Annotated in this window: 52 protein-coding genes and 1 tRNA gene (2 of these 53 only partly in view); 28 read left to right on the top strand and 25 right to left on the bottom strand. The window is 70.3% G+C overall.

Annotation, left to right across the window (positions count from 1 at the left end; all coding sequences use genetic code 11):
- Positions 1 to 253 carry the final stretch of an SAVED domain-containing protein gene (locus QJ852_10585; protein WGX98875.1) on the top strand. It extends 1052 nt beyond the left edge of the window, so only the last 253 of its 1305 coding nucleotides appear in the window; its start codon lies beyond the left edge, outside the window; its stop codon occupies positions 251 to 253.
- A 109-nt stretch (positions 254 to 362) separates the two neighbouring features.
- Positions 363 to 1865, top strand: coding sequence for a hypothetical protein (locus QJ852_10580; GenBank protein ID WGX98874.1), 1503 nt, complete (start codon positions 363 to 365; stop codon positions 1863 to 1865).
- Between the two features lie 57 nt (positions 1866 to 1922).
- Here QJ852_10580 and mobF read toward each other — a convergent pair whose 3' ends face one another.
- Complete coding sequence (gene mobF, locus QJ852_10575) at positions 1923 to 5474, bottom strand: MobF family relaxase (GenBank protein ID WGX98873.1); 3552 nt, start codon at positions 5472 to 5474, stop codon at positions 1923 to 1925.
- Between the two features lie 1710 nt (positions 5475 to 7184).
- Between mobF and QJ852_10570 the strand changes: the two genes are divergently transcribed.
- The 23 genes from QJ852_10570 to QJ852_10460 all read left to right on the top strand — a co-directional run bounded on the left by QJ852_10570 (position 7185) and on the right by QJ852_10460 (position 29551).
- Positions 7185 to 8357: an MFS transporter gene (locus tag QJ852_10570; protein WGX98872.1), complete on the top strand. Its 1173-nt coding sequence runs from the start codon at positions 7185 to 7187 to the stop codon at positions 8355 to 8357.
- A 432-nt stretch (positions 8358 to 8789) separates the two neighbouring features.
- Positions 8790 to 9974 carry a radical SAM protein gene (locus tag QJ852_10565; protein ID WGX98871.1) on the top strand — a complete coding sequence of 395 codons (1185 nt, stop codon included), beginning with the start codon at positions 8790 to 8792 and terminating at the stop codon, positions 9972 to 9974.
- Between the two features lie 79 nt (positions 9975 to 10053).
- Positions 10054 to 10251 (top strand): 50S ribosomal protein L32, encoded by a 198-nt coding sequence (rpmF, locus tag QJ852_10560; GenBank protein WGX98870.1) that lies wholly within the window; start codon positions 10054 to 10056, stop codon positions 10249 to 10251.
- 221 nt (positions 10252 to 10472) lie between these two features.
- Complete coding sequence (locus tag QJ852_10555) at positions 10473 to 11300, top strand: AraC family transcriptional regulator (protein ID WGX98869.1); 828 nt, start codon at positions 10473 to 10475, stop codon at positions 11298 to 11300.
- Positions 11301 to 11543: 243 nt separating this feature from the next.
- Positions 11544 to 12665 carry an ArdC-like ssDNA-binding domain-containing protein gene (locus tag QJ852_10550; GenBank protein ID WGX98868.1) on the top strand — a complete coding sequence of 374 codons (1122 nt, stop codon included), beginning with the start codon at positions 11544 to 11546 and terminating at the stop codon, positions 12663 to 12665.
- The gene (locus tag QJ852_10545) at positions 12665 to 13618 is read left to right on the top strand and encodes a bifunctional DNA primase/polymerase (protein ID WGX98867.1); all 954 of its coding nucleotides are present in this window, start codon (positions 12665 to 12667) and stop codon (positions 13616 to 13618) included. Before QJ852_10550 ends, QJ852_10545 begins: the two co-directional genes overlap by 1 nt.
- Positions 13618 to 14427: a helix-turn-helix domain-containing protein gene (locus QJ852_10540; GenBank protein ID WGX98866.1), complete on the top strand. Its 810-nt coding sequence runs from the start codon at positions 13618 to 13620 to the stop codon at positions 14425 to 14427. Before QJ852_10545 ends, QJ852_10540 begins: the two co-directional genes overlap by 1 nt.
- A complete protein-coding gene (locus QJ852_10535; protein ID WGX98865.1) occupies positions 14424 to 14873 on the top strand; it encodes a hypothetical protein in 450 nt (149 codons plus the stop codon). The genes QJ852_10540 and QJ852_10535 overlap by 4 nt, the downstream gene beginning before the upstream one ends.
- 98 nt (positions 14874 to 14971) lie before the next feature.
- Entirely contained in the window at positions 14972 to 15901 is a 930-nt protein-coding gene (locus QJ852_10530) for a hypothetical protein (GenBank protein ID WGX98864.1), read from the top strand.
- Positions 15898 to 16911, top strand: a complete 1014-nt coding sequence (locus tag QJ852_10525) for a ParB N-terminal domain-containing protein (GenBank protein ID WGX98863.1) — start codon at positions 15898 to 15900, stop codon at positions 16909 to 16911. The genes QJ852_10530 and QJ852_10525 overlap by 4 nt, the downstream gene beginning before the upstream one ends.
- A gap of 56 nt (positions 16912 to 16967) precedes the next feature.
- Entirely contained in the window at positions 16968 to 17657 is a 690-nt protein-coding gene (locus QJ852_10520; protein ID WGX98862.1) for a hypothetical protein, read from the top strand.
- Between the two features lie 14 nt (positions 17658 to 17671).
- Entirely contained in the window at positions 17672 to 19348 is a 1677-nt protein-coding gene (locus QJ852_10515) for a M23 family metallopeptidase (GenBank protein WGX98861.1), read from the top strand.
- Positions 19349 to 19353: 5 nt separating this feature from the next.
- Entirely contained in the window at positions 19354 to 19620 is a 267-nt protein-coding gene (locus QJ852_10510; protein ID WGX98860.1) for a DUF6112 family protein, read from the top strand.
- A gap of 177 nt (positions 19621 to 19797) precedes the next feature.
- Positions 19798 to 20070, top strand: a complete 273-nt coding sequence (locus QJ852_10505) for a DUF6112 family protein (GenBank protein WGX99445.1) — start codon at positions 19798 to 19800, stop codon at positions 20068 to 20070.
- Between the two features lie 44 nt (positions 20071 to 20114).
- On the top strand, positions 20115 to 21551 hold the full coding sequence (locus tag QJ852_10500) for a conjugal transfer protein TrbL (protein WGX98859.1): 1437 nt from the start codon (positions 20115 to 20117) through the stop codon (positions 21549 to 21551).
- 6 nt (positions 21552 to 21557) lie between these two features.
- Positions 21558 to 23030 (top strand): PrgI family protein, encoded by a 1473-nt coding sequence (locus QJ852_10495; GenBank protein ID WGX98858.1) that lies wholly within the window; start codon positions 21558 to 21560, stop codon positions 23028 to 23030.
- Between the two features lie 101 nt (positions 23031 to 23131).
- Entirely contained in the window at positions 23132 to 24343 is a 1212-nt protein-coding gene (locus tag QJ852_10490) for a hypothetical protein (GenBank protein ID WGX98857.1), read from the top strand.
- Complete coding sequence (locus QJ852_10485) at positions 24340 to 25827, top strand: ATP-binding protein (protein ID WGX98856.1); 1488 nt, start codon at positions 24340 to 24342, stop codon at positions 25825 to 25827. Before QJ852_10490 ends, QJ852_10485 begins: the two co-directional genes overlap by 4 nt.
- On the top strand, positions 25824 to 26414 hold the full coding sequence (locus QJ852_10480; protein ID WGX98855.1) for a hypothetical protein: 591 nt from the start codon (positions 25824 to 25826) through the stop codon (positions 26412 to 26414). Before QJ852_10485 ends, QJ852_10480 begins: the two co-directional genes overlap by 4 nt.
- Positions 26411 to 28198 carry a TraM recognition domain-containing protein gene (locus QJ852_10475; protein ID WGX98854.1) on the top strand — a complete coding sequence of 596 codons (1788 nt, stop codon included), beginning with the start codon at positions 26411 to 26413 and terminating at the stop codon, positions 28196 to 28198. The genes QJ852_10480 and QJ852_10475 overlap by 4 nt, the downstream gene beginning before the upstream one ends.
- Before the next feature lie 79 nt (positions 28199 to 28277).
- Entirely contained in the window at positions 28278 to 28721 is a 444-nt protein-coding gene (locus tag QJ852_10470) for a single-stranded DNA-binding protein (GenBank protein WGX98853.1), read from the top strand.
- Between the two features lie 18 nt (positions 28722 to 28739).
- Positions 28740 to 29312: a DUF4913 domain-containing protein gene (locus QJ852_10465; GenBank protein ID WGX98852.1), complete on the top strand. Its 573-nt coding sequence runs from the start codon at positions 28740 to 28742 to the stop codon at positions 29310 to 29312.
- The gene (locus tag QJ852_10460) at positions 29309 to 29551 is read left to right on the top strand and encodes a hypothetical protein (GenBank protein ID WGX98851.1); all 243 of its coding nucleotides are present in this window, start codon (positions 29309 to 29311) and stop codon (positions 29549 to 29551) included. The genes QJ852_10465 and QJ852_10460 overlap by 4 nt, the downstream gene beginning before the upstream one ends.
- Positions 29552 to 29694: 143 nt before the next feature.
- Here the strand turns inward: QJ852_10460 and QJ852_10455 are convergent, their stop codons facing one another.
- The 16 genes from QJ852_10455 to QJ852_10380 form a co-directional block, all read right to left on the bottom strand.
- Complete coding sequence (locus QJ852_10455) at positions 29695 to 30615, bottom strand: hypothetical protein (GenBank protein WGX98850.1); 921 nt, start codon at positions 30613 to 30615, stop codon at positions 29695 to 29697.
- Between the two features lie 246 nt (positions 30616 to 30861).
- The gene (locus QJ852_10450; protein ID WGX98849.1) at positions 30862 to 31152 is read right to left on the bottom strand and encodes a hypothetical protein; all 291 of its coding nucleotides are present in this window, start codon (positions 31150 to 31152) and stop codon (positions 30862 to 30864) included.
- A 223-nt stretch (positions 31153 to 31375) separates the two neighbouring features.
- A tRNA-Ala gene (locus QJ852_10445) sits at positions 31376 to 31451 on the bottom strand.
- An 82-nt stretch (positions 31452 to 31533) separates the two neighbouring features.
- On the bottom strand, positions 31534 to 32133 hold the full coding sequence (locus tag QJ852_10440) for a histidine phosphatase family protein (protein WGX98848.1): 600 nt from the start codon (positions 32131 to 32133) through the stop codon (positions 31534 to 31536).
- A gap of 8 nt (positions 32134 to 32141) precedes the next feature.
- A complete protein-coding gene (gene rsfS / locus QJ852_10435) occupies positions 32142 to 32534 on the bottom strand; it encodes a ribosome silencing factor (protein WGX98847.1) in 393 nt (130 codons plus the stop codon).
- A gap of 11 nt (positions 32535 to 32545) precedes the next feature.
- Positions 32546 to 33160 carry a nicotinate-nucleotide adenylyltransferase gene (gene nadD, locus QJ852_10430; GenBank protein WGX98846.1) on the bottom strand — a complete coding sequence of 205 codons (615 nt, stop codon included), beginning with the start codon at positions 33158 to 33160 and terminating at the stop codon, positions 32546 to 32548.
- 25 nt (positions 33161 to 33185) lie between these two features.
- A complete protein-coding gene (locus QJ852_10425) occupies positions 33186 to 33350 on the bottom strand; it encodes a hypothetical protein (GenBank protein ID WGX98845.1) in 165 nt (54 codons plus the stop codon).
- A 41-nt stretch (positions 33351 to 33391) separates the two neighbouring features.
- On the bottom strand, positions 33392 to 33853 hold the full coding sequence (locus QJ852_10420) for a hypothetical protein (protein ID WGX98844.1): 462 nt from the start codon (positions 33851 to 33853) through the stop codon (positions 33392 to 33394).
- On the bottom strand, positions 33850 to 34497 hold the full coding sequence (locus QJ852_10415; protein WGX98843.1) for a CDP-alcohol phosphatidyltransferase family protein: 648 nt from the start codon (positions 34495 to 34497) through the stop codon (positions 33850 to 33852). The genes QJ852_10420 and QJ852_10415 overlap by 4 nt, the downstream gene beginning before the upstream one ends.
- 10 nt (positions 34498 to 34507) lie before the next feature.
- Positions 34508 to 35032 (bottom strand): hypothetical protein, encoded by a 525-nt coding sequence (locus QJ852_10410; protein WGX98842.1) that lies wholly within the window; start codon positions 35030 to 35032, stop codon positions 34508 to 34510.
- Between the two features lie 316 nt (positions 35033 to 35348).
- On the bottom strand, positions 35349 to 36599 hold the full coding sequence (locus QJ852_10405) for a glutamate-5-semialdehyde dehydrogenase (protein WGX98841.1): 1251 nt from the start codon (positions 36597 to 36599) through the stop codon (positions 35349 to 35351).
- 19 nt (positions 36600 to 36618) lie between these two features.
- Positions 36619 to 37842: a phospholipase D-like domain-containing protein gene (locus QJ852_10400; GenBank protein WGX98840.1), complete on the bottom strand. Its 1224-nt coding sequence runs from the start codon at positions 37840 to 37842 to the stop codon at positions 36619 to 36621.
- 721 nt (positions 37843 to 38563) lie between these two features.
- The gene (locus QJ852_10395) at positions 38564 to 39526 is read right to left on the bottom strand and encodes an electron transfer flavoprotein subunit alpha/FixB family protein (GenBank protein WGX98839.1); all 963 of its coding nucleotides are present in this window, start codon (positions 39524 to 39526) and stop codon (positions 38564 to 38566) included.
- Positions 39527 to 39551: 25 nt separating this feature from the next.
- Positions 39552 to 40352, bottom strand: coding sequence for an electron transfer flavoprotein subunit beta/FixA family protein (locus tag QJ852_10390; GenBank protein ID WGX98838.1), 801 nt, complete (start codon positions 40350 to 40352; stop codon positions 39552 to 39554).
- A gap of 169 nt (positions 40353 to 40521) precedes the next feature.
- Positions 40522 to 40905, bottom strand: a complete 384-nt coding sequence (locus tag QJ852_10385) for a hypothetical protein (protein WGX98837.1) — start codon at positions 40903 to 40905, stop codon at positions 40522 to 40524.
- A 6-nt stretch (positions 40906 to 40911) separates the two neighbouring features.
- Positions 40912 to 41697, bottom strand: a complete 786-nt coding sequence (locus tag QJ852_10380; GenBank protein WGX98836.1) for an enoyl-CoA hydratase-related protein — start codon at positions 41695 to 41697, stop codon at positions 40912 to 40914.
- A gap of 152 nt (positions 41698 to 41849) precedes the next feature.
- Between QJ852_10380 and glgX the strand changes: the two genes are divergently transcribed.
- Complete coding sequence (gene glgX / locus QJ852_10375; GenBank protein ID WGX98835.1) at positions 41850 to 43964, top strand: glycogen debranching protein GlgX; 2115 nt, start codon at positions 41850 to 41852, stop codon at positions 43962 to 43964.
- Between the two features lie 118 nt (positions 43965 to 44082).
- Here glgX and QJ852_10370 read toward each other — a convergent pair whose 3' ends face one another.
- The 8 genes from QJ852_10370 to glgP all read right to left on the bottom strand — a co-directional run bounded on the left by QJ852_10370 (position 44083) and on the right by glgP (position 54340).
- Positions 44083 to 46413, bottom strand: coding sequence for a pyruvate dehydrogenase (locus QJ852_10370; protein WGX98834.1), 2331 nt, complete (start codon positions 46411 to 46413; stop codon positions 44083 to 44085).
- 4 nt (positions 46414 to 46417) lie between these two features.
- Positions 46418 to 47572 carry an aminotransferase class I/II-fold pyridoxal phosphate-dependent enzyme gene (locus QJ852_10365; GenBank protein ID WGX98833.1) on the bottom strand — a complete coding sequence of 385 codons (1155 nt, stop codon included), beginning with the start codon at positions 47570 to 47572 and terminating at the stop codon, positions 46418 to 46420.
- A gap of 44 nt (positions 47573 to 47616) precedes the next feature.
- Complete coding sequence (locus QJ852_10360) at positions 47617 to 48411, bottom strand: amino acid ABC transporter ATP-binding protein (protein ID WGX98832.1); 795 nt, start codon at positions 48409 to 48411, stop codon at positions 47617 to 47619.
- Positions 48408 to 49367: an amino acid ABC transporter permease gene (locus QJ852_10355; protein WGX98831.1), complete on the bottom strand. Its 960-nt coding sequence runs from the start codon at positions 49365 to 49367 to the stop codon at positions 48408 to 48410. Before QJ852_10355 ends, QJ852_10360 begins: the two co-directional genes overlap by 4 nt.
- A gap of 1 nt (position 49368) precedes the next feature.
- A complete protein-coding gene (locus QJ852_10350; GenBank protein ID WGX98830.1) occupies positions 49369 to 50253 on the bottom strand; it encodes an ABC transporter substrate-binding protein in 885 nt (294 codons plus the stop codon).
- Complete coding sequence (locus QJ852_10345; GenBank protein ID WGX98829.1) at positions 50250 to 51041, bottom strand: IclR family transcriptional regulator; 792 nt, start codon at positions 51039 to 51041, stop codon at positions 50250 to 50252. The genes QJ852_10350 and QJ852_10345 overlap by 4 nt, the downstream gene beginning before the upstream one ends.
- Positions 51042 to 51045: 4 nt before the next feature.
- The gene (locus QJ852_10340; GenBank protein WGX98828.1) at positions 51046 to 51519 is read right to left on the bottom strand and encodes a DUF3830 family protein; all 474 of its coding nucleotides are present in this window, start codon (positions 51517 to 51519) and stop codon (positions 51046 to 51048) included.
- Between the two features lie 235 nt (positions 51520 to 51754).
- A complete protein-coding gene (gene glgP / locus QJ852_10335; protein WGX98827.1) occupies positions 51755 to 54340 on the bottom strand; it encodes an alpha-glucan family phosphorylase in 2586 nt (861 codons plus the stop codon).
- Between the two features lie 218 nt (positions 54341 to 54558).
- Between glgP and QJ852_10330 the strand changes: the two genes are divergently transcribed.
- Complete coding sequence (locus QJ852_10330; protein ID WGX98826.1) at positions 54559 to 55800, top strand: molybdopterin molybdotransferase MoeA; 1242 nt, start codon at positions 54559 to 54561, stop codon at positions 55798 to 55800.
- A 34-nt stretch (positions 55801 to 55834) separates the two neighbouring features.
- Positions 55835 to 57671, top strand: partial view of an alpha-1,4-glucan--maltose-1-phosphate maltosyltransferase gene (locus QJ852_10325; GenBank protein ID WGX98825.1) — the 5' portion only. Its footprint extends 185 nt past the window's final position; only the first 1837 of its 2022 coding nucleotides appear in the window; it begins with the start codon at positions 55835 to 55837; the stop codon falls past the right edge of the window.

Genomic DNA, 57671 nt, shown 5'->3' with positions numbered 1-57671 from the left:
CGCCGCGCACATCCGTGCCCTGTCGAACGACAACTCCAACGCCGAGGTGCATCTCCTGCTGCGGTGCCCGTTCCCACTTGCGCTTCTCATTGGGCGATTGACGAACACCTTGCGCGTAGTAGTCCATGAATGGGACGACTCCGACCCCATCGACGGTGACGACTACCGCGCAAGGTACGTGCCCACCCTGCGCGTACGTACATCTGCAAGCTCAGGTGTCATCGAAGACGTGCTCCTCCCGGACGCGTCTTGACTGCGCCAGCCGACCTTGCGGTCGCCCGTAACACCATGTTGAGCGTCACTCTCGCGTGGAGGATTCGCTCGAGGTTTAGACAACGGCGTTCCGAAGGGCACGGGCGTCTGTGAGCTTCTCGCGCGACCCGGGCTTGCCCTACTCGGCATTCACTCAAGCGTGCCGCACCTTCAAACCCAGCGAGCTGATCCCGGCGATCGCGCGGGCCTCGGCAGCGCTTGGCGAACCGCCGTACTCAGATGCTGTGAAACATCGGATGCCGCCGTGGGGATTGGCTGCGGCCGCGCGAGATTCGCTTCTATACGGCAATGAGTATCGCTCGAAGCCCGTCGATGAGACGGCGCTGCAGAAGCTGATGCACAAGTTCCAGATCGCGATGGACATCGACGATGCCGATGTCGGGTCCGCGGACTTTCTCGTCAGACTGATGACTCGGGTCACGTACGAGCAGTTCCCCTACCAGGAGTCGATGTTCGAGGAACTTGCTCGCTCACACGCCTGGATGGTCGAGGGCCTGCCCGACGTCGAGACCCGAGTGATCACGGAGGACTCGCTGGCGGACATGCTCGACGGAGTTCCGTTCCGCGAGGCGATGGGCGCGACGTTCTTCCTCCAAGTGGGTGCCTTCCAGAACGGTGGAGCATACAAGCCTGGCTGGCTGGATCAGCCAAACTTCACTGAAGTGCTCAAGCTCTATCCGCGGACGAACATAGAGAAGATCGCCTCTCGACTTACCACGACACCCGCAGGGTTTCGGACTGCTTTCAACGACCACTCGGTCGGAACAGCCACAGCGGCCCGGTTCGATTACAACCCGTTGATGGCGACGCCGTTCGTGGACATGGGCGACGGAGAGCCGGTTGCCCCAGCGACCCGTCTGATCATGCGGACGGTCACGCCGGGAGGCTTGTACTACGCCGGGATGACCAAGCACGGCAAGGCTTTCGCGGATGATCTCGGAGGTCTGTTCGAGCACTACATTGGTCGACAACTCAGACTGATCGAGGACGCGGAGGTCGAACCCGAGATTGTCTTCGGCAAGGGTGGCGGTCATAAGAGCGTTGACTGGTTTGTGATCCTGCCCAATCTGGTCATCTTGGTTGAGGTCAAGTCTCGCCGCCTCGGCCCGGCAGCACGGGCCGGCGATGCGACGCTGATGAACTCGCTCAGCGAGACCCTAGGCGGCGCACGGCGGCAGTTGACCCGTACGGTCAGCCATCTCGCTGACAATCACTCAGCGTTCACGAACATCCCAACCGACCGCCCCATGTTGGGGTTGATCGTCACGGCGGAGCCGTTCTATACCGGAGCCGCCTACCTTCTCGACCATGACGTTGCGGCCATCCCTGGCGGGAGGCTCCCAGATGTTCCTGTAGCCGCAGCGAGCGCGCGTGAAGTCGAGTGGCTCGTGACGCACGGCAAAGACGTTGAGCCGCTGCTCCTCGCAGAGATCGCGAAGAGTGCAGGAGGTGTCGTCAGCCTGCGTGACATCGGTAAGAAGGCTGATACCGAGAATCCGATCCTGTCGAGCGCTTGGAATGCGTATCCTTGGCCGACCGGCAAAGGACGCGGCGACGGAGAATCATCAGCGACGCCGTCCGGCAACGGCTGACCCTCACAGTCGGATCAAGTCGACTGCGAGCTTCGGAAGTGCCGAATCGCGCCACACTTACAACGAGCGCTCGACATCCTCGCGTCCCGGTGAATGCTGCGGTACATCGGTCGCTTGGTTGATGAAACCACGTACTCGATCGAGAGCAGCTCGTGCACGGGCGGCGTCGATGCTCTGCGCCGTGGACTGCGGCGGCGGCCCCAACGGTCGGTCATCCGTGACGCCGTACCTGTCGCGGTAGGCCGCGACGGCGCGCCCGTAACGTCGCCACGCAGCGGCCTGGCGCTGATCGCGGAGCGGCTCGCCAAGATGCTGCACCCACGACTCGCCCGTCTCGCGTGCGGTGTCGAGCACGGCATCAGCGCGAGCTTCGATCATCAGGCGCCGCTCATCAAGGGCGTGACGCATGTCGCGGGTCATTGGCCCGTCCGCGGACGGGAGCAGTCCGACGATCAGCCGTGGCATCTTGCGGGTGCGGCCCGAGCCGGCCGGGCGTGCGGTGGCGCGCGCGACCCGGTAGTGCAGGACTGAGGCGATGTCGTCAGCATCGGCGAACCCGCGCGCGGCGACCAGCCGCGGGAACAGCCGGTCGAGGTCGTGATGGTTGGCTTCGGCGCGGCGCAGTTCGGCGGTGAGTGCCCCGAACGCCTCCGACTCGATCGCGGCGTCGGCCTGTTCGGCGGTGAGCCCGGAGTCGCGGATGAGGGTGGCCCAGCGGTCTCGTTGGGCTGCGGCGGCGATGGTCTCGTACTCGGCGGCGAGCTGGGCGATCGAGCCCCAATGCTCGTGTTCGGCGGTGATGGTCTCGTGCGCGGACAGCTCGGCGCCGACGTGTTGCAGGACTCCGTAGAGGACGGACCGGCCAGTGGCGTCGGGGTTGTCGCCCGGATGCGGGTGGGCGTGCTCGTCGGGCCGGTCGAGGATCACGTAGGCGTGGTTGGCGTGCTTGCCGCGGGTCATCGCGACGTAGAAGTTCTCCCGCGTGGTTGTGGGCTCGACCAGGGCGTGTGAGGTGTCGACGGTGACCCCTTGCGCCCTGTGAGCGGTGACCGCGTAACCCAGATCGACGTGATCGGCCACGTAGGCGGTGGGGAGGACGATGGAGCCGCCGAACCGGCGGCCGGTCTTGCGGATCGTGATCGAGCCGTCGTCGCGAACGCCGGTGATGGTCCAGGTGTCTCCGTTGCGCACCCAGGTCTTCCCGTTGCGGAGGCGTCGGTCGTTGCGGCGGGTGATGATCGTGTCCCCGACCCCAGCAGCGGTCCCGTCTGTGAGTTCTACCTCCCGGCCGGGCTTCAACGTGCCGTCGAGAATCAGATCGGCACGTGCGCGCTGGTTGAGGGCGCTCACGTCGTCGCGGGTCTCGGCCACCAGCACCGACACCAAGCCTTGGTTTCGGTCGGCGCGCCATGCGGTGTAGGAGGCGTCGGTCATCGCCTCGGCGTCGCCGTCGTGGATGCGGTCGTGGTCGAGGTAGGTGTCGATCACCTCGGTGCGGCCGTGGCGCAGGGCGAGGGAGGCGGTCTTCTCCCACTCGTTGGTGAACCGGTGCACGTCGACCAGCTCGGGTGCATGGTCTCGGTCACCCACGAGGAGCCCGAAGGCGCCGCCGGCGTCCACGGACTGGAGCTGGGCGAAGTCGCCCACCAGCAGCACCTTCGCCCCGGCTCGTTCGGCCAGGTGCGCGATGCGATCCAACGAGAGGGTGCCGGCAAGGGAGGCTTCGTCGATGATGACGAGCTGACCCGCCTGGAAGTCCTCGCCGTGGACGAGGTGGTTCTGCCACCACTTCGCGGTGTTCTCCGTCGCGATCCCGAGGTCCTCGGCGAGGACCTGCGCGGCCACCGCGGACGGTGCGAGCCCGACCACGGACCCGGCGCCGTGCGCCTTCTCCCATGCCCGGCGCAGCGCGGACATTGCCGTCGTCTTGCCGGCCCCGGCCGGTCCGACCAGCACATCGAGGACACGGCCGGAGACCGCGATCTTCATGAGAGCGTCGGCCTGGTCCTCGCCAAGCATCCGACCCTCCGCATCGGGACGAGCGGTGATCTTCTCGACCGTCGCCAGCGGCACCGTCGGGCCGGTCGTGGTGCGGGAGCGGTCGAGTAGCCGGTCCTCGGCGGCCAGCAGTAGCTCGGAGGAGAACACGGTGGAGTGCTTGGGCCGGAACACGCTCGTGCCGTCCACCCGCCAGAAGGCGGCGGGGCTCGTGGCGAGGTCGGGCGGCGTCAGCCGCAACGATGCCTGTTCGGCGGCCTCGGCGATCATGCCGACGATTGCTTCGCGGTCTTGCATGGTGGCGAAGCGCCAACCCATCGTCTGCCGGGACGCCTCGGCCATCAGGTTCCACCTGCGCCACGTGGAGCGCTTCTCACCCACCACCTCGACCACCGACTGACCGAGGTCGACGATCGCATCCAGTGGCACGTCATCGGCTCGCAGCAGCAGCGTCTTGTCGTTGTCGGTGATCGTGCGTGCCCATCCGGCGGCGTCGTGGCCGAGCACGCCGGTGGCGCGGGTGCGCCACTCGGCAGTCAGGTCGGCCAGCGACCGCACCTTCTTCTCCGGGCGCGTGGCGAGGGTAGCTTGGGCGCGGAGCTTGATGATCGTGGCTGTGGAGGGTTGGCGGCCGTACTTGGCGACGTACTCGGCGATGAGTCTGTTCTTCTCGGCGTCGATGTGCCGGGAACGGGTGGAAAACTCCTGGACCAGCTCCTCCGGGACGGTGCTGACTGCCCACGCCGGGTTGCGGTCTCGCCCCATGTCGCGGGCTTCCCATTCGACGCCGAAGGTGCGGGTCATGTGGTCGGCGAACACCGCCTCGTGCAGCTCCGACAGGGCGACCACGGCAGCATGCATCGGCCGACCATCCAAGCTCCGCGACTTGCCGTCGAACGCGGTCTGCACCTTGTTGGAGATGACGACGTGAGTGTGCAAGTGCGGGTCGCCGGCGCGCGAGTCGAAGTGATCGAACGCCGTCGCCACCAACCCCGTGACGTCGACCTGCGCAACAGCACCGTTACCGGCGGTTGCACCCGAGCGGGTGGCTGCGACCTCGCGCTCCATGAACGCAACCACCTCCGCAACCGCCGCATGATGCGCCTCACCGATGAGCGCCTTCGTCCCCGCGTCGGCGACCGCCCACAACACCGAGGCGGACTTCGGGACCGAGAAGGTGAAGTCGAACCCGGCCACCGCGCGCCGTCTGCCGCGCTCGGTCTCCTCAGCCTCGATCCGCGCGACCGCCTCACCCTTCGCACCCGGACTCAGGCCCGGGTCGAGATCGGCGATCCGGGCCTCGATTCGTTCCGGCACGGACTTGTAGGCGGGGAACGCGTGCCCGAGTGAGTCGCCGGTGATCGGGTCACGGCCCATGCCCATCAAGAGCTGGAGCTGGGCCTCCGAAACCCGATCACCAACCGCGAGCTGCCCCTTGCCGAGTGAGACGACGCCGGACCCGAGCCACTGGCCCGGCGGTGTACCCGCCTCCACGTAATACCTCGTCAAAGGCGTGGACAACTCGCGGTCGCCGTCCACGGCCGCGATCGTGCGCAGCAGGTACTTGTAGCCATCGCCCGCCGACATCACGCGCATCGAGACCGTCACCATGCCACCGCCTTTCGACGATCAGGTGAGCGGGCGTTGACCGCGCGAACGCGCCGTCAACTTTGGTTGACAAACCTCGACCTGCAAGACGCGTGGCAGCTCCGACGACGGGCGGAACGCGAGGCGGATCGGTCTCGGCCCGACGGCCGGGAGTGGGCGTGCCTTGTCGTGTCGTCAGCGAGGCGTCGGCGGCGGTTGAGCGGAGTCGTGCACCTGCCAGGTGATCAGCCCGGCGAAGGGCTCCGTGAGGGGTTCGGGTCCGGGGTCACCGAGCTGCCGGAGCCCACATGCACGACCACAACCCTTCTGATGGGCATCGTCTGCGGGTCGGTCGCTGTTCTCCGGGCACGGCGGGCTCGACCTCGCCGTCGAGCACGTCTTCAACGCCGAGACCGTCTGGTTCTCGGAACTCAATGAACCCGTCGCCCGCGTCTTCGCCGACCACTGGCCCGAGCCTCCGAACCTCGGGGACATCACCACCATCGACTGGCATGCGGTCAAGCCGGTGGACATCCTCTGCGGCGGGTTCCCCTGCCAGTCCGTATCGACGGTCGGCAAGCGCGCCGGTCTCACTCCTGGCGCGGCCGCTGGGCTCCGGTCCCACATGGCCGCCGCGATCGAGGCATTGCAACCCCGGCTCGTGGTGATCGAGAACGTCCGCGGGTTGCTGTCCACCCCAGCCCAGCGCATCACCTCGGAAGGCACCGACCATGAACAACGCAACTCTGGTAACGCAACCCCCGAGCAGGATGCGGCCGCAACCCTTCGCTATCTGGAACCCGACCCGCGGCATCTGGGAGACGATGCAACCCGACCTCTGAGGGCTCTTGGCGCCGTTCTCGGCGATCTGGTCGACCTGCGGCGAGACGCACGATGGGTCGGCCTACCGGCTTCGCTTGTCGGCGCTTCTCACCACCGGTTTCGCATCTTCATCCTCGCCCATCCCCAAGACCCTGTTCCGCACTCCGTTGGCCCCGGACTCCTCCCGCGGTGGGGAGGCCCTGGACCGGGTGCGTGCCAGACGGGGCACGATCGCGCTGTCACACCAGGTCATCGACCTGGCTCTGCACGGACCCGATGGCTTACCGAACAAGAACGACGAGTCAGAGACGCTGTGGTCGCTGATCGAGCACAGCTTCGACAATGGGGACGCTACGCCGACGCCATCGCCCGATGGGAACACATCACCGGCCGAACAGCCCCGGCACCAGTCCTCCTGAACGACGACATTGGACCACGGCCAGCATCGGAGTTCGCGGAGTGGCTCATGGGCCTCCCCGCAGGCTGGGTCACCGACTCTGGACACAGGCTCGCCCCGAATCAGCAGATCGCGGCGCTCGGCAATGGAGTGCTGCCGTTGCAGGCAGCGGCGGCGCTCACCTCTAGCAGGTGACACTCCTGGCGAACGGTGCTGCCAGTCGGCCGTCACCACCGGTAGGTAGCCGCCCGCACAGAGGTTGGCGATTGGTTGCGATGCAAAATCCGCCGTCTGTGGCCTGGTACGCTTGCTTCGTGAGTTCTCCCGAAGCAAGCAGAGTGGGGCTATCGGTCCGCCGGTAGCCCGAGATGCTGTAGTTCCTTCCTGATTCCCAGCGCACGCCCTGTCGGGCGGCGCTGTCTTTGTGAATCCTCACGCATACGAAGCGCCTGCGGTGCCGACCGCGTCGTTCACTTTCGTCATCTCTTGCTTCGGAAGGCATTTTCATGCCCATTGTGTTGTACATCCTTGCCCTCGCCGTGTTCGCGCAGGGCACCTCTGAGTTCGTCCTGGCCGGTCTGCTGCACGGCATCGCCGGCGACCTCGATATCTCGCTCGCGCAGGCCGGTCTGCTGACCTCAGCCTTCGCGGTCGGCATGGCGCTGGGAGCACCTGTCATGGCCGCGGTCGGTCGTGGGCTCTCGCCTCGCTGGACCATGAGCGGGTTCCTTGCCCTGTTCATCCTCGCGCACGTCGTCGGCGCCGCGGCGGAGAGCTTCGGGCTCCTGTTCGCCACCCGGGTCGTGGCGGCGCTGGCGAACGCGGGCTTCCTCGCGGTCGCCCTGTCCACGGTTACGCACCTCGTCCCGGCTCACTCCCGCGCCCGCGCACTGGCGGTCATCCTCGGCGGCACAACGCTGGCCCTGATCGCCGGTGTCCCGGCGGGAGCGTTCGTCGGGAACGCCCTCGGCTGGCGGGCCACCTTGTGGGCGATCGCCCTCGTCTCGGTGCCCGCGCTGATCGCGGTGCTCATCGCCACCCCGACACGTGCCGTGCAGACGGACCACGCTGTCGCACGACGGTCTCTGACCGGTGAGTTGCGGACGTTGCGGCTGCGGCCGGTCCAGCTGAACATCGTCATGGGGGTCCTGGTCAACGCGGCCACGTTCTGCTCCTTCACCTACCTCGCCGTCATCGCCGGCACACGAGCCGGGGTCAGCGAAACCCTGGTGCCTCTGTTGCTGGGGGTGTTCGGTCTCGGCGCGTTCTGCGGTGTGACCGCGGCGGGTCGGCTCGCGGACCGGAGCTGGCGCGAGGTGATCCTGGTGACCGGACCGCTGCTGGTGCTCGGCTGGGCGCTGCTGACGGTGATGGTCGATAGCCAGCCGGTGGTGTGGGTGCTGGCGCTGCTCCTCGGGGCGCTCTCCTTCGCGCTGGGCAGCACGCTGATCGGTCGGATCATGGCAACCGCGGGCGAGGCGCCGTCCATGAGCGGCTCCTTCGCCACGGTCGCGATGAACCTCGGCGCGGTCATCGGGCCGATCGCCGGCGGGGTGGCGATCGAGCTGGTCGGCGTGCGCGGTCCGCTCGCGGTCAGCGCGCTCCTGGTGCTTGGCACCGTCGGCCTCGGGTGGGCCACGAGACGCGCCCGTGCAGATCGGCCGCGGACGACAGTACCCGTGGCCTGAGCGGACACGCTGGTTGCGGCCCGACCTGAAATGTGCATCCGGCGGTGGGTCTGACAAGGCTCGGACCCACCGCCGGGGCCAGCTCGTCGCTGTCGTGGACGACGCGTGTCCGCGGGCGGCAAGCACCTATGCGGTAGCACCGGCCGGGCGTCGCGTGCTAACGTGGACGTCATGTCGACCCCGATCGCAGACAGAGCCTAGCCACCGGAAGGATTCGGTGGCTAGACCTCGCTGACCGCCACGTCTTCGGCGCGAACGGGTCTTCCGCAGGCACATCGTGCCAGTTCGACGGAACATTCTGGACGCTCTTCCCGTGGTCCAATTCCGCTCTTGAACTGAATTTCATCGGCTGCTGCCACGCTGCTTTGTCCTTCCGCTGAGTCGATCGCGTCCACCGCGCGATCTACCTCACTACCCGGAAGGTTCTCCCTCGTGGTCACTCCCAGCTATCCCACCAATCTCGCTGCCGGCATCCCTGCACGGCGACCGGGAAGCCCGGCACTGCCGATTCCTCCGCCCAACAGCCATCTAGAGCGCATTCGCCGCGTGCTCGATGAGCATGGTCAGCCCGATTATCAGTTCACCGCGCTGCTCCAAGGCCTCCGCGCAGGCCGGACCGCACGCTTCGGCGACGCCCGCCACCTTCCACGGCTCGTACGCGACGACCTCGAAGCACGGCTAGGACCGATGATCCTGCCCGCGACGGTAGTGAGCAGCGGCGAAGACACATCCGTAGAGAAGGTCCTCTTCTCCGGCGACAAGCCCGGCTATTTCGAGGCAGTGCGCTCACGCTTCCGCGACGGCTGGTCATCGATCTGCCTGTCCTCGCAGTCCGGTTGCGGCCTGGCCTGCACGTTCTGCGCCACCGGCGCGGTCGGGCTCGTCAGGAACCTGGACGCCGAGGAGATCCTGGCGCAGGCGCTCTACGCCCCTTGGCAGCGCGACCGTGCGTTTCCCGTGAAGAGCATCGCCTTCATGGGCATGGGCGAACCCCTCGCCAATCCCCGCATCTTCACGGCACTGGACATGCTGACCGACCCGCAGGTCGGCGGCTGGTCCCCGCGACGGATCACAGTGTCCACGGTCGGGTTCGCGCCACGATTGGCCCAACTAGTCGCCCAGCACCCGCACGTCACCATCACTCTCTCGGTCCATTCACCGTTCCCGGACCAGCGCTCCGTCCTGATCCCGTTACAGAAGCGATTCCCGCTCGAAGCCAGCGTGGACATCCTGGACCGCCACGTGGCTGCGACCCGCCGACGTGTGTTCTTGGCCTATCTGCTGATCGATGGCGTCAACGACAGCGCCGAACACGCAGAACACCTCGCGCGCCTGGTGAAGCACCGATCACGACCGGACCTTTTCAAGATCAGCGTCATCGCCTACAACGAAGCCGCAGGCGTGACCGCACCGTACCGGCGTCCAGCTACCCGGACCGTCCAAGAGTTCGTCGCGCGTCTGAGGTCGGCCGGCGTGGCGGTCAGCCGGCGTCAGCAGTTCGGCACGGGCATCGACGCCGCGTGCGGGCAACTCCACGCCGACTATCTCAACGCCCGCGACGCTCCACACACCCCACCGACCCCACGCACAGCAGCGACGGGAGGTGACACACCGTGATGCCACTGGTCGGCAGAGACCCGCCGGTATGCGGGCTCGTTCCCACGCCCACATCAACGTATTTGAAAGGAGAACCGCCATGGCATCATCGGGATTCCGGCGGAAGTCACGCTCGCGCACCAGATCACGCCGCTCGCAGTGGAAGGCAACCCCGCCGCAGACCACGACCTGCCCCAACCCTGCGTGCGGAAAGCCCACGCTGCCACACCGGGCGTGCTCTAACTGCGGCCAATATCGGGGCCGTCAGGTCCTGACGCCGCAGACGATGCAGCGCTGACCACCCCACAGATCGCGGCGACGGCCCCACCAAGACGACGGGGTCGTCGCCGCGTCACGTCCAGGCCGAGTCTCCCACGGCCTCGGACCGGGTCCGGCATCATGCCCTCCAAAACGCGAGCACCAACTCGACAACAACCGGCATCGCGGCACGACTTCCATCCAATCCTCGCGCGCAGCCGCACAATCCACACCCCAACTGCGCCGGTCGCCTATGACTGCGTGAGACTCATCTTCGTCCGCAACGGTTCGGCGATTCTGCTGAGCGAGTTCGGCGAGAAGCCGGTCACGGTCGGTGACGTCGTGGCGCTCGGGGCGAACACGCTGTGTGGGAGCGAGCCCGAGGGGTCGATCACGGTCACGACCCTCTACTTGGACCGTGACTATGTGATCGATCAGGTGTTCTGGCAGCACGCTGCGTTCCTCGCCGACCGGCTGCACGCCCAAGACTTTGCCGAGGAGCTGTACTCCGAGCCCGCGCAAGTGCTCCACCTCGGTGAGGATCGTGCCGGGATGCTCATGCCCTGGCTCGACGAGCTGGTGGCTCTGAGCCTGGACGGGCCCACACCGGAGCGGTTCTACCGGATGCAAGCGCTGTTGTTCGCAGTCGTCGATGTGATCACGCCCTACGTGAAGACGACCGCGGTACGTCGATCAGTGACGCAGCGCCGGGCAGTGCATCCGAGTCCTCCGCGCCATCGTGAGTTCGCGCCGTTGCGAGTTGAAGCGCGACAGGCCATCGAACTCTTGCGTCGTGAGCCCGCTGAGCGATGGACGCTCCAGAGCATCGCCGATGCTGTGCATCTATCGCCCTCACAGCTCGGCCGGGTCTTCGTCCATGCCTACGGCAAGACACCGATGACCTACCTGGTGACCGTCCGCGCGGAGCAGCTCGCTCGGTTGTTGCGTGAGACCGACCTGCCGATCGAGGAGGCGATGCGACGTGTCGGCTGGTACAGCCGAGGTCACGCTGCTCGGATGTTCCGCCAAGCCGTGGGTGTCACCCCGACGCGCTACCGGGAACTGAGCCGACAGAAGACTGCCGCCTGAGCAGGGCCAGGGCGGCGGCGATACAGATCGCCGCAACGCCGATACAGGTATCCGCATCATCGCCGGCCTCGGCGCCCGGGACTGCTGAGGGGCTGATAGTCCGGTACGGACTCGTCGGGTTCACCACACACCTGACGGTCACATCGTCCGTTGTCCGTCTCGTCTTGCTGGTGATCTCGGCGCACCTGATGGTCACCGAGGCCCAGTTCGGCCCGGTGCTCAGGGTATCGGGAGGACACGACGATGGCCACGACACGGGAGCAAGCCAAAGCCGCGCGGGAGGCGAAGCTCGACGAGCTGCACGAGCGCCTGACCGGCGCAGTCGAACAGCTCGTCTCCGGTGAGGACTGGGCGCGGGCGCTCGCGTTCGCGGCTCGGTTCAGGACCAGATCATTCTCCAACACCCTGCTGATCTGGGAGCAGCACCAGGCGGCGTTCGAGTCCGGTCACGTACCGGAGCCGTTCCCGTCGTATGTGGCCGGTTACCGACAGTGGCAGGGTCTCGGTCGGCAGGTGCAGAAGGGTCAGCCGGGGTATCAGATTCTCGCCCCGGTCACCGGCCGCTTCGCCACCGCCACCCCGGCCGATGCGGAGTCGTGGCGGCGCCTGAGCAAGGGCGAGAAGCCCCGTGCCGGTGAGGTCGTACGTTCCAAGATGGTCGGCGTCCGTCCGGCTTACGTGTGGGACGCCTCGCAGACCGCCGGCGACCCGATCCCCGAACCGCCCGCGCCGAAGCTGCTGGAGGGCCAGGCCCCGGCTGGGCTGTGGGACGGCCTGGCCGCGCAGGTCGAGACGGCGGGTTTCTCGGTGGTGCGGGTGCCGCACGAGGGGATGATCCACGGTGCGAACGGGATGACCGACTACACCGCGAACACCGTGGCGGTGCGCGAGAACATGGACCCCGCCGCGCAGGTCAAGACCCTCGCCCACGAACTCGGACACGTCCTCCTGCACGGACCCGACGCCGACGAGGCCCGTCAGCATCGCGGCATCGGCGAGGTCGAAGCCGAGTCCGTGGCCCTGATGGTCGGCGCCGCTCACGGGTTGGACACCTCCGGGTACACGATCCCGTACGTCTCCACCTGGGCGGCCCGCGTCGACGGGAAAGAGCCGGTGGAAGTGGTCAAGGCCACCGGGGAGCGGGTCCGCAAGACCGCTCTGGCGATCCTGGACCAGCTCGACACGCCCCAGCTCGATGACGGCACCCCGCCAGGCTTGGACCGGGACGCCGCCCAGCGCAAGGCACCCGCACAAGCGCAAGCGTCGCCGACAGCGGAGCCGGCATCGCCGCGGCAGGCGACTCCGTCGCTTGAACCGGCCGCCAGACCCGTACCGGTGCCGGCGGTCGTGGGGCGGGGGCTGTGATGGCCGAGCACGGAGTCGTCTCCTCGGTATTGCTTCGGATGCACGCGGCGTGGCCGCTGTCGGCCGCCGCACGAGAGTTCGCAGTAGCGGGGGTGCCGGTCTTCCCCTGCACACCGTGGGGGAAGCGTCCGGCCACCGAGCACGGGTTCCACGACGCCACCACGGACCTGGATCAGGTCGAGGCGTGGTGGCGGCAGTCGCCGGGGGCGAACATCGGTGTCCCGACCGGGGCCGCCTCGGGCGCGGTCGTCGTGGACGTGGACGTGCACGGCCCCGTCGATGGGCGCGCCAGTTTCGACCGCGCCGTCCGCGCCGGTCTGGTGGAGGGGTGGGAGCTGTTGGTGCGCACACCCACCGGCGGGATGCACGCCTACTACCCGGCCACACCGGGCACGGAGCAGCGGTCCTGGCAGGCGGCACGTGCGGGGATCGACTTCCGAGGCGACGGCGGCTACATCATCGTCCCGCCCTCGGCCCGCTCCATCGAGGGCACCACGGTCGGCTATCAGGTCGAGGAGGTCAACGCCGGCCCCGCGAGCCTGTTGGATGCGGGACGGTTGCGGGACTTCCTCGACCCCCGTCCCACACCCCGGCCCGCGTCTGTCGGTATGGGTCGGGATGTCGATGTGTCACGGCTGGCGGCGTGGGTCGCTGCCCGTGGCGAGGGTGAGCGGAACCGGGTTCTGTTCTGGGCGGCGTGCCGGCTCGCGGAGAACGGGCTGCCTGCGTCGGATGCGCTCGACGTGCTCACCGCGGCCGCTGGTCACGCCGGGCTCGCTGAGCGCGAGATCACCGCCACGGTCCGCTCCGCCTACCGGACCGTCCGCGCCGAGCCTGCCCGGCGCGGAACCTCGTCGCCGGGGCGGCGTGAGCCGCCGGTGGCCGCGGACGGCTGGTTCGACCGCGACACCAGCACCCGCCCGCCGATGTCGTCGAGGGTGCGAGGGCTGTGATGACCACCCCAATCATCAGCAGCAGGGTCGCGAGCAGGACTGCGGGGCGTCGGTGGGCGGTGGTGACGGCGGTGTCGGGGACGGTGTTCATCGCCGCCGGCGCCTTCTGGCTGTCCTTCACCGCGCTGGCTGACCTCGCCGCCAGGTCCGGGATTGGGGCCGGGCAGTCGTGGGCGTGGCCTCTGATCGTCGACGGCATCATCGTTGTCGCCACGGTCGCCGTCGTCGCCCTCGCCGGCCACAAATCGGCCTGGTATCCGTGGGTGCTGCTTATCGGCGGCGCTGCGGTGTCGGTGACCGCCAACGCGATCCACGCCGTGGTCGCCGCCGATGCCGATGTGCCCGGCGTGCTCGCCGCGAGTGTGGCGGCGGTGCCACCGGTGGTCCTGCTGGCGATCACCCACCTGACCGTCATCCTTACCCGCCCCCTCCCAACCGCGACCGACCCCGACATGGGCGTAGTCGACCGTGACCGGGTCGCGCCGGTGGAGCATCCGAGGCGGCCGTCCGTGCCCGTCGAAGTGCCGGAACCGAGTCTGTTCCCGGCGCCGCCAGCGCCGGCGGAGAGCACCGCAGGTGGGGACAGCGCCTCAGATGAGCCACCGTCACCGCGGAGGGTCGCCCCACGCCCGCGGGCCGGCGCCACAAGCTCGGATCGGCGTGAGCGCGCCGCGAGGTTGCGTGAGCAGGGGTGGTCGAACAAGCGCATCGCCCGCGAACTCGGCGTGCACCCGTCCACCGTGGGCCGCTGGTTCACGCCCGCGCACCTTCCCGACAAGCAGACCGTCGAGGAGGCGAAGACCCCATGAACACCACAGACCCTGCCCGCCACCAGCACGAGCGCCGGCAGAACGCACCCGAGCCGACCAAGGACAACTCGGTCCCGAAAGCCCCGGAGAGGACGGGGACGCCGGAGGCGGTGCAGGCCGCCAAGGTCGCCCACCGCAACCGTCCCGGCAAGGCCACGATCGCGGATAGCGCGCGGCGGGCGCGGGGTGTGGAGTGGGTGCGGCCCGCCGATCTGCTCGCCCGGCAGTCCGCGACGGTCGCGGGGCGGGGTATCGACTTCGAGGTCGAACTCGCCCGCCGCACCCGCCAGCTCACCGGCCACGTCACCCGTGCCAGCGGCCGCGGTCTCGGCAAGGCCGCGCAGGCCGTCAGTGAGCGGGCGCGGCGGCTGCCCGATGTCTCGGAGTTCGGCCGCGGCAGCCGGCACCAGTCGTGGGTGAGCCGTTCGGGGATCGGGCTGGGGTGACCACAGATGCGCACCCCCACCATCACGTCGCCCTCGCCATCGGCGGACCAGCCGGTGTGGGGACGCGCGTGCACCTACCTGTCAGGAGGTGCCAGACCATGACCACGACAACACCCACCCAGTCACACGCCGCTGACGGCGAGGGTGCTGAGGACTTCACCACCAGCGACGGGCTGCGCGCCCTGCTGCACCGGCTCCACGCCGCGGGACCAGGCTCGTGGAGCCATGATCCGACGGCGGCGGAGCTGATGGCCCACACCGCCGAGAAGTACGAACCCCTCGCCAGGAAGCACGGCCTGGACCCGTGGGAGGCAGCGTCGGCGGCGTTCAAGGTGATGATCACCCGCGCCGCCCGCGAGGCACGCGACCCCTGGGCGGTCATCACGCACGCGGTGCGGATCACCTGCATCTTCGAAGAACGCGCCCAAGGACTGTTGTGCTCGGTCCACCAGGCAAGGCGCCCGCACGTCTCGGCGTTCCACGATCCGGAGCGGTTCTCTGACCGGGAGAACCCGCTGAGCGACTATCACCCGGCCTTCCACATCACCGACTCCCGCAACCACGACGACACAGGCGTGGAGACGGACGCTGCCGGGGCGGGACATGATGATGGTGGTGGGCGCGGTTCGGATCGGGCGTGCATGTCGGCTGGGTCGGCGGCTGAGGATGCCATCGCCTTGTTCACGCTGTTGGGCTGGGACCCGGCCACCGCCCGCGCCGGAGTGGAGCATATCTGCGGGGCGCTGACCAAGACCGGTACCCGGCAGGCCGCCTACGAGGCGTTGCGGCGGGACAAGCACGCCCGCGCGCTGCTGGACATCCCGCCTTCCTCCTGGACGGCGCTGCTGCGCGCCTTGTTGGGCAACCCGCACCCCGCCTACGCAGCTACCAGCACCGGGCGGGGTGTGCTGTTGCGGCTGCTGATCGGCGAGACCCTGCCGGTGCTGCTGCGCGATGACGACCTCATCCTGACCATCTCGCTGGCCGTTCCCGGCCACCACGACGAGCCTGGTGGTGATCGGTCGTGACCGCACCGGCGGGCTACATCGAGCTGGAGCGCACCGTCGACTCCATCCGGGTCGGACGCCGGCACCGGACCACGTTCGGCAACATCGACGAACTCGCTGCCTCGATCGGACGGGACGGGCTGTTGCAGCCCATCACCATCACCCCCGACGGAGTGCTGGTGTGCGGGGCCAGGAGGTTGGCGGCGATCAAACAGCTCGGCTGGCGCAAGGTCAACGTCTGGGTCCGCTCCGGCATCTCCGACCGCCTCGGCCACCTGCTGGCCGAGCAGGACGACAACGTGCTCCACAAGCCGCTTACCCAGACCGAGGCCGCCGCCCTGTACCGGGAGCTGAAGATGCTGATGGCCGAGGACGCTGAGCGCAGGAGGGCCGCGACCCAGTTCAGCTCGGAGAACCAGCCGGGTGCTGACGGGCGTGCAAAATTTGCACCCCCGTCGCTCGGACCTGCTGGCAGGACACGCGAGCAGGCGGCCGCGATGATCCCCGGTGGCGCCTCACACACGACGTTGGAGAAGATCGGCTGGCTCCAGAGGATCGCCGAGGACCCCGCCCAACCCGCCGAACTAAGAACACGAGTCATCGCTGAGCTGGAGCGCATCGACGCCGGGGCTCCGGTGCATCCGATCTTTGAGGCGATCCGCGCCGCCGCCCAGAGCGCGCAGGCCGAACGTGAGACCGACCTGCATCACCTCGCCGCCGACGCCCTCGCCCGCGCCAAGGACGCCAAGAAGACCCGCACACCACGCCCCCGACCGGTGACCGACGACGACGGCGAACCGGCGCGGTATCCGGTGAGGGCGTTCGTGCTCACCTGGGGCGAGCTGGACCAGTGGTGGACCCACTACGACGCCGAACACCTCGCCGCCGAGCTGAGCGATGAGCAGATTGAGTCCTTCCTTGCCACCGCCGAGGGCACCAGTCGATTCGCCGAGGAACTGCGCACCCTGCGCGACCGCGACACTTCCGGCGATGAGCCGGCGGCCGCGCGCGGCCACTTGCACGCCCCCTGACGGCCACCTCCGCCCTGCCCTTGTCTGGGTTGGTGCCGGTCGCGTACCTGGTGGGCATGAAGACTCCCGACCTCTCCGAACCCCGGACCCGCCGCCGACTCATCGCCGCCCTCGCCGCGGCGATCGTCGTCCTCGTGCTCGCCGGTGTGGGCGTCTACGGCCTCCTGACCGGACCACCCGGCCCGGACCGGGACGATGACGGTGGCCGCCCTGGGCCAAGTGTCACCGCACAAGCCGATCCGGTGCCCACGACCACGCCGCGGTTGCCGGTCGTGCAGGCGTCGGATGATCCGGAGACCTTCGCCCGCAACGTCGCCACCGTGTTGTTCGAGTGGGACACCGCCAGCGGGTTCACGCCGCTGGACTACACCAGCGTGGTCCTTGACGTCGGCGATCCCATCGGTACGGAGCAGGCGGGGCTCGCCTCCGACATCGCCGCCTACCTCCCGTCTCGGGATGCCTGGCTGGAGCTGCGGCAGTACGCCACCGCCCAGCACCTCACCATCGACAACACGTTCGTCCCCGACGCGTGGGCGACCGCAGTCGAGCAGGCCCACCCCGGTCAGCTCGCCGAGGGCACGGTCGCGGTCACGATCGAGGGCACCCGCCACCGTGAGGGCCTGTGGAACGACGAACCGGTGACCTCCGAACACTCGGTGGCGTTCACCGTGTTCGTGGTCTGCGGCCCGACCTACGAGACCTGTCATCTGCTGCGGCTGTCCCAGCTCGACAACCCCCTCCGATAGGTCGGTGACGCGTCGTGTTGAAGAAGCTCGCCATCGCCGCCATCGCCCTGGTCTTCCTCGCACCCTCGCTGGTGTTGATCGGGATCGGGGTGGTGATGAACCCGGCTCTGAGCGCCACCGGCTCCTGCACCATCGGCGGCGGCTCGAACGTCACCGTCGGCGAGGTCCCTGACGAGCTGGAGGTCACCACCGCGAACGGGGAGACGTTCACGCTCAACCGAACCCAGCTCACCCATGCCGCGACGATCATCGAGACCGGCAACAGCATCGACGGGATCACCCGCGACGGCCTTCAGATCGCGCTCATGGCGGCACTGACCGAGTCCACGCTGCGGATGCTGTCCAACACCAGCGCCTACCCGGAGTCCGCGGACTACCCCAACGACGGCGACGGCTCCGACCACGACTCCCTGGGCCTGTTTCAGATGCGCCCCCAATCGGGCTGGGGCACGGTCGCTGAGCTGATGGACCCCGTCTACCAAGCTGAGGCGTTCTTCGGCGGACCCACCGGACCCAACCACCCCTCACCACGGGGACTCTTGGACATTCCCGGGTGGGAGGAGATGGACAAGGGCGAGGCCGCCCAAGCCGTCGAAGTGTCCGCGTATCCGGACCGGTACCGCAACTACGAGCCCGTCGCCGAAACCATCCTCACCGCACTCACGTCGACCACAACAACGAACGCCGGGGCGGGCGCCTCGGCCGGCGATGCCGTGGTCCCGGCCGCGCAGCAAGTGGCGGCGGTGGGGTCGTCGCGGGTGGTGTTCCCGATGCCCGAGGGCACCTGGGTGCTCACCAGCGAGTACGGACCACGGGTGCACCCCATAACTGGCGAGGACTCCTTCCACACCGGCACCGACTTCGCCGCCCCCGACGGCACACCCCTCGTGGCCGCTGCGGACGGCACGGTGACGGTCGCGGAGTTCTCCGGCGGCTACGGCGGCCTCATCGTCATCGATCATCAGATCGATGGCGCCACGGTGGCGACGGCGTATGCGCACATGTGGGAGCACGGCATCCACGTCCAGGCCGGCGACACCGTGGCGGCCGGTCAGCACATCGGCGACACCGGCAGCTCCGGCAACAGCACCGGTCCGCATCTGCATTTCGAGGTCCGCCTCGGCGGCACGAACGGGGAGCACACCGACCCCGCCGACTGGCTGAATGCCCACAACGCCGCCGACCTGCCCGAGCCCGAGACCGGCCCACCAGGCGGCGACTGCGACACCAGCAACGGCACACCAGGTGGTGAGCCGGACCCCTTCGACGGCGACCCCGACCGTCCCGTGGACGATCCGACCTCGGATGGGCAGATCACCGCGCGGATGCTGCACCTCTACACCCAGAGCATCGCTGTCTTCCCCGACACCTCCTGGGTCTGTTACTCACCGCGGCCCGGCACCGTCTCCGAACACCCCCTCGGACGCGCCTGTGACGGAACGTTCGGCAACGCCATCGGCGAGCACCCGACCCCGGAGCAGCGCGAACTCGGCTGGGAGGTCACGAACTGGATGCAGGACCACGCCGAAACCCTCGGGGTGGAGTATCTGATCTGGGACGGCCTGATCTGGTCGCTGGCCCGCGACGCCGAGGGGTGGCGGCCCTACGACGGTGGCGGCATGCACGACCCCGACAGCATCGCGGGATCGCACGTAGACCATCTCCACATCACCGTCCGGGCCGGGAGCTGATCGGCATGGACGTGTTCCCCGACTTCGAGGGCCTGGAAGGGATCGGTGACCTGCGCGAGGTCATCGGCGCGCTGCTGACCTTCGTGCTCATCATCGCCGTGCTGATGCTGATCGTCTGCGCCATCGCCTGGGCGCTGTCGACCGCGAACGGCCACCACGGTGCCGCCACCAAAGCCCGCATCGGTGCTTGGACCGCACTGGGCACGGCGGTCTTGGCCGGCGGAGGCGTGGCCTGGCTGAACTGGCTGCTCGACCTCGGCCAGCAACTCTGAACACGCCCCACCAGCGGCCCCGTCATCGGCTCCGACCGTGTGGGGCGGGCGGTGCACCTGATCGACGAGAACCCTCATCTCGCCGACGCCCCGAAGGAGTACCCCGCTATGACCGTCCTGAGCCTGCTCACCGAAACCACCACCGCTGCCGCCACCACGTGGCCGGCCGTGCTGCCGATGGACATCAACATCGACCCCAACGACACCGGACTGCCCGGCATCAGCCAGCTCCGCACCATCGTCGGCGCCGTGATGACGATCGGCCTCATCCTGAGCGTCTTGGCGCTGATCATCTCGGCGATCGTGTGGGGCTTCGGCGCCAACTCCTCCAACCCGCACCTGGCGGGCAGGGGCAAGATCGGCGTCCTCGTGAGCTGCGGCGCCGCCGTCATCTGCGGCGCGTCGGTGACGCTTATCAACTTTTTCTGGGACGTCGGCCAGCAGGTCTGAGTCCACCCGCCAACCCTCGACTCTGCGTTAGGGAGTGATCTGCGGTGGGTGTGTGCGATATCCCCCTCGTCTCGACCGTCTGCGACACCGCCGGCGAAGCCGCCGCCTCGCTGGTCTCCGCCCCGTTCGACTGGCTCGCCGGCGCGATGGGCGCCGCCGCCGGCTGGTTGTTCGAAGCCGTCTGGTCCGTCTTCGACACCACCACCCTCGTCGACGTCACCAGCGACGAGTACGTGGCGGTCTACAACATCCTGTTCGGCATCGCGGTGTTCGTGATGCTGCTGTTCTTCTGCCTCCAACTCATCACCGGACTCATCCGCCGCGACCCCACCGCACTATCCCGCGCAGCACTCGGGTTGGCGAAGTCGGTGCTGGGATCGTTCGTGGTCATCACGCTGACCGCGCTGCTGTTGGAGATAGTCGACCAGCTCTGCATCGGGATCATCCAGGCCGCCGGGGAGACCACCGAGTCGATGGGCGACAAGATCACCCTGCTCGCCGCAGGGCTGGTCGGCATCAACATCGCCGCACCCGGGGTCGGCGCGATCATCACGATCTTCCTCGCCGGCCTGGCCATCAGCGCAGCCGCCATCGTCTGGCTCTCCCTGCTGGTCCGCAAGGCGCTGCTGCTGGTCGCGATCGTGCTCGCCCCGCTGGCGTTCTCCGGGGCGTCGTGGGATGCGACGAAGGGGTGGATCAGCAAATGGGCGATGTTCGTCATCGCCCTGATCGTCTCCAAGCTCGTCCTGGTCGTGATGTTCCTGGTCGCTATCACCCAGGTGTCGGCACCGATCGACGGCGACCTGTCCTCTGTGGCGGACCCGATCGCCGGGATCGTGCTGATGGCGATGGCCGCCTTCGCCCCGTACCTGACCTACAAGTTCCTCAGCTTCGTCGGGTTCGACATGTACCACGCCATCGGCTCCGAACAGGACGCCAAGAGCGCCCTCAACCGCCCCATGCCGACTCCGACCAAGCCGCAAGGCAACGACCCGAAAAAGGTTCTCGATGAAGGCGGCGGCAAGTCCGGCGGAGGAAGCGGAGACGGTGGCGGTGGTGGGAAGAAGCCACCGGAGCCGAAGAACCCCAAGCCGCAGGCATCCAGCGGCACTGCCGGCTCGGCCGGGGCCGGTGGTGGGAAGGCCGCCGCGACCAGCGGCGCCGGCGCCGGGGCAAGCGGTGGAGCAGGCGCCGGCGCCGGTGTTGCGGCGGCGGGTCCCGCCGCTGCGGCCGTGGTCGCGGCGAAGGTCGCCAAGGACGCCGCGACCACCGGCCCCAAGGCCGGCACGGCCCTCGGTGGGCAGGGCGAGGCCGCGGCCGACTCCGCCGGCCAGACCGGCAGCACCCCACCACCGGCCGCGCAGGCGCCCCCGCCGTCAACGCCGGCACCGAAGACACCCTCGCCTGGTCCATCTGCGCCGGAGGTGCGTCCCCCGAAACAGCCTCCGCCGCCTGCCCCCAAGCCCACCGGGAAGGAGTGAACCGCCGTGCCTACCAAACAGAACGAGAGTGCTGTCGCCTCGGCGGAGCTGGTGCCGGTGAAGTTCTCCCGCCTCACCCGCCGCGGGGTGTTGCTGGGGCTGTCCCTGTCGCAGCTCATCACCCTCGCCACCGGCGTCCTGTCCATCGTCGGAGCTCTCTTCGCCGGGGGCGGCGTCCTGCTCGCCTACACCGCTCCCATCTGGGTGATCGCCGCCGCGCTGACGTGGATACCCATCGCCGGCCGGCCCGCGGTCGAATGGCTGCCGGTCGCGTTCTGGTGGCTCTGGCGTTCGACCGGCGGGCAACTCCTGTATCGCCGGCGGGTCGTCACACCCCGCCCTGTGGGCACCCTCGCGCTGCCCGGCGACATGGCGCGACTGCGGGAGTACACCGACCCCGAAACGAACGCGGGGATGATCCACGACCCCCACGCCCAGACCCTCACCGTGGTCTGCGACGTGTCCCATCCGGCGTTCGTGCTCCTCGACCCCGGCGAGCAGGAACGACGGGTCACCTCCTGGGGACGCGTCCTGGCCACGGTTTGCCGCTCCGGCCGGATCGCCACCCTCCAAGTCCTCGAACGCACCCTGCCCGACTCCGGGACCGGACTGGCCGAGTGGTGGGCCTCCCACGGCACCGCCGACGACACCTGGGCCGCGACCATCTACGCCGAGCTGATCGAGCGCGCCGGCCCCGCCGGGGAACGCCACGCCACCACCCTGAGCCTGTCGCTGGACATGAAGAACGCCGCGCGGCAGATCAGAACGGCTGGCGGCGGTATCCGCGGTGCCGCCGCCGTGCTCCGCCAAGAGATGTCCACTCTCGTCGCCGCGCTCCGCTCAGCCGACCTCACCCCCTCGGGCTGGCTGTCACCGGGGGAGATCGCCGTCATCCTCCGCAGCGCGTATGACCCGGCGATCGCCGCCACCCTGGAACGGCACGGCGAACTCGGCCAGTCCCTCGCCACCGCCGGCCCGGTCGCGGTCAACGAGTCTTGGACCCGGCTGCGCACCGACTCCGCCCACCATGCCGTGCTGTGGGTCTCCGAATGGCCGCGGTCGCTGGTGTATCCGGGGTTCCTGTCCCCGGTGCTCCTCTCGACGGGGATTCAGCGGTCGTTCTCATTGCTGTGCACGCCACTGCGCTCCGACGCCGCCGCCAGAGACATCCGCAAGAAGAAGGTCGAGCACATCAGCGATCAGGCGCAGCGGGCCAAGATCGGGCAGATCGAAGACGCCTCCCAGACCGCTGAGTATCAAGACGTGCTCCAACAGGAAGCCGACCTGACCGCCGGCCACGGCGTGCTGCGCTACACCGGCCTCATCTCCGTCTCCGCCGCCACCATCGAGGAGCTGGACGCCGGGGTGGCGGCGATCGAACAGGCCGCCATCCAAGCCTCCTGCGAGACCCGCCTCCTGGTCGGCCAGCAAGCTGCGGCGTTCACCGCCGCCGCGCTCCCGCTCTGCCGCCGCATCTGACCCGTTCGCCGCGGGCTGTTCCCGGCGCGTGGGAGTTGTGGTGCACCTGACCGGTGGCCCCCGAATCGCGGGGGTGCTCGCCCGCGTCCTGGGAGGCCGTCATGCCCACGTTCCACGACCCGCTCGCCGATGCCGCCGAAGCATCCGAGGCGATGCGGGGTCTCGCCCACGCATCCCGCGTGTTCGATGACCCGGCCGACACCTACACCGTGTTCGGCGACCTGACCGCGACCATGCGGTCGCTGCGGCAGGTACTCGACCAGCTCGCCGCCACCCACCTCGCCCACCGGGACCGGGCACACCACGACGACGGCGACCACCTCGCCGGTGACCGCTCCGCGCTCGCCGCCGCGGACGAGCTGCACCGGGCCGGCACCCTGCTCGACCAGGCCCACGACCACCTCAACGCGGCGTTCTCCCACTCCGGGCGGATCGCCTGGCACCCTGCACCCGTCGCCGGCCTCGACCACGACCCTGCCACGTCCACCGCGACGGCGGGGACGCTGAGACTGACGGTCTGGCCCGACACCCCGATGGGTGAGCACCAGCGCTACGCCTACCGGATCACCGACACCACCAGCGGACGGGATCTGGAGGGCCGGGACCTGTTCACCGGCGCCGGCCAGCCCGTCGATCCCGACCACGCGATCCGCGACCTCGCCACCTTCCTTGGCGCCGCCGGTGAGGCCCGCCAATACGCCCTCGACCACCCCGACAGCACTCCCGAGTACGCGGGGCTATTCCCGGAGTGGGTGGGCGAGGCCGCCCGCACCAACGCCGACGCCCTCACCGAACTCACCGAGCCCGCCGAGCAGCAGACGGAGCCAGTCCGAGCGTCCGGGCCGGGCAGGCGGTGGGTCAGCGTTGTGTTCCTCCAAGGCGAGGAAGCCGACCAGGTTCTCGACGTGATCGACCGGGACGGCACGCCTGCGGCGATCGAACACCTGGCTGGCTATGACTATGGGGAGGAGACCACCCAGGCCGCGCTCGAGAACGGCTACGTCTACGACGAGCCCCCGACCGGCGCGTTGGACCGGGTGGTCACCGGCGAGGACGGCTACACCCTGACCTACAACCCGTTCGCCGGACACGTCAGCCTCCTCCGGGAGTACACGCCGCCAGCCGACGTCCTCGAAGACGCCGCCGTGGTGCAGGCGCGCGAGGCGATCGCCGGGATCGGCGCGCCCAAGCACGAGCCGGAACCGGCACTCAAGCAGGCAACGACAGAGCGATCGCGGCGGGCGCCCGATCCAGCCTGGTTCGAGCACCGCGGCGTCGCCACGGTCAAGCAGTCCCGAGGACTCTCGCTATGACTGGCAGCGAGCCGGAGCAGTTGCACACCTCCGTCCTGATCGCCCCCGCGGCCGAGCGCCGCCGGCTGCGCAAGCAACGCCGACAGGCCGCCGCCCGCCTCCAAGCCGAACAGCGCCAGGTCGAGAAGCAAGCGGCGCAGGCGAAGGCCGAAGCCGAGAAGGCCGAACACCGCGCAACCACGTTCCTGCCAGCCGCCGGCGAACCCGGACCGGCCGCGCTCAGATCGCCCGGCCGGTTCCGGCTGCCCCGCCATCAAGACACCAGCGCGACATTGGCGGGGGCGTATCCGTTCGTCGCCGAAGGCGGCCTCGGCTCCGATGGGGTGTTCGTCGGACAAGACCTCTACTCCGGCGGCAGCTTCGTCTACGACCCCTGGGTCCTCTACGCCCGCGGGATCATCACCGCACCCAACATCGTCCTGGCCGGCATCGTCGGCTCCGGCAAGTCCAGCCTGGCGAAGTCGCTCTACACCCGGTCCCTGCCGTTTGGCCGCCGCGTCTACGTCCCCGGTGACCCGAAGGGCGAGCACACCGCGGTCGCCGAAGCAGTCGGCGGGCGGGCGATCGTCTTGGGCCACGGACTTCACACAAGGCTGAATCCGCTGGATGAAGGCCACCGCCCGAGTGGTCTCTCGGATGAGCAGTGGGCCGCCACGGTCGCGTCCCGGCGGCGTGACCTGATCGGCGCGCTGGCTGAGACCGTGCTCGCGCGGGGGTTGACGCCGTTGGAGCACACCGCGATCGACCTCGCCCTGACCGCCACCGTTGCCGAGAACACGGTGCCGATCCTGCCGATGGTCGTCGACCACATCCTCAGCCCGACCGATGTTCCGGACGGTCGCCTGGCGGAGGATGGCCGCCTCGTCGGCCACGCCCTGCGCCGCCTGGTGGCCGGGGACCTCGGCGGGCTCTTCGACGGCCCCTCGACCGTCGCGTTCGATCCGTCGCTGCCGATGATCAGCCTCGACCTGTCGCGGGTGACGGAGAACTCGACCCTCATCAGTGTCCTGATGACGTGCTCCAGCGCGTGGATGGAGTCCGCGCTGCTCGACCCGGCAGGCGGGCAACGGTGGGTGATCTACGACGAAGCCTGGCGCCTGATGTCCCACCCCGCCCTGCTCAGGCGCATGGACGCGCACTGGCGCCTGGCGCGGCATTACGGGATCGCGAACATGCTGATCTTCCACAAGCTCACCGACCTCGACAACGTCGGCGACCAGGGCTCCGCGATGCGCTCGCTCGCCAACTCCCTCCTGGCGAACGCGGAGACCCGCATCGTCTACCGGCAGGAGTCCGACCAGCTCGGCACCACCGCCGCCGCGCTCGGGCTGACCGGGACCGAGCAGAAGCTCCTCCCGACCCTGGGGGTCGGGCAGGGGCTGTGGAAGATCAAGTCCAGAAGCTTCATCTCGCAGCACCAACTCCATCCGGTCGAGCTGGAACTGTTCCGGACTGACGCCCGCTACCTGGGCGGTCAGTCATGAGGGGCCGCAACCCGCTGCACCGCACCACGTCCCAGCAGCCCGACGAGACACCGGTGGTGCTGCCCCACGTCCTCATCACCGTCACCGAGAACGGCGCCCTGGACGTCACCGTCGACGGCACGCCGTTCCCGCCACCTCCCGCGGGCTCGGAGTGGACACGCGGCACCTTCGGGCCGCTACTGGACGCGGTGACCAAGGACCGCACCATCGCCGTGCGGATCGAGGTCCGCGAGGTCGGCGGAACCGTGTTCACCGACCTCATCCGCGCCCGCAAACCCACCCCACCCCCACCGCCCGACGACGAAGACGCGGCCGCGCCGGGCACGCGGCGCGCACGCCGCGCCAAGCACACCAAGCAGCACGAGCCGCCGGTGCTGGTCGAGGTCACCGGGGACGGGTTCGTGCCCGGTGAGGACATCGCCGTCGCCGTCATCGTCTCCCACACCGACGCCACCGGCACCGGTGCGGCGCGCGCCCTGCTCGACAGGCGCCACCTCGACGCCGTGCTGCCCGAGACCGACGGTGCGAGTGAGGTGGTGCTGTACGGGCGCATCTCCGGCACCACCGTGGTCAGGCGGGTGCCGTGAACAGCCCACAGGAGCGGCAGACCGGCTCCTTCGGGGACGAGCTGACCAACGCCGCCCTCATCGCCCTGGTCGGCATGTTCGGCGTCGCGCTCACCCTGCGCGCATCCGGCAGCGTGGCCGCGTTCCTCACCGGAACCACCCAACCCGCCGCCGGACCGGCCTCCGGACTCGGGGTGCTGTTCAACCCCGGCGACCCGGCCGCCGCTCTCGACGCCGCCGGGCTGAACCCGGTCGTCTACTGGATCGTCACCGCCCTCCTGCTCACCGCACTGGCCGTGGGCAGCGGGTGGGTGTGGATGCGGCTTCGCCGCCACACCCGCAAGACCGAGACCGACCCCCGCCGCCTCGCCGGCACCGCCACCGGCCACGAAGTCAGCCAGACCGCCTCCAGCAAGGCACTACTGCGCCGTGCCGGCACACTGCGCCCCTCCCTGGAGACGCCCGCACCGGCGGATGTGGGCTACCTGCTCGGCGCCAGCCACGGCAAACAGGTCTGGGCATCGGTCGAAGACTCGATCCTGCTTCTCGGCCCACCCCGCTCCGGCAAAGGGCTCCATGTCGTCATCAACGCCATCCTCGACGCGCCGGGCGCGGTCGTCACCACCTCGACACGGCCGGACAACCTCACCGCCACCCTCCGCGCCCGGCAACGCGACGGACGGCCCGTGGGGGTGTTCGATCCCCAGCACCTCGCCGAAGGCGTCCCCGCCGGACTGCGCTGGTCCCCGGTCCGCGGCTGCGAAGACCCCCTGACGGCCATGATCCGCGCCACCGGCCTCGCCTCCGCCACCGACCTCTCCTCCGGCGGGGTCGAGTCCGGCGGGTTCTGGGAAGGCAAGACCCGCACCGCGCTCCAAGCCCTGCTGCACGCCGCCGCCCTCGACGGCCGGCCACCAGCCGAGCTGTTCCGGTGGACCCTCGACCCCTCCATCGCCGCCGAAGCCGTCGCCGTCCTCACCAACCACCCCCACGCCGCGGTGGGATGGGCCGACTCACTCGGGGCGATGATCGACTCCGACCCCAAGACCCGCGACTCCATCTGGCAAGGCGTCTCCCTCGCACTCTCCGCCCTCGCCGACCCCCGCGTCCTCGACGCCGTCACTCCACGCGACGGCGAACACTTCGACCCCGAAGCCTTCCTCACCCAGCGCGGCACCCTCTATTTGCTCGCCACGGGTGCTGGGGCCGGTGCGTCGTCCTCGTTGGTGGCGGCGTTCGTGGAAGACCTCGTCGAAGCCGCCCGCCGCCTCGCCGCCCGCTCGGCCGGCGCCCGCCTCGACCCACCCCTGCTGCTCGCGCTCGATGAGATCGGCAACCTCAGCCCGTTGCCGTCGCTGCCGACACTGATGGCCGAAGGCGGCGGCACCGGCATCACCTGCCTGCCCGTGCTCCAGTCCCTCGCCCAAGCACGGGAGAAGTGGGGCGACAACGCCGCCGGCGCCATCTGGGACGCCAGCATCGTCAAGATCATCCTCGGCGGCGCCTCCAACTCCCGGGACCTCCAAGACCTCTCCTCCCTGATCGGCGAACGCGACGAGTACACCGACTCGGTGACCCTCGGCGATCACGGCACCAGATCGAACCAACGCTCCGTGCGGCGGGTGCCAATCCTGCCGCCCGACCGGATCAGGACCTTGCCCTTCGGCACCGGGGTCACCCTGCTGCGCTCCGCGCCACCGATCGTGACCGACCTGCGCGCCTGGCCCACCCGCCCCGACGCCGCCCAGCTCGGCACGGACCGCTCGGCCATCGAGGCCCTGCTGCGGCGCCCGACGGCCACCTGACGCAGGGAACGGTCGTGCACCTGCCTGACATGAGCGGCCCTGATCGGCGGGGTCGCGTACATGTCAGGAGGAGAGTCCGATGGCCATCCAGACTCAGCAGTCGTTCTCGGGGTTCGTCGCGTCCGACCCGCAGCTCACCCGAACCGAGAACGGTGATGCCCGGCTGTTCATGAAGGTCGGCAAGGAGCACTACCGGCAGGAGCAGGACGGGTCGTTCACGCAGTTGGAGACCACCTTCCACAACCTGGTCGCGTTCAAGGCCGCCGCTGAGCAGGGCCACGAACGCCTGCCGAAGGGCGACAAGATCATCGCCGAAGGCTATGTCCGCGAGTACAGCTACCAGCGCGACGGGCAGAACGTCGAGGGTGAGGAGTTCGTCGCCCGCCGGCTCGGCCACGACATGGCCCGCACCCGCTACGACGTCGACCGCACCCCCCGACGCACCGCGCCTGAGCGTGACGCGGCCGCATTCGCCGCGCCCGCGCGCGCCACCGCCCAGTCGGCTCCGGCCGTGAGCATGTGACCGGAAGCGCTGACGACGATGGATGAGTACACGCCCGAGCCTGACGAGCCCGACCACTTCGACCCGGATGATGAGCCCGATACCGCGGCGGACGATGTGGCCGAGCCGCCGCACCCGGTGAACTGGAATCTGCTGTCCGCCGACGATCTGGAAGTCGAGTGGTTGGCACTGAACGACTGGGTGGCGTGGCTGCGCCGCACTTACGGGCTGCCCGCCAGTGTGGTGCCGCCGTTCTGGCACCGCCACCCAGAACTCGTCTGGGAGCTGTCGGCCCTGCATCTGCACTGGCTGGGCGCCTACGACCCCGAGCAGGCCGGTTCTGCTCCGTTCGGCTGGCATCGGGACTTCGCCGACGCCCGGAGCCGGCTCCGCGAATGGGTCGCCGCCTCCGGCACCCGCCTGGACCGCGACCGACCCACCAGGCAGACCACGTGGCCCGGCGAAGACCCCGCATCCGCGGTCGAGGACGTCGTGATCGCCGACCGTGCGGAGGACTTCGTGCAGTTCGTGTTCGAGCAGGTCGAGGCCCGCCGCGAGGCCGAGGAGGCATTCTTCCGCTCCCTCGATGAGCAGACAGGAGAAGTTACGTGACCAGCCCGAACCGATCCGACAGGGACGAGCGGCTGCCAGAGAGGATGCGCGACTACCGCATCGCTGCCGAGCCGCGCCAGAGCCCCGACCTGCACAAGCTCGCCCACCTGTTCATCGCCATGGCCCGCGCCCGCGCCGAACAGGACCGCACCCACCCCACGCCAAACCGCACGCCGCCAGATTCCGGCACCTGTCGGAGTGCCGGGGTAGAATCGGAGCAGCAAGAAGCCAACGGCTGAACCCGCGCGGTTCGGTCGTGGTGCGCAGTCCTGTTTGGCCTTCGTGGCTTACCCGGCTCGCTCCCTCGGAGCCGCCGGGTCGTGTTTCCCCGTTACGAGTCGCACCGCACCAGCGGTCCCGCGGCCGCTCGTGCTGGCCCAACTCACTGGGGAAGGAAACACGACCCATGACCACCACGACCAATGCCCAGCAGCCACCCGCCGCCACCGCGCTCGACCGCATCGGCGAGACCACCACCCTCGCAGTCTCCTATCTTCGCGTCTCCACCAAGGAGCAGGCCTCTAAGGGCGGCCGGGACGAGGGCTTCTCGATCCCCGCGCAGCGCGAGGCGAACCTGCGCAAGGCCCGCGAGCTGAACGCGATCATCACCGAGGAGTTCGTCGACGCCGGCGAGTCTGCCCGCAAGGCCGACCGTCCCGAGCTGATGCGGATGATCGAGTACGTCAAGACCCACCAGGTCGCCTACTGCATCGTCCACAAGGTGGACCGGCTCGCCCGCAACCGCGCCGACGACGTGACCATCCACCTCGCCCTCAAAGAGGCCGGGGTCATGCTCGTTTCCGCGACCGAGAACATCGACGAGACCCCGTCGGGGATGCTGCTGCACGGCATCATGTCCACCATCGCGGAGTTCTACTCCCGCAACCTCGCCAGCGAGGTCTCCAAGGGCATGAACCAGAAGGCCCAAGGCGGCGGCACGAACGGCAAGGCCCCGATGGGCTACCTCAACGTCACCCGCCGTGACGAACTCGGCCGCGAGGTCCGCACCGTCGAACTCGACCCCGACCGGGCACCGCTGGTCAAGTGGGCGTTCGAGGCGTACGCCACCGGCAACCACTCCACCATCAGCCTGCGCGAGGAACTGATCGACCGTGGCCTGACCACCGTCCCGACCCCGAAGCGGCCGTCGAAGCCGCCGGTGCTGTCCACGATCCACAAGATGCTCACCAACCCCTACTACAAGGGCAGCGTCCGCTTCCGCGGCGCCAGCTACGACGGCCTGCACGAACCCCTCGTCGCCCCCGAGGTCTGGTACCGGGTCCAGGCAGTGCTCACCGCCCACCAGACCTCCGGAGAGAAGACCCAATCCCACGACCACTACCTCAAAGGCAGCCTCTACTGCGGGCAGTGCGGATCACGCTTGACGTTGACCAACGCCAAGAGCCGCCGCGGCGTGATCTATCCGTACTTCATGTGCACCGGGCGGCATGCCAAGCGCACCAACTGCGAACGCAAGTCCATGTTCGTGCCCGACATCGAAGCCGCCGTCGAGGACTACTACCGGCGCGTGCAGATACCCGAACACGTCCTACCTGCGCTCCGCGAGCTGGTCACCAGCGAGTTCGACCGGCTCCACCGGGTCGCCAAGCAGGAGAGCCAGGGGTACAAGGCCGAACGCGACGCGCTCTGCGGTGAACGCACCAAGCTCATGCAGGCCCACTACGCTGGCGCCGTCCCCCTCGACCTCCTCGCCGCGGAGCAAGAGCGCATCGCCCGTAGGCTCGCGTTCCTCGACGCACAGATCAACGCCGGCGACATCGAATACGAACAGGCCAAAGCCCACCTGGACGACTGCCTCGCCCTCGCAGGCGACATGCACGCCATCTACATGAACATCGACGACTCACTACGCCGGATCGCCAACCAAGCCTTCTTCGACAAGCTCATCGTCACCGACGACGACACCATCCACAGCGAACCCGGCGTGCCGTTCAACGTGTTCCTCAACCCGGACGTCCAGACCCTCGCCCTCCGCCACCAAGGACGGAAGGCGGAGTCTGGAACTCAAACCGGTGATGTCGTTGGTTTGAACAACGACCTTCTGGTGGAGGTGAGGGGACTCGAACCCCTGACCCCCTGCATGCCATGCAGGTGCGCTACCAGCTGCGCCACACCCCCGGGGTCATCGCTTCCGCCCGGAGGCCGAAGCAACGTCCGGAATACTAGCCAACCCACCCCGCTGAGGTGAAATCGGGGTGGCTCACAGGTTGTAGGCGGCCATCGCCCAGGTCCCGGTGGAACGCTCCTCGAGCACCACGCGAGCGCAGTTGCCGAGGGCGCGCAGGTCGTGGGCGAGCTCGGCGGGCCAGCCCAGGAACGCGACCAGGCCGGAGCGGGTGGCGGCGCCGTGGGAGACGGCGACGCCGGTCTCGTCCGGCCCGAGGGCGGCGGCGAGATCGGTGATCGCGGCGGCGAAGCGGGCGGCGACCTCGCGCGGCGCCTCGGCGCCCGGGATGCCGTCCCACTCGCCGCGCTGGAAGCGGGCGAAGGCGGCCGGGTCGCGGGCGTCGAGCTCGGCGTGGGTCAGGCCCTGGTGGTCGCCGAGTCGGAACTCGCGCAGCCGCTCGTCGTACGACGGCTCGAGGCCGGCCTCCTTGGCGACGGTCTCGGCCGTCAGCCGGGCCCGGGCGAGGTCGCTGGACCACACGAGGACCGGGTCGAGCGCGGCGACGAGGGGCGCGACGGCCTGCGCCTGCTCGACGCCGACGGCGTCGAGCTCGACGTCGAGCTGACCCTGGATACGGCGCTCGGCGTTCCAGGCGGTCCGGCCGTGCCGGAGCAGGACGATGCGACGGCCCACCGGGCTGGTCACTCCCCGGCCGACGGCGGGACCGGGCCGTGGACCCCGTCGGGGAGGTCGATGGTCGGGCAGTCGCGCCACAGGCGCTCCAGCGCGTAGTACTCGCGCTCCTCGGCGTGCTGGACGTGGATCACGACGTCGCCGTAGTCGAGCAGCACCCAGCGACCGTCACGGTGCCCCTCCCGGCGGATCGGCTTGGCGTCGAGCTCGCGCAGCTTGTCCTCGATCTCCTCGACGATGGCGCGGACCTGGCGGTCGTTCGCGCCGGTGGCGAGCAGGAAGGCGTCGGTGATGGCGAGCTGCTCGCTGACGTCGAAGGCCAGCTGGTCGGTCGCCAGCTTGTCCGCCGCGGCGAGAGCGGCGACGTGGACGAGCCGGACGGCGTGGTCGGTGGCGGTCATGCGTTCTCCGGTCAGTGGATGGCGGGGTAGAGCCCGTGCTTGGTGATGTACTGGACGACGCCGTCGGGCACGAGGTACCAGACCGGCTGCCCCGCCCGCTGTCGCTCGCGGCAGTCGGTGGAGGAGATCGCCAGGGCGGGGATCTCCACCATGGTGACCCGGTCGTGCGGGATTCGCGCAAGCGTCGCGGGGTCCATCTCCGAACCGGGCCGGGTGCAGCCCACGAAGTGGGCGAGCTCGAACAGCTCGTCGGGATCGCGCCAGCTGAAGATGTCGGTGAGCGCGTCGGCGCCGGTGATGAAGTAGAGGTCCGCGTCCGGTCGCTCGGCGCGCAGGTCGCGCAGCGTGTCACCCGTGTACGTCGGCCCGCCCCGGTCGATGTCGACCCGGCTGACCGTGAACCGGGGGTTCGCGGCGGTCGCGATGACGGTCATCAGGTAGCGGTGCTCGGCCGGCGAGACCTGCCGGTCCGCCTTCTGCCAGGGCTGGCCGGTGGGCACGAAGACGACCTCGTCGAGGTCGAACCAGCCCTGGACCTCCGACGCCGCGACGAGGTGGCCGTGGTGGATGGGGTCGAAGGTGCCGCCCATCACCCCGATCCGGGTACGGCGTGGCGCGCCCGTCACCGGCCCACGACCGTCTGCTCCGGGCTCAGCTGTGTTCGCGGCCGCCGCCGAACCACACCAGGCCGAGCAGCAGCAGGAGGAGGAAGGCCAGCACCGCGCCACCGACGAGCCACGGGTTCACGGCGGCCGACTCGCTCTCCTCCGCGGCGCGGACGAGGGCGAGGGCGGGCTGGCTGATCTGGCTGAGCATGGCGGCATCGTATCCAACCCGGAGCGGCGCCCGCGCACTCCCTAGTGGATCGCGAAGTCGACGCCCAGGAAGAGCAGGGTGAAGCGGATGGTGCGGCCGACGAAGACCGTGGGCACGAAGGCCCACATCGGCATCTTCAGGATGCCGCCGATGGCCGCCATGGCCAGGAGCGGGGGGACGCCCACGGAGGCGGCCAGGAACATGATCGCCGCGGCGTACCAGGGGCGGCCCTGCATCCGGCCCATCCACTTGTCGTAGCTGGACTTGATCTTCGGCCCGGACAGCTTCTTCTGCGCCCACCTCGACTCCGAGCCGCGACGGGCGGCCTCGTACACGATCACCTTGCCGACGGTTGCGCCGGCACCGGCGGCGATGCCGAGCGAGATCGCGGCCGCTGTGCCGCCTTCGGCGGCACCGGCACCGAGGATGAAGACCTCGATGGGCAGGAACGGGAGCAGGGCGGACGCGATGCTGAAGGCGAACGTCGTCAGCCACAGGATCATGCCGACGGGACCTCACGTGCCGGAACGGGCATCCCGAGCTGGAGCAGCCAGCGCAGTGAGACGCACTTGAGGACCAGCAGGCCCACGGCGATCACGGTGCCGAGCCACACCCAGCCGCTGACGAGCAGGATCACGGCGAAGGCGCCGGAGTTGGCGGCCTTGCCGACGCGCGACCAGTTCCACAGGTAGATCCGCCGGTCGATGACGTGGAAGTAGTTGGGACTGCGGATCGGCCAGGCGAGGAAGGCGAGCGAGAGGTACATGTCGATGACCATGAACTCGAAGAGGTAGATCGCGATGGGGATCCCGATCCAGGTCATCGGCTCCTCGCTGATCCAGCCGCCCGGCTGGAGCCAGATCAGCCCGACGTAGAGCACCCCGCAGCTGAGCCGGTCGCACATCATGTCGACGACCGCGCCCATCCGGGTCTCGCAGTCGCGCCACCGCGCCCACTCGCCGTCGATGCTGTCGCCGACCCAGTAGGTCACCAGACCGATGACGATCCAGGTCAGGCTCTGGTCGTACGCCGCCCACACCGCGATCGCGATCGTGATGACCGTGCGGACGAAGGTGATGATGGTCGCCCCGGTGAAGAGCCGTTCGACCGAGGGATCGGCGTAGATCCGGTCCGGGGAGCCTGCCATGTCGCGAAACCTATCGCGCCGCGGGAAGTATCCGGACGCCAGACCCCCCGGCGTACCGGGGATTCACCGGGCGTCCACCTGCCGCACCTAGCGTCGCCGCCGTGCTCCTCCTCGCCGTGGCCTTCGCGCTCGCGAGCGCGGCGACGTCCGCGGTGTCGACGTCGACCCAGCACCTCGCCGCGGCCCGGGCGCCGTCGGTGGCGGCGCTGCTCGCGGTGACGCTGGGCCCGGTCGGGTTCGCCTTCCACGTGCTTGCGCTCGCCCACGGTCCGATCGGGCTGGTCCAGCCGATCGCGATCCTGGGCATCGTGCTCGCCGTACCGCTGCGTGCGGCGCTGGCGCGGACCCGGCCCGGCCGGACCGAGCTGGTCGCGGTCGCCGTGACCGCCCTCGCGATCGCCGCCCTGCTGCTGGCGATCGACGCCCGGGAGAGCCCCCGCTCCCCCGACCCCGGCGTGCTCCTCGGCGGCGTGGGGGCCTGCGCGTTGGTGGCGGTGCTGCTGATCGCGCTGGCGGGCGGCGTCCCCCGTCCCACGGGGCGTGCATTCCTGCTGGGCGCCGCGTCCGGCATCCTCTTCGGGTTGATGTCCGTCCTCGTCGAGGCACAGCGGCTGCCCTGGGTGCTCGTCGCCTGCGGTGTCGGCGGGGTCGCGGTCAACCAGCTGGCCTACCGCGCGGCGCGACTGTCGGCGTCGATGCCGGTGCTGAACGTCGTGAACTGCCTGCTCACGCTCGGCTTCGCGCACCTGGTGCTGGGTGAGGTACCCCGGCCCGGTGCGGGCGCCGTCGCGGTGTCCGCGGTCGCATTGGGCGCGATGGCCTGGGGCCTGGGGTGCCTGGCCCGGGCGGGATCAGCGGATGTGGCCGTCGCCGACGACGACGTACTTGGTCGACGTCATCTCCGGCAGGCCCATCGGGCCCCGGGCGTGCAGCTTCTGGGTGCTGATGCCGATCTCGGCGCCGAAGCCGAACTCACCGCCGTCGGTGAACCGGGTCGAGGCGTTGACGAGCACGGCCGCCGAGTCGACCTCGGCGACGAACCGTCGCGACGCGGCGAGGTCCTCGGTCACGATCGCGTCGGAGTGACCGCTCGACCACGTGCGGATGTGCTCCAGCGCCCCGTCGAGGTCCGGTACGACGCGGGCGGCGATGTCGAGCGAGAGGTACTCGGTCGCCCAGTCCTCGTCGGTGGCCGCGATGACGCCCTCGTGGACGCCGAATGCGGCGTCGCCGTGGATCGTCACGTCGGCGTCCTGCAGCGCGGCGACCACCCGCGGCAGGAACTCCCCCGCAACGTCCGCGTGCACGAGCAGGGACTCGGCGGCGTTGCAGACGCTGCTGCGGTGGGTCTTGGCATTGAGCACGATGGCGAGCGCCTTGTCGAGGTCGGCCGCCCGGTCGACGTACACGTGGCAGTTGCCGACGCCGGTCTCGATCACGGGGACCGTGGACTCGTTGACGACCGACTGGATCAGGCCCGCTCCCCCGCGCGGGATCAGCACGTCGACCTGGCCGCGGGCCCGCATCAGCGCCTTGACGCTGTCGTGCGTGTCGCCGGGGACGAGCTGGACGACGTCGGCGTGGAGGCCGGAGGCGGCGACGGCGTCGCGCAGGACGGCGACGATGGCGACGTTGCTGGAGCGGGCCGAGGAGCTGCCGCGGAGCAGGACGGCGTTGCCTGACTTCAGGCAGATGCCGGCGGCGTCGGCGGTCACATTGGGGCGGGCCTCGTAGATCATCCCGATCACGCCGAACGGGACCCGCACCTGGCGCAGCTCGAGACCGTTGGCCAGCACGCTGCCGCGCACCACCTCGCCGACGGGGTCGGCCAGCCCGGCGACGTCGCGCAGGCCCTGGGCCATCCCCTCCAGGCGCTCCGTCGTCAGCCGCAGCCGGTCGATGATGTTGGCCGGGGTGCCGTCGGCCTCGGCGCGGGCGACGTCCTCGGCGTTGCCGGCGAGGACCTCGTCGGCGCGGGCGAGCAGGGCGTCGGCCATCGCGTGCAGGGTGGCGTCCTTCTCCGCGCGCGTCGCCAGCGCCAGCGAGCGGCTGGCGACCCGGGCGCGCTGGGCGACCTCGCGGACCTCGACCTCGGCAGTCATGGAGCCAAGGATAGGAGTGCTAGGCACAGGGGCGCGACGTGGGCCTGATGCCGGGCCGATGGGTGATCCGGGTGCTGGTGAACATCTTCTGCCACCGGGCGACGTACGCCGTCACCACCGTCGGGTCGTGCACCTCGAAGGTGACCTCGTCGCTGCTGAGCCCCGGCGGCGACCAGTTCTCCGAGCCGGTCCACACCACCCGGGTGGCGGTCCCGCGGAAGGTGCCGTCGACGGTGACGTACTTGAGGTGGGAGTAGCAGCGGGCTCCGAACACGATGTCGTCGCCGGCGGTCGAGAGCTTCCGGCCCCAGTCCCAGTCGGCGATCCGGACCGGGATGCCGGCGCGCTGCAGGATCCGGACGACCGGAGCGCTGACCACCGAGCCCACCACGGCGATGTCGCAGCCCTCGGCCCGCATCGCGGCGAGCTCGCGGGCCAGCGCCTCGCCGCGACCGGCGTACCAGGCGTACATGTTGACCCGGACCACGCTGTGCCCCCGGCCGTCGCCGAACCCGCCGGGCGCCGCGCAGTCGACCCGGCGCAACCGCCTGAGCTGAGGGTCGCCGGTGGCGGCTCGGCTCACCCGGACCCGCTGGAAGTCCGCGCCGACGGTCTCGCTGCTGTACTCCAGGTGCCGGGGCTTCGCGGTCCGGTCGCGCTTGAGCTGCTGGAAGACCTGGGTCCACGCGGCGAAGAGGGCATCGTCGCCGCTGATCGTGAGGGCGTCGTTCCACTGGCCCGCGGCGGCGCCGTATCCGAGGTTGCTGGAGCTGCTGATCACGACCGAGCGGGCGGCGCCGGTCTGGCTGAAGGAGTAGACCTTCATGTGCAGGTTGCCGGCGCGGGAGGAGTTGCGGCAGGCGCTCGTGCAGATGTGGAGGAAGCTGTCGGCCCTGCGGTCGCGACCGAGGCGCGCCTGGAGACCCCGGATGGTCCTGCCGATGATGTTGTCATTGACGACGATCCGGACGTGCACGCCGCGTCGGTGTGCCTCGAGCAGGAGCCGGGCGGTGTCCGCGCGGTCGATGTTGTACGTCGCGATCCGGATCGTCGCGCCCGGCGGGGTGTGCCGGATCGCCTGGTGGACCTGCCGGACCACCTTCGTGCGCGCCTTCACCCCGCCCATCGGGTTGTTGAAGACGGCTCCGGTCGCGGGCTGCCAGGTGTCGTCGGCGGTCGCGGCCGGACGGGGAGCGACGAGGAGGGTGACCAGCGCCAGGAGAGCGACAGCGAAGGCCTTCACACGAAGAACACTAAGCTACTTGACTTAGTGAGCCAAGGGGTGGGGTGCCTGCAGGAGGTGCCGGCGGGGCGTGCTGTAACACGCCGTCCACCTGTCTGGTCGGCGTTTGTCCGCAAGAAACAGCCCTCGATGCGGCGTGTCGCCCCTGAGAGCCGACAGGTAGTCGTGGGGACAGCGTGTTACAGCGGATCGCCTGCGCCGGCCCGCGGCCGAGAAGCAACACGGGACGCCGTACCGGAGTACGACGTCCCGTGGTGCGACGGTCGCTTCATGGCCGCGATCAACGGCCGGCAGCGTGGCGCACGCGCGCAGCGCATCGGGTGGCGTCCGCGGTCCGAGCGCAGCGAGGACCGTGCGACGTCACTCGATCTGCGACACGCTCGGCCCAGACAACGGCCGGCAGCGTGGCGCACGCGCGCAGCGCATCGGGTGGCGTCCGCGGTCCGAGCGCAGCGAGGACCGTGCGACGTCACCCGATCTGCGACACGCTCGGCCCCAACAACGGCCGGCAGCGTGGCGCACGCGCGCAGCGCATCGGGTGGCGTCCGCGGTCCGAGCGCAGCGAGGACCGTGCGACGTCACCCGATCTGCGACACGCTCGGCCCCAACAACGGCCGGCAGCGTGGCGCACGCGCGCAGCGCATCGGGTGGCGTCCGCGGTCCGAGCGCAGCGAGGACCGTGCGACGTCACCCGATCTGCGACACGCTCGGCCCCAACAACTCAGCCCTTGCGCTTCTCGATCTCCGCGGTCACGGCCGGGAGGACGGAGTGCAGATCGCCCACGACACCGAAGTCGACGAGCTCGAAGATCGGCGCTTCCTCGTCCTTGTTGACCGCGACGATGGTCTTCGAGGTCTGCATGCCGGCCCGGTGCTGGATCGCGCCGGAGATGCCGTTGGCGACGTACAGCTGCGGCGAGACGACCTTGCCGGTCTGGCCGACCTGGAAGGTGTGCGGCTTCCAGCCGGAGTCGACCGCGGCGCGCGAGGCGCCCACGGCGGCACCGAGCGCGTCGGCGAGACCCTCGACCGCGGTGAAGTCGCCACCGGTGCCACGGCCGCCGGAGACCACGATGGCGGCCTCGGTCAGCTCGGGACGGCCGGTGGCCTGGCGCGGCTGGGCGGCGACGATCTGGGCCGTCTTGGCGGCGTCGGAGATCGTGGCGGCGAACTGCTCGACGGCACCCGCGCCCGCGCCCTCCTCCGGAGCGGCTGCGTTGGGCTTGACCGCGATGATCGGCGTGCCCTTGACGACCTTGGCGTCGACGGTGAAGTTGCCGGCGAAGACCGACTGCGTGGTGACGATCTCGTCACCGTTCACCTGCACGTCGACGGCGTCGGTGATCAGGCCCGAGGAGAGCTTGATCGCGAGGCGGCCGGCGATCTCCTTGCCCTCGGCCGAGGCCGGGATCAGGATCGCGGCCGGCGAGGCCTTCTCGGCGAGCTGCTGCAGCACCTCGGCCTTGGGGGCCACGAGGTAGCCCTTGATCTCGGCGTCGTCGACGACGTAGACCTTGTCGGCGCCGTACGCCTTGACCGCGTCCGCGGCGGCAGCGGCCTGGTCGGCGCCGCCGATGAAGACGGCCGAGGGAGAGCCGATGCGCTTGGCGATCGCGAGCAGCTCGTAGGTGGGCTTGCGGACCGCGCCGTCGACGTGGTCGACCAGAACGAGAACTTCAGACATGGCTATTCGATCTCCTCTGGGGCTCTCAGATGAACTTCTTCGACGCGAGGAACTCGACCAGCGCAGTGGCGCCCGATCCGTCCTCGTCCTTGACGATCTCGCCGGCGGTCCGCGGCGGGCGGGCGGTCACGTTGTCGACCTTCGTCCACGCGGCGTCGAGGCCGACCTCGGAGGCGTCCACGCCGATGTCGGCGAGGGTGAGCGCCTCGAGCGGCTTCTTCTTCGCGGCCATGATGCCCTTGAAGGACGGGTAGCGGGCCTCGCCCGACTGGTCGGTGACCGAGAGGACCAGCGGCAGCGTGCCGCCGACGACCTCGGTGGCGGTGTCGCCGTCACGCTTGATGCGGACCTGGTCGCCCTGGGTCTCGACCACGGCCGCGAGGGTGACCTGCGGCAGGCCGAGGCGCTCGGCGAGCATCGCCGGGACGACGCTCAGGCCGCCGTCGGTCGACGCGAGGCCGCCGACGACCAGCTCGGGGACGCCGATCTTCTCGATCGCCTTGGCGAGCACGAGGGAGGTGGCGACGGCGTCGGAGCCGGCGATGGCGTCGTCCTGCACGTGGACGGCCTTGTCGGCACCCATCTGCAGCGCCTTGCGCACGGCAGCCTCGGCCTCGGCCGGGCCCACGGTCAGCGCGGTGACCGTGATCTCCTCGTCGGCGCGCTTCTCCTTGATCTGGAGAGCCTGCTCGACGGCGTACTCGTCGAGCTCGGACAGGAGACCGTCGACGCCGACGCGGTCGACGGTGTTGTCCGCCTCGAACTTCCTGTCGCCCGTCGCGTCGGGGACGTACTTCACAAGGACGACGATATTGGAGAGAGTCATGGTTGTGGCCGGACCGGCCCCTTCCTGTGCAACGTGAGCCCTACCGCGTTGGCCGGGCAGGGAACAACCTGAGGTCCGTTGAGGACAGCGTCTCGCAGGCTACCGTCCGGTCACCAGCGACGGGAACCTCGTCCACGTGGCGTCGATCACGGCACCGCCACGGCATCCGTCACGGACGGATGATCCGCTCGAGCACCCGTCCCACGACGAGGTAGACCACCGAGGCGAGGCCGTAGTTGAACAGCGCGGTCTTGACCACCGCGTTCTTGCCCTCGAACGCCTTGACCGGGTTGTCGAGGTCGAAGAACCCGAGGTCGAACACGTCGGCCAGGTCGCGGACCAGCTTGACCAGCCCGTTGTCCTGGTTGGCCTCGAGCGCGTAGGTGAAGGCGGCGACGGCCAGGATCAGCGCCAGGACCATGCAGACGATCCACACGACCCGGGCGACGTTGTCACGCACCCGCGCCACGGTCAGCGAGCGGCTCGGCCGCTCCGCCGCCGGCTGGTCGGCGGACGCGTCGGGCGCCGCGGACCGGTCGTCGCTCGAGCTCACCGCTGCTCACCGCCCTTCGAAGGTGGCCTTGCCCGGGCCGTTCTCGATGAAGGACTGCATGCCGGTGCGGCTGTCCTCGGTGGCGAAGATCGCCGCAAAGCTGTGCCGCTCGATCTGGAGCGCGGTCTCGAGGTCCGTCTCCAGGCCACGGTCGACCGTCTCCTTGATCGCGCGCAGCGCGTACGGCGCGGCGGTGGCGAACCGCGAGGCCCAGGCCACCGCCTCGGCGTACACCTCGGCGGCCGGGACGACGCGGTCGACCAGGCCGATCGCGACCGCCTCCTCGGCCTTCACGAACCGGCCCGTGTAGAGCAGGTCCTTGGCCTTGCTGGGGCCGATCAGACGGGGCAGTCGCTGGGTGCCGCCCGCGCCGGGGATGATGCCCAGGAGGACCTCCGGCTGGCCGAGCACGGCGTTGTCGGCGGCGATGCGGACGTCGGCGGCCAGGGCCAGCTCGCAGCCACCGCCGAGGGCGTAGCCGTTGACCGCGGCGACGACCGGCTTCGGGATCCGCGCGACCGCGTTGACGGCGTACTGCAGCTTCTCCACGCGGTCGACCATGTCGGTGTACGACATGTCGGCCATCTCCTTGACGTCGTTGCCGGCGGCGAAGACCTTCTCACCGCCCCACACGACGACGGCGCGCACGTCGCTGCGGTCGGTGGCCTCGGCCGCGGCGAGCGTGAGCTCGTCCTGGACCTGGATGCTGATCGCGTTCATCGCCTTGGCCCGATCGAGCCGGATCGTCCCGACCCCGTCGGAGACCTCCAGGCGTACGAACTCCGCAGTCATCTGCTCCCTCTCGTCATCGGATCCGGCCCGGTGGCCCTGGGCCCCGTCCCGCATTCTGCCGCGTCCGGACCGCGCGGTCACCTGAACCCGCCACCTGGGCGCGCCGTGGGGCGTGTCGAGGGGTGTGTCGAGGGCTTGGGCACAATGGCCGGGTGACCCCCGGCCTCTGGCGCACCCTCGGCGAGCAGGCCCCCGTGTGGCCGGGCCGCAACTGGCCGCTGGGGGCGACCTGGTCGCCGGAGTCGACGAACTTCGCGGTCTACGCCCCCGCCGCCACCGGCGTGTGGCTGTGCCTCCTCGACGAGGAGGCCGGTGCCGGCGAGCGCCGGCTCCCCCTCACCGAGCAGTCGCTGGGCATCTGGCACGGCGCGCTGCCGGACGTCTCCCCCGGCACCCGCTACGGCTTCCGGGTCGACGGCCCGTGGGAGCCCGAGGAGGGATTGCGCTTCGACGCCGACACGCTGCTGCTCGACCCCTACGGCCGCGCGGTCGCCGGCGTCGAGGGCGCGGCGCAGAGCGTGGTCGTCGACCCCGCCTTCGACTGGGGCGACGACGCCCCGATGCGGCGCCGCTGGCGCGACACGGTGATCTACGAGCTGCACGTCAAGGGATTCACCCGGCTGCACGACCGCGTCCCCGAGGACCTGCGCGGCACGTACGCCGGCCTCGGGCACCCGGTCGTGACCGACTATCTCCGCGATCTCGGGGTCACCGCGGTCGAGCTGCTGCCGGTGCAGCAGTTCTTCTCCGAGCCGGCACTGCTGGAGCGCGGGACGGTGAACTACTGGGGCTACAACCCGATCAGCTACTTCGCGCCCGACGCGGCGTACTCCTCCTCCGGCGACCGGGGCGGCCAGGTCACGGAGTTCAAGGAGATGGTGCGGTCCCTGCACGCCGCCGGCATCGAGGTCATCCTCGACGTCGTCTACAACCACACCGCGGAGGCCGGGGCCGACGGGCCGACGTACTCCTTCCGGGGACTCGACGACCGCGGCTTCTACCGGCGGGTGCCCTCCCCCGACGGGTACGACGACACGTACTGGGACGTCACCGGCTGCGGCAACACCGTGAACGCCGAGGACCCCCTGGCGCTGCGGCTGATCCTCGACTCGCTGCGGTACTGGGTCACCGAGATGCACGTCGACGGGTTCCGGTTCGACCTGATGTCGGCGCTGACCCGCACCGCCGGCCCGGACGCGGTCGCCGTCGACATGGCCTGCAAGCTGCTCATCGCGATCGGTCAGGACCCCGTGCTGCGGCACGTGAAGCTGATCGCCGAGCCGTGGGACACCTCGATGGACGGCTACCTGGTCGGCGGCATGCCGCCGCCGTGGGTGGAATGGAACGACCAGTACCGCGACACCATCCGCGACTTCTGGCGCGGCCACTCCGACGGGCTCCACGCCGTCGCGACCCGGCTCGCCGGCTCCTCGGACCTGTACGCCGACGACGGCCGTTCGGCGTACAACTCGGTCAACTTCGTCACCGCCCACGACGGGTTCACGGTCCGCGACCTGGTGTCCTACGACCACAAGCACAACGAGGCCAACGGCGAGGACAACCGCGACGGCACCGACGACAACAGGTCGTGGAACCACGGCGTCGAGGGCGAGACGTCCGATCCCGACATCGTCGGGCTGCGGCGCCGGCAGGCCGCCAACCTGATGGCCACGCTGTGCCTGTCCAACGGCGTCCCCATGTTGACCGCGGGCGACGAGCGCGGGCGCACCCAGCGGGGCAACAACAACGCCTACTGCCAGGACAACGAGATCTCGTGGGTCGACTGGCGCGCCGACGGCGAGCCCGGCGCCTGGCTCGACGTCTACGAGGTGACCCGTGCCGCGCTGCGGCTGCGCCGCGAGCACCACGCCCTGCGCCAGCGGCACTGGTTCGAGGGCCGGCCCGCCATCGTCGGCGGCCCCAAGGACCTCGCCTGGCTGCACCCGTCCGGCCGCGAGATGACCGATGCCGACTGGCACGACGCGGGACTGCGCACGATCGGCATGTTCGTCTCCGGCAAGCCCCTGCGCGAGCCCGGCCCGCGCGGCGAGCAGCAGATCGACACCTCCTTCCTGATCTGGTTCCACGCCGGCGCCGAGGACGTCGAGGTGCACCTGCCCGAGAACGACTGGGTGCACGCGGGGTCCGTCGTCCTCTCGACCGACCCCGGCCTGCCCGGCGGCACCGAGGTCGCCGTCGGCGGGGTGGTGCGCATCGGCGCCCGCAGCGTCGTGGTGATGCAGGAGTCGGAGCGGGCGGCGGGCTGAGCGCCGGGCGCGCTGGTTCATCACGGTATGTAGCCGAGCCGCCGCTTCCCCTGCCGAACTCCGCTACAGAAGCGGCCCTTCGCCTACATCCCGTGATGAAGCCGCAGCCGCTGCCGCCTCAGGCCCCGACGAGCGTCAGCGCGGCATCGACGATCGCGTGCGTGTCGATGCCGTGCAGCGCGTGTGCGTCCGCGAGCGTCGAGGACTGGCCGAACTCGACCACGCCCAGATTGCGGGTCCGGTCGCCGCGCACCCCGGCGAGGAAGGCGAGGGTGTGCGGATGCCCGTCGAGCACGGTCACCAGCGGCGCCGGTCGGGCGGCCGGCAGCAGCTCGCCGAGGATGCCGGTGTCGGGGCCCTCCTGGAACGCGCGGAAGACCAGGTCGGGACTCGTCAGGCAGATCACCCCCACGCACCGGCCGAGCCGCTCGAGCGTCCGGGCGGCGGCGATGACCTCGGGCATGATCGCGCCGACGCCGACCAGGGTGACCTCGTCGCCGTCCGCGTGAGCCGGACCGATCCGGTAGCCGCCCGCGATCGCCTGCCGCCGGCGTCGGGCCAGCAGCGCCGGCTCCTCGGGCAGCCCGGCGAGCGCGGGATCGATCGGGCGCGTCGACAGCCGGAAGTACGACGAGGTCCCGCCGGGCCGACCGACCTGCCCCATCGCGTGCAGCAGGCACCACTCGAGGTCCTGCGGGAACGCCGGCTCCCACGCCACGCAGCCCGGCTGCTCGAGCCCGATCGACGGGGTGGTGATCGACTGATGGGCGCCGCCCTCCGGGGCGAGGGTGACGCCGGACGGCGTGCCGACGAGGATCGACTGCCCACCGGAGTAGATGCCGTAGGACCACGGCTCCAGCGCCCGCGCGACGAACGGGTCGTAGAGCGTCGCGATCGGGATGAGCGGCTGTCCCCACCGACTCCAGGTGGTGCCCAGTTCGGCTGCCAGGCAGACGAGGTTGACCTCGGCGATCCCCAGCTCGATGTGCTGGCCGGTGTCCGCCTCCGCCCAGCGCAGCAGTCGCTCGGGATCGTCGGAGAACCAGTCCTGGCGATCGCGCGGCGCCCAGACCCCGCGCTTGTTGATCCAGCCGCCGAGGTTCGTGGACGAGGCGACGTCGGGGCTGCACGTCACCACCCGCCCGGCGGTCTCCGGCGCGTCGCGGCTGAGGTCGGCGAGGATCCGGCCGAGCGCGGCCTGGGTGGAGATCGGCTTGCGGAACGGGCGGCCCAGCTCCGCGGGGACCGCGGCCGGCTCCCCCACCTCGACCGCCGTACGACGCAGCGCGTGGCCGCGCTCGCGCGCCAGCCGACCCGCGGCCGATTCCGGCGCCGGGAGAGCCCACCGGTCCTCGGCGTCGACCCCGCAGGAGTGCGCGAGGGCGCGCATCTGCGGGGGCGTCAGCAGGGCCGAGTGGTTGGCGGGGTGCCCCTCGGTCGGCAGTCCTCGTCCCTTGATCGTGTAGGCGAAGACCACCGTCGGACGGCGGCTGTCGACCTGGGCGAAGGCGTCGACGAGCAGGCCGAGGTCGTGACCGCCGAGGTCGCGGACGGCGGCGGCGAGCTCGTCGGGGTCGAGCGTGGCGGCCAGCGCACGCAGCGCGGGCGCGGCGTCCGGGCCGGCGACCCGTTCGGCGAGCTCCCCGGGCGGGACCCGGAGCAGCCGCTGGTACTCCTCGTTGGGCATCGCCTCGAGGCGGGCGCGGAGGTCGGCGCCGCCGGGACGCTCGAACAGTGCCGAGATCCGCCGTCCCCACTTGAGCGTCATCGTCTGCCAGCCGGCCGCGGCGAACATGCCCCGCAGCCGCTCGGCCTGGATGTCCGGCACCACGCGGTCCAACGACTGCCGGTTGAGGTCGACCACCCAGAGCACCTCACCGAGCTGGCCCACCGCCGGGTCGGCGATCGCCTCCCACACCGCTCCCTCGTCGAGCTCCGCGTCCCCGAGCAGGCTGACGAAGCGACCGGCGGGTGGCGTCGCGGCCGAGTGCGAGCGCAGGTAGCGGTGTGCGAGGGCCGCCCACAGCGGCGCGGTCGCCCCGATCCCGACCGATCCGGTGGAGAAGTCCACCGGATCGGGGTCCTTGAGCCGGCTCGGGTAGCTCTGCAGGCCGCCCTTCGCCCGCAACCGGGTCAGGTAGGACGGGTCCAGCTCCCCGAGCAGGTAGTTGATCGCGTGCAGCACCGGAGAGGCGTGCGGCTTGACCGAGACCCGGTCGAGCGCGGTCAGCTCGTGGAACCACAGCGCCACCATGATGTCGACCATGGAGGCCGACGACGCCTGGTGGCCGCCGACCTTGAGGCCCGAGGGGTCCGGCCGGTCGTGGTTGGCGGTGTCGACCATCGCGGTCGAGAGCCACAGCACGCGGCGGGCGATCTCGCGCAGGGTGGCGAGCTCGTCGGCGTCGGGGCCGGGGTGGGCGGGCTCGGCGAGGGGGGCGGCGGTCATCGGCTCACCCGGCGCTCGCGTCCAGCGCCTGGGCATAGTCGGCGATCAGGTCCGCGGTGTCCTCGCAGCCGATCGACAGCCGGATCAGGTTGTCCCGCTTCGGCATGGGGTAGACGAGCGTGTGCACGTCGCCGAGGCTGACGGCGATCGCGGACAGCTCGAGGGCCGCGGCGAACCGGCCCATCGTGTCCGCATCGCCGTGCAGCCGGATCGCCATCATGCCGCCGTAGCCGTCGGGCAGCAGCTTGCCGGCCAGCTCGTGGTGGGGGTGGGAGGGCAGACCGGGGTAGCTGACGAGGGCGACCTCGGGCCGCGACTCCAGGAACTGCGCCACGGCCAGCGCGTTCGTGCTGCTCGCGCTCATCCGCAGACCGAGCGTCCGCATGCCGCGCAGGATCAGCCACGAGTTGAAGGGGCTGACGGCCGCGCCGAGCGCGTCGAGGTGGAAGCGGACCTTGTCGACGAGCTCCTTGCGGCCGGCGACCACGCCGGCGACCGCGTCGCCGTGGCCGCCGAGCCACTTCGTGGCCGAGTGCACGACGAGGTCGGCCCCGTGCTCGAGCGGGCGCAGCAGCCGCGGCGAGAGGAAGGTGTTGTCCACGACCAGGGTCAGGCCGTGCTCCCGCGACAGCGCGGCGAGGGCCGGCAGATCGGCGACGTCCATGTGCGGGTTCGACAACGACTCGGCAAACACCGCCCTGGTGTTCGGGCGCACCGCCGCCGCGACGGCGTCGAGGTCGGTGACGTCGACGTGGGTGACCTCGATGCCGCGCGCGCTCAGTACGTCGTCGAGCAGCACCCGGGTGATGACGAACAGGTCGGCCGAGGCGATGCAGTGGTCCCCGGTCCCGAGCACCGAGAGCAGCGCCGTGGCGCAGGCGGCCATGCCGGACGCCCCGACGGCGGCGTCCTCGGCGCCCTCCAGGGCGGCCAGCTTCTGCTCCAGCGCGTACGTCGTCGGGTTGCCGGTGCGGCTGTAGAAGAACACTCCGGGCTCCCACTCCAACGCCCGGTCGACCGCGTCCTCCTTCTCCACGGCGCTGTCGAAGGCGAAGGTCGCGGTCTGGTAGATCGGCGTGTTGAGGGCATGGGTGGTCGGGTCGGTCGCCTCGCCGGCGTGGATGGAGAGCGTGTTCGGGCCGAGGGATGCGGTGGTCATGGAGTGACTACTTCCTAGCGTGGGTGGGGTGCGGAGACGCCGGGTCAGTGGACCCGGGCGAGGAACTTGGCGGCGCGCTCGGTGGCCGGGTTCGCCAGCACGTCGCGCGGCGGTCCCTGCTCGATGACCTGGCCGTCGGCCATCACGACGAGCGCGTCGCCGACGTCGCGGGCGAATCCCATCTCGTGGGTGACCACGACCATGGTCATGCCCCGCTCGGCGAGGCCGCGCATGACGTCGAGGACGTCGCCGACCAGCTCGGGGTCGAGCGCGCTGGTCGGTTCGTCGAAGAGCATCAGCCGTGGCTCCATCGCCAAGGCACGGGCGATGGCGACGCGCTGCTGCTGGCCGCCGGACAGCTCGGCCGGGTAGGCGTCGGCCTTGTCGCCGAGGCCGACCTGCTGCAGGAGGCCGTGGGCGAGCTCGACGGCATCGCGCTTCGCCAGCCCGCGCAGGTGCCGGGGCGCCTCGACGATGTTCTGGGTGACGGTCATGTGCGCGAACAGGTTGAAGTGCTGGAACACCATGCCGGTGCGGGCCCGCTGGCGGGCGACCTCGTGCGGGCGCAGCTCGTGCAGCCGGCCGCGGTGCTCGCGGTAGCCGACGAGATCGCCGTCGACGTACAGGCGTCCGCTGTCGATGCGCTCCAGGTGGTTGATGCAGCGCAGGAAGGTCGACTTGCCGCTGCCCGACGGGCCGACGATGACCTGCACCTGGCCGGGCGCGACCTCGAGGTCGATGCCGCGCAGCACCTCGTTGCTGCCGTAGCTCTTGCGGATCGCGTGCGCCGAGACGGCCGCCACGGGAGTCGTCGGCACGGTGGCGGTCGCGGCGCTCATGCGACCGCCCTCCGCACTCGCCGCGGCGTTCGGGCACGCCGGGCGCGCACGGTCGCGATGCCGCTGCGGCCGCGGCCGAGGCGCCGCTCGAGCAGGGACTGCAGGAAGGAGAACAGCGTGGTCAGCGCGAGGTACCAGATGCTCGCGACGACGAGGAGCTCGAGTGTGCGCAGGTTGACGGAGTAGATCGTCTCCACCGACCCGAGGAGCTCCTGGACCGCGATCACACTGGCCAGGGCCGAGTACTTGAGCATGCTGACGAACTCATTGCCCAGCGGCGGTACGGCGACCGGGATCGCCTGCGGGAGGACGATGCGCCGCATGGTCCGGCGCGGCTCCAGCCCGAGCGCGGCCGCCGCCTCGACCTGCCCCCGGCTGACCGAGGTGATGCCAGCGCGGACGATCTCGGCGATATACGCACCCGAGTTCAGGGCCAGTCCGAGGATCGCCGCGTTGAGCGGGGTGACCACGGTGTTCGACTCGACCGAGAAGAGGCTGACGTCGGTGAACGGGATCGTGACGCCCAGGGTCGGGAAGACGATGCCGATGTTGAACCAGAACACCAGCTGGACCAGGACCGGGGTGCCCCGGAACAGCCAGATGTAGGCGCCCGCGGTCCAGCGCAGCACCGGGTTGTCGGAGAGCCGGCCGATGGCCGCGACCACGCCGATCACCAGGCCCAGGGCCATGGACACCACGGTGAGGACCAGGGTCAGCCGGACGCCGTCCAGGATCACCGGGTCGAAGAGGTAGTCGGGGATCACCCCGAAGTCGAACTCCTCGTTGCCCGCGACCGTGACCGCCAGCCAGACGAGCAGGAGCACCAGCACGGCGCCGGCCGCCATCCGGCCGGGATGGCGTACCGGAACCGCGCGGATCGCCTCGGCCTCGCCGGCTCCTGCGGTGCGACCCGGGTCGCCGGCCGGCGTACCGGTGGCGGCTGTCGGGATGGTCATGTCACTGGCTGCCGACGGCATTGACCACGCTCTTGTCGATCACGTTGTTGTCCAGGCCGTACTCGCCCATCACCTCGCCGTAGGTGCCGTCGTCGATGAGCGACTGGAGGGCTGCCTGGATCGCGTCGCGCAGCTCGGTCGACGACTTCGGGAACGCCAGGCCGGCGAAGACCTCGTCGTAGACGCCCTCGAGGATCTCGAAGCCGTCCTGGCCCGCCGTGTTGACCGCGTAGGAGCCGGCCAGGGTGTTGACGAGGTAGGCATCGGCACGGCCGTTGCGCATCGCGAGCATCGCGTCGGGGTCGTCGGGCAGCTGGAGCATCTCGATCGGCTCCGAGCAGCTGGCGTTCTGGGTCTTCACCAGGGCGATCTGGGTGCTGCCCTTGGTGACCGCGACCGTCTTCCCGCACAGGCTGTCGAGGTCGCTGAGCCTCTCCGGGTTGCCCTTCTCCACCAGGATCGAGGTGCCGTCGCGGAACTGGGTGACGAAGTCGACCATCTCCTCGCGCTCGGCGGTGTCGTTGAGGTCGGTGGCGAAGTCGTACTGCTTGGACTGGATGCCCGGGATGATGGCGGCGAAGTCGATGACGTTCCAGTCGATGGTGACGCCGAGCCGCTTCGCGACCTCCTCCATCAGGTCGTGGTCGAACCCGGTGAGCGTCTTGCCGTCCTTCTCGTAGAAGTCGACGGGCGGGTAGATCGAGGTGGCCACCTTCAGCTTGTTCGACTTCTGCACCGCGTCCGGCAGCTTGTCGCGCAGTGCGGCGACCACCGCGGACGGATCGGGTTCGTCCTGCTGGGCGTCGGAGGAGCCGCAGGCGCTCGCGAGGGCGAGCAGCGAGACGACGGCGAGGACGGCGGGGAGACGGGTGCGGCTTCGGTTCATTGCGGATCTCCAGGTGGTGTCGGTTGACCTTGTCCAACTGCTGGGTGGGGGTGCTCCGAGATCTGTGCGGCGGCGGCCCGCAGGTGCTCGGTCAGCTCGTCGAGCCGGTCGTCGAAGGCGACCGAGAAGCCGGCGAGGCCGAGGGACGCCAGCGGGTGACCATGGCTGTCGACGAGCGGGACCGCCAGGGAGGAGACGCCCTCGTCGAGGTCGTCGCGGCCGTAGGCGACGCCGGTACGGCGTACCTCCTCGACGAGGGTGCGCAGCCGGTCTGCGTCCGGCGTGGCCGAAGCATGCCGGGTCAGCGGTCCTTCGAGCACCTGCTCCAGGCGCTCGGGCGGACCGAAGGCCAGGAGCACGTAGCCGGACGGGCAGGCGTGGTAGGGCAGCGTCGAGCCGGCGCGGCCGTACAACTCCACGACGTTGAGGCTCGCGACGTGCTCGAGGCAGATGACGTCGGCCGCGCCGGGGACGTTGAGGAAGACCGGCAGGTTGACCGTCGCGGCCAGCTTCTCCATCGCCGGCCGCGCCTCGCGACGCAGGTCGAAGTCGTCGCTGGCGGCCCGGCCGAGGGCGGCGAGGTCGGGGCCGAGGCGGTACTTCTTGGTCTCCTCGTCCTGGCGGACCATGCCGTCGAGCTGGAGGGTGTAGAGCAGCCGGAAGACCGTCGACCTCCCGAGCCCGAGCTCCCGGCCGAGGTCCGAGGCACCCAGCGGCCGGTCGGCCCGGGCGAGGGCGCGCAACAGCGAGATCGCCTTCTGGACGCCCTCGACCTCGTAGCGCGGCATCGGGTCAGCCCGCCATCCGGATCACGATGTCCTCGCGACCGTGGGCCAGGATGTGGTCGCCGGCCGCGTAGAAGTCGTCGAGCTGCTCGGGGAGCACCTCGGCGAAGAGGTTCCCGCGGATGCCGGTCTCGGTGACGATCCGCAGGTCGCCGTGGCCGTACCAGAGCGCGATCTCGGCACCGTCCCCCTGGATCCGGTCCTGGTGGACGTGCATCCCGGCGTACAGGTTCTCGGGGAAGTAGTAGTAGACGATCTGGCCGCGCTTGGGCCACACCACATGGTTCTCCAGCGGGATGTCGACCGGCGGGCAGTACACGTAGAACTCCTGGCCGGAGTAGATCGAGTGGTAGCTCGCGCCGGTGACGGTCTCCCCCAGCATCGTCCGGATCGCCGTGCACGTCTTCGGTGCGGACTCGTCGAGCAGCGCGGCCTGGAAGGTCTTGCCCTGGCCCGTGAACTCGATGTCGATCAGCGTCATGAATCTGGCCCTCGTTTCACTATGCGAAACACCTGTGCGATATGCGCACGATGTGATCTGGACCATAGACCTCGGCGCCGTGCAGCGGAACCCCCTGGCGGCAAGTCGTCGACGCCCGTCGAGGAAAAGTCACCGAGCCGAAACACAGGCCGGGGGCCGGTCGAGAACGCACCGACCCGTCGCGTTTGAACGCGACGGGTCGGTGGCTCTCAGAGGTTCAGATGCGACGGGTCGGTCAGGCCAGGGCGACGACCCCCAGCTCGGCGGGGGCGACCAGCAGCGGGTTCGCGGGCAGCACCCGGACGGTGTAGCCGAACGGGCCAGAGCGGCCGAGCGCGACCTCGCCGTCGAAGCGGTGCCGCCCGCCGTCGTACGACTCCACCAACGACAGGGGGACGGCGGAGGCGGCGACGATGTCGTCCTCGGCGTCGACCCGGCCGTGGACCAGCTGCACCTCGACGTCGTGCGGGGAGAGCTCGCCGAGCGCGACGTACGAGCGGACGTGGAGGACGGCGCCGACCTCGGCGACGTCGCCGATGCCCTCGGCCTCGACGTGCTCGACGCGGACGCCGCCCCAGGCGCCACGGACCCGGGCCTTCCAGGCGGCCAGGTCGCGGGCGCCGTTCTCGACGGCGGCCAGCGCCCGGGAGTTGGCCGCGGCCGGGCCGTAGAGCCGCTCGACGTAGTCGCGGACCATCCGGGTGGCGAGCACCTTGGGGCCGAGGTTGGCCCAGGTGGCGCGCAGCATCTCGACCCAGCCGGCGGGCACGCCCTCGTGGTCGTGGTCGTAGAACCGGGGCGCGACCCCGTTCTCGATGAGGTCGTAGAGGGCGGCGGCCTCGAGGTCGTCGCGCTGGTCGGAGTAGTCCTCCAGGCCGTCGGCGGACGGGATCGGCCAGCCGAACTCCGGCTCGTACCACTCGTCCCACCAGCCGTCGAGGATCGACAGGTTCAGGCCGCCGTTGAGCGCCGCCTTCATCCCGGACGTGCCGCAGGCCTCGTAGGGTCGCAGCGGGTTGTTGAGCCACACGTCGCAACCCGGGTAGAGCGGCTGGGCGAGGGCGATGTCGTAGTTGGGCAGGAAGACGATCCGGTGCCGCACGTCCTCGGCGTCGGCGAAGCGGACCAGCTCCTGGATCAGCCGCTTGCCACCGTCGTCGGCGGGATGGGCCTTGCCGGCGACCACCAGCTGCACCGGCCGCTCGGGATGCAGCAGCAGCGCCCTGAGCCGGCCGGGGTCGCGCAGCATCAGCGTGAGTCGCTTGTACGACGGCACCCGCCGGGCGAACCCGATGGTCAGCACGTCGGGGTCGAGGGCGTCGTCGATCCAACCGAGCTCGGCGGACGAGGCACCGCGCTTCTCCCACGACCTGCGCAGCCGGCGGCGGGCGTCGTCGACGAGCCGCTCGCGCAGCCGGCGCTTGGTGCGCCACACGTCGACGCCGGGCACCTTGTCGAAGGCCGCCCAGAACGCGGCGGCGTCGTCGCCGTCGTAGTCGGCGCCCTGCGCCTCGGCGAGCGCCGCGACCTCGGGCGCGACCCAGGTGGGCGCGTGCACGCCGTTGGTGATCGAGGTGATCGGCACCTCGGCCTCGTCGAAGGCCGGCCACAGTCCGTTGAACATGCCGCGGCTGACGTGGCCGTGCAGCTGCGAGACCCCGTTGGCCCGCTGGGCCAGGCGGAAGCCCATGACCGCCATGTTGAACACGCCGGGGTCGCCGCCGGCGTAGTCCTCGGCGCCCAGGGCGAGCACCTGGTCGACGGGTACGCCGGGCGTGGCGCCGTGCTCGCCGAGGTACTGCTCGACCAGGGTGCGCGGGAACCGGTCGATGCCGGCGGGCACCGGGGTGTGGGTGGTGAAGACGGTCGACGCGCGGCCGGCCTCGAGCGCAGCGGCGAAGTCGAGGTCGCCGTCGGCCGTCAGCTCGCGGATCCGCTCCACCCCGAGGAAGCCCGCGTGGCCCTCGTTGGTGTGGAAGACCTCGGGCTCGGGCGCCCCGGTGATCCGGGAGAAGGCCCGCAGCGCCCGCACGCCGCCGACGCCCAGCAGCAGTTCCTGACGCAGGCGGTGCTCGGTGTTGCCGCCGTACAGCCGGTCGGTGACGAGCCGGTAGGCCTCCGGGTTCTCCTCGACGTCGGTGTCGAGCAGCAGCAGCGGCACCCGGCCGACGCTGGCCACGAAGACCCGGGCCAGGAGGTCCGGGCCGTCGGGCATCCGGATCGCGATCGTCGTCCGGCTGCCGTCGTGCTCGTGGAGGAGCGAGAGCGGCAGGCCGCCGGGGTCGAGGACCGGGTAGCTCTCCTGCTGCCAGCCGTCGCGGGAGAGCGCCTGCTTGAAGTAGCCGTGACGGTAGAGCAGCCCGACGCCGACGATCGGCACACCCAGGTCGCTGGCGGCCTTGAGGTGGTCGCCGGCGAGGATGCCGAGGCCGCCGGAGTACTGCGGCAGCACGGCCGTGATGCCGTACTCCGGCGAGAAGTAGGCGACCGAGCGAGGCCAGGTGCCGTCCGGGTCCGCGGCCCGGGCCCGCTGGTACCACCGGTCCTGCGCGAGGTACGACGCCAGGTCGGCCCGCACCTCGGCCACCCGTCGCACGTAGGCGTCGTCAGCCACCAGCTCGGCCCACCGCTCGGCGCTCACCTCGCCCAGCAGTCGCAGGGGGTCGCGCCCGACCTCCTGCCACAGCTCGGCATCCACCGTCTCGAAGAGGGCCTGCGTCGGCGGGTGCCACGACCAGCGCAGGTTGGCCGCGAGCTCGCCCAGCGAGGCGAGCGCGTCGGGCAGGACGGGGCGGACCGTGAACCTCCGGATCGCACGCATGGACCGACGTTAGCCAATCGGACTTGAACGATCCAAGAGCGCGCCGTCCCGAGCCCGATCGCGGACCCGATCACGGACCCGATCACGGACCCGATAGACGCGACCCGCGGTTGCGCGTAACGCCGGGCGTCCCATCTCCGTTGTGCCGGTACAGACGGGCGGGGTGGAGTCATGGGGGCCGCCCTGCCCGTCGTCGATCGGGGCCTAGGCTGGCGGGGATGAGCACGCCAGCCCCCCTGCGCCCGGTCCCCGAGCATCAGCGTCACGTCGCCGCCCTCCTCGCCGCGGGACACGGCCCGGACCGGCCCTGGCCCACCGAGCCGGTGCCGCTCGACCGGGCACGCGGGCGGGTGCTCGGCGAGCCGGTCACGGCGCCCGAGCCGCTGCCGGCCTTCGACAACTCCGGCATGGACGGGTACGCCGTGCGCGCCGCCGAGGTCGCGGGGGCCACCCCGGACACCCCGGTCCGCCTGCCGGTCGGCGAGGACATCCCCGCCGGGGCGCCGGTGGGCGAGCTCGCGCCGGGGCAGGTCCGCCGGATCATGACCGGCGCCGCCGTCCCGGCCGGTGCCGACGCGGTGGTCGAGGTGGAGGCGACCGACGGTGGCACGGAGACCGTCGAGATCCGTGAGGCGCGGCCCGTCGGCAGCTTCGTGCGCACCGCCGGCTCCGACGTCGCCGCCGGGACGGAGGTGCTGGCGCCGGGTACGACGCTCGGCCCCGCCCAGCTCGGCGTACTCGCCGCCTTCGGCGTCCGGGAGGTCGTCGTCCGGCGCCGGCCCCGCGTGCTCGTCGTGTCGACCGGCTCCGAGCTGGCCGAGGACCCCGCACCCGGCTCGGGTCAGATCCGCGACGCCAACGGTGCGCTGCTCGCCGCGGCGGTCGAGGAGGCCGGCGGCGTCGCGGTGCGCAAGCTCTGGGTGGAGGACGACGTCCCGACCTTCCTCGCGCTCCTCGACGGCGAGCTGGCGACCGGCGACGTCGACCTCGTGATCACCTCCGGCGGCGTCAGCGCCGGCGCGTACGAGGTCGTCAAGGACGGCCTGGGACCGCGCGGGATCGAGTTCGTGAAGGTCGCGATGCAGCCCGGCATGCCCCAGGGCTCCGGCCTCGTCGGCGGCACGCCCGTCGTCTGCCTGCCCGGCAACCCGGTCAGCGCGCTCACCTCGTGGGAGGTCTTCGTCCGGCCTGCGTTGCGGCTCGCATGCGGGCACCCGCGGCCGCAGCGCGCCGTGGTCCGCGCCACGCTCACCGAGCCGTTGCAGCCGCTGCGCGGCAAGCGCCAGCTGCGCCGCGCCCGCCTCGACCGGGCCGCGGGAACGGTCGAGCCGTGGGGGCCCCCGGGCTCGGGCTTCCTGGGCTGGTTCGCCGGTGCCGACGCGCTGATCGACCTCCCTGCCGACGGCGCACCGCTCGCCGCCGGCGACCCGGTCGAGGTCTGGGACCTGGCGTCCGACTAGACGCGACCCATCGGTGACTCGATAGGTTCGAGCCATGGTCGGACGCATCCCCGTGATCGACGTCGAGCCGGTCCTCGAGGCCGGAACCACCCACCCCACCGAGAGCCCCCGCCTGCCCGTCAAGGCCGCCCTGGGCGAGCCCTTCCCGGTCCGGGCGACCGTGTTCCGCGAGGGGCATGACCGCCTCGGCGCGGAGGTGGTGCTGACCGGCCCCGACGGCGTACGACGACCGCCGGTGCGGATGCGGCCGCTGCCCGCCCGTGACCGGTTCACCGTCGACCGGCACGAGGCGTGGGTGTGCGCCGACGCCGAGGGCCCGTGGACCTTCGAGATCCAGGCGTGGTCGGATCCCATCGCGACCTGGGAGCACGCCGCGGGCATCAAGATCCGCGCGGGCATCGACGTGGAGCTGATGTTCGCCGAGGGCCGGCTGCTGCTCGACCGGGTGCTCGCGGCCGGCGCGCTGAGCAGCGCCGAGGAGGCGACCGTACGCGCCGCGGTCACCGCCGCCGAGGACGCGACCCGACCGGTCGAGGCGCGGCTCGCCCAACTGGAGTCCCCCGAGCTCGCCGCGGTGCTCGAGGCGCACCCGCTGCGCGACCTGCTCACCGTCGAGGGGCCCTTCCCCGTCTTCGTCGACCGCTCCCGCGCGCTGTTCGGCAGCTGGTACGAGCTGTTCCCGCGCTCGGAGGGCGCGACCTACGACCCGGCGACCGGCGAGGTCACCAGCGGCACCTTCCGCACAGCGGCGCAGCGGCTTCCCGCGGTCGCCGCGATGGGCTTCGACGTGGTCTACCTGCCGCCGATCCACCCGATCGGCGAGGTCAACCGCAAGGGCCCCAACAACACGGTGCTGCCCGACGGCGAGCCCAGTCCGCCGGACTGGACGGGCTCGCCCTGGGCCATCGGCAGCAGGGACGGCGGCCACGACGCCGTCCACCCCGACCTCGGGACGATCGAGGACTTCGACGCCTTCGTCGCCGCCGCCCGCGCCCTCGACCTGGAGGTCGCGCTCGACCTCGCGCTGCAGTGCGCTCCCGACCATCCCTGGGTCGCGGCCCACCCGGAGTGGTTCACGACCCGCGCCGACGGCTCCATCGCCTACGCCGAGAACCCGCCCAAGAAGTACCAGGACATCTACCCGGTCAACTTCGACAACGACCCGGCCGGGATCTCCGCCGAGGTGCTGCGCGTGGTCCGCCACTGGATGGACCACGGGGTGCGGATCTTCCGCGTCGACAACCCCCACACCAAGCCGGTGGCGTTCTGGCAGTGGCTGCTGGCCGAGGTCCGGCGCACCGACCCCGATGTGCTCTTCCTCGCCGAGGCGTTCACCAAGCCGCCGATGCTGCAGACCCTCGGTGCGGTCGGCTTCCACCAGTCCTACACCTACTTCACCTGGCGCACCGAGAAGGTCGACGTCGAGGACTACCTGCGCGAGGTGTCCCAGGAGTCGGCGCACCGGATCCGGCCGAACTTCTTCGTCAACACCCCCGACATCCTCCACGAGTTCCTCCAGTACGGCGGCACCGGCGCCTTCCGCATCCGCGCCGTGCTGGCGTCGATGTCGTCGCCCAGCTGGGGCATGTACGCCGGCTACGAGCTCGGCGAGCATGTCGCGGTCCGGCCCGGCAGCGAGGAGTACCTCGACTCGGAGAAGTACCAGATCCGGGTCCGGGACTGGTCGGCGCCGAGCCCCCTGACGCCGTACGTCACCCGGCTCAACGAGATCCGGCGCGCCCACCCGGCCCTCCAACTGCTGCGCAACCTGCGGCTGCACAGCGCCGAGGACGACCACGTCGTGTGCTGGTCGAAGACCGCCACGCTCCCCGGCGGGTCCAGCGACCTGGTGATCGTCGTCCTCAGCCTCG

It is taken from the genome of Nocardioides sp. L-11A (assembly GCA_029961745.1).
GTDB lineage: Bacteria > Actinomycetota > Actinomycetes > Propionibacteriales > Nocardioidaceae > Nocardioides.
The sequence above is the reverse complement of the archived record's forward strand: the minus strand, read 5'-3'. Positions and strand labels throughout refer to the sequence as shown.

Bases quoted from the DNA above. Each gene is read 5' to 3' on its own strand.
- mobF (WGX98873.1), bottom strand. From the start codon at position 5,474: ATGGTGACGGTCTCGATGCGCGTGATGTCGGCGGGCGATGGCTACAAG.
- rpmF (WGX98870.1), top strand. From the start codon at position 10,054: ATGGCATCATCGGGATTCCGGCGGAAGTCACGCTCGCGCACCAGATCA.
- QJ852_10550 (WGX98868.1), top strand. From the start codon at position 11,544: ATGGCCACGACACGGGAGCAAGCCAAAGCCGCGCGGGAGGCGAAGCTC.
- QJ852_10545 (WGX98867.1), top strand. From the start codon at position 12,665: ATGGCCGAGCACGGAGTCGTCTCCTCGGTATTGCTTCGGATGCACGCG.
- QJ852_10540 (WGX98866.1), top strand. From the start codon at position 13,618: ATGACCACCCCAATCATCAGCAGCAGGGTCGCGAGCAGGACTGCGGGG.
- QJ852_10535 (WGX98865.1), top strand. From the start codon at position 14,424: ATGAACACCACAGACCCTGCCCGCCACCAGCACGAGCGCCGGCAGAAC.
- QJ852_10530 (WGX98864.1), top strand. From the start codon at position 14,972: ATGACCACGACAACACCCACCCAGTCACACGCCGCTGACGGCGAGGGT.
- QJ852_10520 (WGX98862.1), top strand. From the start codon at position 16,968: ATGAAGACTCCCGACCTCTCCGAACCCCGGACCCGCCGCCGACTCATC.
- QJ852_10510 (WGX98860.1), top strand. From the start codon at position 19,354: ATGGACGTGTTCCCCGACTTCGAGGGCCTGGAAGGGATCGGTGACCTG.
- QJ852_10505 (WGX99445.1), top strand. From the start codon at position 19,798: ATGGACATCAACATCGACCCCAACGACACCGGACTGCCCGGCATCAGC.
- QJ852_10490 (WGX98857.1), top strand. From the start codon at position 23,132: ATGCCCACGTTCCACGACCCGCTCGCCGATGCCGCCGAAGCATCCGAG.
- QJ852_10485 (WGX98856.1), top strand. From the start codon at position 24,340: ATGACTGGCAGCGAGCCGGAGCAGTTGCACACCTCCGTCCTGATCGCC.
- QJ852_10480 (WGX98855.1), top strand. From the start codon at position 25,824: ATGAGGGGCCGCAACCCGCTGCACCGCACCACGTCCCAGCAGCCCGAC.
- QJ852_10470 (WGX98853.1), top strand. From the start codon at position 28,278: ATGGCCATCCAGACTCAGCAGTCGTTCTCGGGGTTCGTCGCGTCCGAC.
- QJ852_10465 (WGX98852.1), top strand. From the start codon at position 28,740: ATGGATGAGTACACGCCCGAGCCTGACGAGCCCGACCACTTCGACCCG.
- rsfS (WGX98847.1), bottom strand. From the start codon at position 32,534: ATGACCGCCACCGACCACGCCGTCCGGCTCGTCCACGTCGCCGCTCTC.
- QJ852_10425 (WGX98845.1), bottom strand. From the start codon at position 33,350: ATGCTCAGCCAGATCAGCCAGCCCGCCCTCGCCCTCGTCCGCGCCGCG.
- QJ852_10420 (WGX98844.1), bottom strand. From the start codon at position 33,853: ATGATCCTGTGGCTGACGACGTTCGCCTTCAGCATCGCGTCCGCCCTG.
- QJ852_10415 (WGX98843.1), bottom strand. From the start codon at position 34,497: ATGGCAGGCTCCCCGGACCGGATCTACGCCGATCCCTCGGTCGAACGG.
- QJ852_10405 (WGX98841.1), bottom strand. From the start codon at position 36,599: ATGACTGCCGAGGTCGAGGTCCGCGAGGTCGCCCAGCGCGCCCGGGTC.
- QJ852_10395 (WGX98839.1), bottom strand. From the start codon at position 39,526: ATGTCTGAAGTTCTCGTTCTGGTCGACCACGTCGACGGCGCGGTCCGC.
- QJ852_10390 (WGX98838.1), bottom strand. From the start codon at position 40,352: ATGACTCTCTCCAATATCGTCGTCCTTGTGAAGTACGTCCCCGACGCG.
- QJ852_10380 (WGX98836.1), bottom strand. From the start codon at position 41,697: ATGACTGCGGAGTTCGTACGCCTGGAGGTCTCCGACGGGGTCGGGACG.
- QJ852_10370 (WGX98834.1), bottom strand. From the start codon at position 46,413: ATGACCGCCGCCCCCCTCGCCGAGCCCGCCCACCCCGGCCCCGACGCC.
- QJ852_10365 (WGX98833.1), bottom strand. From the start codon at position 47,572: ATGACCACCGCATCCCTCGGCCCGAACACGCTCTCCATCCACGCCGGC.
- QJ852_10360 (WGX98832.1), bottom strand. From the start codon at position 48,411: ATGAGCGCCGCGACCGCCACCGTGCCGACGACTCCCGTGGCGGCCGTC.
- QJ852_10355 (WGX98831.1), bottom strand. From the start codon at position 49,367: ATGACCATCCCGACAGCCGCCACCGGTACGCCGGCCGGCGACCCGGGT.
- QJ852_10350 (WGX98830.1), bottom strand. From the start codon at position 50,253: ATGAACCGAAGCCGCACCCGTCTCCCCGCCGTCCTCGCCGTCGTCTCG.
- QJ852_10345 (WGX98829.1), bottom strand. From the start codon at position 51,041: ATGCCGCGCTACGAGGTCGAGGGCGTCCAGAAGGCGATCTCGCTGTTG.
- QJ852_10340 (WGX98828.1), bottom strand. From the start codon at position 51,519: ATGACGCTGATCGACATCGAGTTCACGGGCCAGGGCAAGACCTTCCAG.
- glgP (WGX98827.1), bottom strand. From the start codon at position 54,340: ATGCGTGCGATCCGGAGGTTCACGGTCCGCCCCGTCCTGCCCGACGCG.
- QJ852_10330 (WGX98826.1), top strand. From the start codon at position 54,559: ATGAGCACGCCAGCCCCCCTGCGCCCGGTCCCCGAGCATCAGCGTCAC.